Source organism: Paraburkholderia sp. J67, assembly GCF_905220265.1.
Taxonomy (GTDB): domain Bacteria; phylum Pseudomonadota; class Gammaproteobacteria; order Burkholderiales; family Burkholderiaceae; genus Paraburkholderia.
In genome coordinates, this window is record NZ_CAJMZK010000006.1 from 1 (window position 1) to 57671 (window position 57671).

Consider the following 57671-nt stretch of genomic DNA (forward strand, 5'->3'; position numbering starts at 1 on the left):
GGCATGAAGTTCCGCCGTGGCGATCCGGCCGGCCTTGTCGTATAGATAGGTGCAGCGTTCACGGCCCGCTTCCTTCGCCGTGAGACGGCCAAGCGCATCGCGTTCGTAGCGTGTGCAAAGCCGGCCTTCCTGGAGCGCGATGCCGAAGCCGCAGGCGTCATACGCGTATTCGCGGCGGCTGCCGTCGAGGCGAATTTCCTCGATCAACTGGTCGCGGCGGTCATAACGGAAGGTGTAGCGTTCGCGGTTTTCGTTGGTCAGCGCGCCCAGGCGAAACGCTTCGTCGTAGCCGAACTTCACGACGCGGCCCGCTGCGTCCGTACGCGAAAGCAGCAGGCCGCGCGGGTTCAGTTCGTAGCGTGTGCTGCGCTCGTGCGGATCGACGACTTCGACGAGGCGGCCCGCGCCGTCGTAGCGAAACGCCTGCCGCGCGCCGTCGGCGGTCACGATCGACGTGACACGCCCCAGCGCATCCGCCGCGTAGACGGTCTGCTGGCCCGCCGCATCGGTCACGCGTGCGAGCGCGCCGCGCGCGTCGTAGGCGAAGCGTGTGGTCTTGCCCGAGCAATCGGTGTAGGCCGTCAACTGCGCCCGCGCGTTCCATTCGAGGTGCTTGTAGCCGCCGCGCGCATCGCGCACGGTATGCACGAGTCCGCGTTCGTCGCGGTGATATTCGGTCGCGTGTCCGGCGGGGTCGCGCGTCATCGTCAGGTTGCCGCGCGCGTCGTAGCGATAGGTCCAACGTGCGTTCGCGGGGTCGGTTTCCGCGACCGGTACGTCGTAATAGCCGTTCCATTCCGTGCGTTCGGTTCGGCCGAGGGCATCGGTGCGCGCGATCTGGCGGCCACGGTCGTCGTATTCGAAGCGTGTCGTGTGGCCAGCCGGGTCCGTGGCGCTCAGGAGTTGGCGCAATGGGTTCCACTCGAAACGCCACACATGTCCTTCGGCGTCGGTATAGCTCAGCGGCTGCCGGTCTTCGTTCCAGGTCCAGCGCGTCACGCGGCCGAGTTGATCCTTGATCGTCACGGCGCGTTGTTCGGGATCGGCGTCGAACGCGTAGGCCTCGCCGTCGTCGGTCCAGTGGCGCACCACGCGGGCGGCGCGCCCAGTGCCCTGCCACGCGTAGAAGCATTGCAGGCCGCCCGGCAGCGTGTGCATCGTCATGAGGCCATCGGCATAGGCGAAGCGCCGCATCACGTGGCCGCTGCGGTCGGTGACCGTGGCCAGTTCGCCTTGATCGGTATAGGCGTAGCGGACCAGCGTTTCCGGCGGCTCGCCGTCGACGCCACGCACGAGGTCGATCGTTTCGATACGCGCCGGATGCGTGTGCGCGTAATTCAGCGCGAGCACACGTCCAGTGCCGTCCAGCAAGCGCAGCGGTTTTCCATCCGCTTCGTCCCGTGCGATTTCGATCCAGTTGCCGTTGCGGTCTTCGAGACGCCAGAGCTTCAGCGATTCTGCTTCGGCATCCGAATCATGTGCCATGCCGAAATCGCGGTACACGCCATCCACCGACTCCACCACATAGTGTCCGCCAGCGGTACAGATCAGATAGAGGCCTTCTGGCACGCTGAAGTGGCTTTCTCCCGGCGCGACAGCCGGGAACACAATATCGCGGCCCTGTTCGTCCCAGTACGTGATTGAAGCGATCTTGCCCGCCGCGTCGCGTGCGATGTTTAGCTCGACGCTGATCGGTACGCTCCAGCCGCGTCCAAAGAGGCTATCGGCGCGGTCGTCGTGGCTACTGTAGAAGCGTTGCCACGCGATTGGCAGCGGGCCTGGCAAGACGAAATCGGTATCGTCGGCGCCATCGAGAATCTTCCCGCCCGTGATCACATTGACCGGGTGGCCCGTGGATGTCCTGAACAGACTTCCCAGTGCCGTCCCGATCAGGCTGCCCGCGAGGTTGAGCCCGATACAGGGCAATGCCGCCTTCAACGCGCTCCAGTTCGTCTTGCCGCGCCCGCATAGCGCGAGCGCGATACCAATCGCCGAGCCCAGCCACGCGACCCACTTGCGCGCCGGCGTGATGTCGCGCACCTGCTGGGTGCCGCCGCCGATAAAGACGTTGTCCGAGCCCACTGCAATCGTGCCGTCGCAGGTGGTCTTATCGCCCACGCGTGCGGCCGGATGGCTGTTGATGTACACGTTGCCTGAGCCCTGGGCGATCATCTGCGGGCCCGAGTGGTTCTGGCAGGCAACGCTGTCCGTGTCGCCTGGGCTGGCCGCGCGCGCGGCCGGATGGTCGTTCACGAAGACGTTGGCCGAGCCGCTCGTGATCGTGCCTTTGATGTCGGGCGGCGCGATGGCATTGGCGAGTGCATGCGCCGTGTCGTCGATCTTCTCGTTCAGCCCCGAGCCTTCCATCGCGGCCGCCACGCCAATGCCGATGCCGATCACGAGCGGCGTCGCCAGCCCGCCCGAGCCGATTTCCAGCGCAACCAGCCCCGCGCCAACCAGGCCCTCCACTGCCGTCGTCAACAGCATGCCGACCGCCATCCCGCCCAGCAGCGATCCGCCCATCGCCAGCAGGTCGCCGGCCAGGCTGGTATGGCTGATCGGGTCGTCCTTTCGCGCGGCGGCGAACTGTTCGCTGCTCACGATGCGGCGCCCGGCGACTCGATCAAGGTGGGCTGCGCCACGCGCGGCTGGTAGCTGTCGAGCATGCGCGCCGCGATCGCGCGCTGTTCGTCCGTGAATGGCGCGGCGCTGGTCAGCGTCATGACGAGGATGCGCCCGCTGTCGTCGCTCGGGAACACCGTCTGCATCTGGTGGCGCAGACGGCCGTCCTGTTCGTGCGTCGCTTCGATCTGGATACCGGCGCGGCCCGCCACGCTCACCGCGGCGCGCGAGCGCTCGGTGAGTTTCGGCGCCTCGCGCGTGGCGAGCGCCCATTCGCGCGCGACAAAGGCATCGAGGTCCTCGCCCTCGCGCAGACGGCCGCGCGAAATGACGAGGTTCAACCCGCCCGGGCCTTCGTTGAGCATGAGGATGTTGACGGTGCGGTCGAGCGCAGCGTCGGGCAGCACGAAGCTGCCTTCATGAATCGCGTAGTGCATGGGAAGTCGTGCTTCGCTTATTTGATACGTCGTTACTTGTTCAGGTCGATGCGCTGGCCGTTGATCATCACGCCGGAGTCGTCCATGCGGATCACGGAGCCTTTGTGCTGAAGCGTGATGCCTTCGGGCGCGAGCAGAATGAAGCTGTCTTGCACCTTGAGCATCAGGCCGTTTTCAGCTTCGTATTGCTGCGTGCCGCCTCCGCCGTCTTTCGCGGGCGTGAGCACCTCGACCGTGGTGGCCGTCGTGCCGCGTTTCTGCGCGATGGTTTCGGTCAGGTTGCCCTTGGCGATCCACTTGGTTTCGTCGCCCGTATCGAGCGTGACAATGCGCGCGCCACTCACCACGCGATGCGTTTCGGTATCCTGAATGACCGTATTCAGATCCTTCTGCGCATGCAGGAATAGCTCCTGCTGGCCGTTCGTATCGGTCATGCGGATTTCGTTCGAGCCTTGGCCCTTGAAGGTCTGGCTCTTGATCCCCATCGTCTGGCCCGCCGCGCCGTGATACGGGTTGCCGTTGTCGCCGTTATAGACGCGCCCGACGATCACGGGATTGTCCGGGTCGCCCTGGTTGAACGCCACCAGCACTTCCTGGTTGATGCGGGGAATTGCGGCCGCGCCCCAACCCGCGCCCGCCCACGGCTGCGAAACGCGAATCCACATCGAATCCGAGCCGTCGCGCTTGCCGCGCCGGTCCCACAGGAAATGGACCTTCACGGCGCTGCCGTTGGTATAGATTTCCTCGCCTTTCGGCCCAACCACGATGGCCGACTGCGTGCCCTGAATCAGCGGCTTGGGCGTGGTGCGCATGGCGCGGTACGGCACCTTGTTCGGCAGCAGCGCGAACGAGTTGCGGTACGGCAGTTTCACTTCGTGTTGTGCGTAGTCGTTCACGGCTTCATGACGCACGCGCAGGATCACGTACTCGCGATTCATCGCGACAACGGGGTGCCCCGTCACGGTGACGTTGCCTGCCGTGGTCATGCGCCACGCGAAGCCGGAGCCCGTGTAGCGCTGCGCCTGGGCTTCTTCGGCTTCCATTGCGTAGCGTGCGTAACGGTTGCCGTCGTCGCTGCGATCGAACAAAGACTGATGCTCGAAGCGCTCGGTCGAATTGAGCCGCGCGTGCTTGATTGTCTGCGATTCGGCCTCTACCAGCATCAGCGGCGAAGTCGGATTGTGATAGTTGAAGTCGCGATACGTGACCTTGCCGAGACCGAAATGACCGCCTTCGTGCAGCTGATCGATGCCGTTGAACTCGCTCGACACGCTGTCTGCGAACGGTACAGTCGGCAGCCCGTCAATCGGACGGAACACCAGATTCGAATCGCCGATCGCCAGCAGGTGCTTGTCCTTCTGGTAGCGATGCGTCCAGATCAACCCCTCTTGTTCCATCAGCCGCGCGCAGAAGTTGAAATACGACTCCTGGTACATCACGACGTATTCGAGCGACGTTTGCGCGCCGTGGATATCGAACACGAAATCCGCGAAGCCGTGCTCCTGGAACACCTCGGTGAGGATGTCCTGGGCGGTCTTGTTCTGGAAGATCCGGCAGTCGGTGGAGCGCGTGAGAAACCAGAACCACGGCACCACCGTCATCTGGTACTGCGTGACGCGCCCCGGGTTGCTCATGCGGTCGAACGAAGCGACATAGCCGTCGAAATAGCGCGTGTTGTCCGCACCGGCGGCAGCCGCCACCACGCGCTCCAGCGAAAAGTCCGCGGCCGTTTGATCGAGCTGGATCTTGACCTGCTGGCCGATCAGATCGCCGGGTTGCAGATCGTGGCGATGCGAGAGCAGATCCAGATGGATCTCGGGCAGGCGGTTGACATGCTCGTCGACGACCAGCGCGCTCACGAGCAGCACATCGCTGCCGAGCGGCGTATCGATCGTCACGTAGCGATTCATCTGCGTGAGCAGCGCGGCGTCGCCCGCCGAGCCGTTGATGGACTGCGCCACCGCTCCCGTCGACTTGCCGAGCAGGGAAAAGCCGGTTTGCGCGAGTTGCTGCGCGCGCTGGATCGTATCGAGGTTGCCGGCGAGGCCCGCAAGCGGTCCAACGCTGCCGGCGATGGCTGAGGCAGCCGAGCCCGTCAGGCCGCCGAGCGCGCTGAATGCGCCGGAGGCACCGCCGCTCAGGTCGCCAGGCAAGCCGCCATTAAAGGCGAAACTCATTTTTCTTCCTTGTTCATCTCACGTTTTAATCCGGCAAACCGGATGCCTGGTCACGGGCATCGCTACTTTAGGCGAAATCATCGGGATTAAAAAGCGCATGAGAGCATATTTAAATGCAACATTTGTTACAGCACGCCGGCGTTAATTCAATTCGCATTGCCGGGAACGGTGATAATCGGCGTGGATTCAATGATGCAAGAAACGGACGTGCTCGCGGACGCCCTGCAGGGCGTCCGGATAACAATTTGCGGAAAAAATTGCAGCACCTTGGAACAAGGTGCTGCACATATTCAGGAATGATTTACCGGATCATATCAGCGAGATGCAAAATGCTCGCAAAACCCTGAAAAGCAGGTCGCCGATATTTAAAAGCGCCAGAATAAAGAAGGCTCACGCAATAACGCGTTTAAACCAGCGCATCAAGCCGCTCGATAATCGCTGCAAACGACGGCCGCTTGCCGACGCACTCGCCGAGGCAATCCGCAACCAGCGCATCGAGCGCATCAACGCGCGCGTCCGATGCCTGAATCGCTCGCTGCGCCAGTTCTTCCAGCAAGCAGCCGAACGCACGCACCTCGATCTGTTCGAGTGCGCCCGCCAGCGCCGCGTCATCGGCATCATGAAACGAGGCCGCGCCGAAGTCGCCCAGCAACGCGTGCCCCGCCCCATCGTGCAGGATGTTGTGCGCGTACAGATCGCCGTGCATGATGCCGCGCCCATGCAGATGTTGCGCCGCCGACGCAATGCCACGCGCGATGCGCAGCGCGCTCGCCCAGTCGAAACGCACGTCGGCCGCATAGACGTCGCGCGTGCACGAATCCAGGCTCGGCGGCCCGGCGAGGTTGCCGAACGCGGGATCGACCAGCGCCATCACGAGGCCATGCTCGTCCAGCGGATGCCCCGCGATCCTGCCCAGCACGGGAATGAGGTTCGGATGCTGGCCGGCTTGCAGGCACGCGGCCATTTCAAGGTCAGGCAGGCCATCACTCGTCACCGCACCCTTGAAGAGCTTCACGGCGACCGCCTGAGCCGGATGCCCGTCCTTGAGCAGACGCGTCGCGCGGTGGATCACGCCCGATGCGCCCTCGCCCAGGGTCTGCCCGAGCGCGAGCGAATGCCAGTCGATATCGGGCACCGGCGCATGCGCCGTGGCCGCATGCTCGCGCGCCGCGTTGAACGGGTTACCCGCGTAGGCGAGCCACGCGAGTCGCGGCAGCTTCAGCAACCAGTCGGGCAGCGCATCGAATGCATTCGCGGAAATCCGCAGCAATTCGAGGCGGCTGCACGCGGCCATCGTCTCGGGCAGCGTGCGCAGGCGATTGCCCGCAAGCATGAGCTTTTGCAACTGCGGGCGTGCGCCGAGTTCCGGCGGCAGCGTCTCGACTTCGTTATCGGTGAGGATCAGCCAGCGCAGTTGCGGCGGCAGTGCGCTCGCCGGCACATGGCGGATGCGATTCGACTTGAAGCCGACCATGCTGAGCGACGCACACTCGCCCAGCATGGGCGGCAATTCGGTGAAGGGGTTCTGCGAGGCGAACAGGATGCGCAGGCGGGAGAGGCGCGGCAGATCGTCGGGCAGCGACGTCAGCGCGTTGCCGGAGAGATCGAGCACCTCCAGCGTGTCGGCAAGGTCGAAGATCTCGCGCGGGAATTCGGTCAGGCCGCAAGCGAGCTTGAGCTGACGCGCGCCGGCGAGTTGTCCGGCGCGCAGTTGGTCGAGAGTGGCAGTGGTCACGCTGGGGGCACGCTGAAAATGGCACGGAATTGAAGGGCAATTCGTGGCGGCGCGCGAAGCGCCGCCGCTCATCGCCATTTTAGCGGCTTCCCGTTTAGCGTTGATTTAGCGTTGAACGATGGCGCGCTCCTCGGCTCTCTGCTCACCTCGCCCGCCGCGTCGCCCCCGCGCGCCGAACAGATACGCGAGCACGGCCGAGACAAACAGCGTCGCGCTCACGAAATACAACCCCAGCGAATAATCGCCGCCAATGTCGCGCAGCTTGCCGATCACCATCGGCCCGATGGTGCCGCCGATCAGACTGCCCATCGCGTTGATGAGCGCAATGCCCGCGGCGGCGGCCGAACCCGAGAGGAACTGCGTCGGCATGCTCCAGAGCGGCGGCTTCGCGGCGTTGATGCCGAAATTCGCAATCGACAGGCCCACGAGCAGCACGATCACGCTGGACGCATGACCCGACATCAGCATGCCGATCCCGGCCGCGAGACACGCGATCGCCACATGCAGACGGCGCTCGCCGGTGCGATCCGAATTGCGCGCCCACAACACCATCGTGACCACGGCGAACAGGTTTGGAATGGCGTTGACGAGGCCCAGTTCGAAATAGCTGAAGCCAAAGCGATGAATGATCATCGGCGCCCAGATGCCGATGGCGTAGAGGCCCGTGGAGGTGCCTGCATAGACGAGCGCCAGCAACAGCACGCGCGGATCTTTCACAGCCGCCCAGACGCTGGAGCGGCTTTGCGCGGCCTTCGCGTCGCGCTCGCGCTGCATTTCGGCGGACAACCAGCTACGTTCGGCGGGTGCGAGCCAGCGGGCGTCTTCCGGCCGATCGGTCAGATAGAAGTACGAAACGATCCCAAGCAGCACCGTAGGCGCGCCTTCGACCAGAAAGAGCCATTGCCAGCCATGCAGATGCATAACGCCCTCCAGATTCATCAGCGCGCCGGAAATGGGCGAGCCGATCATGTTGGCGAGCGGCGCCGCCGTCATGAACATCGCGGTGACGAAGGCGCGGTGGCGTGCGGGAAACCAGTAGCTCAGGTACAGGATGATGCCGGGAAAGAAGCCCGCCTCGGCAAGCCCCAGCACGAAGCGCAGGCCATAGAAGCTATACGGGCCGCTCGCGAACGCCGTCGCGGCCGAAAGCGCACCCCACACCACCATCAGGAACGCGATCCAGCGCCGTGCGCCCACGCGTTGCAGCGCGAGATTCGACGGCATGCCCGCCGCGATATAGCCGACGAAAAAGATGCCCGCGCCGACACCGAACATCGCCTGGGTCAAGCCGATATCGCGATTCATCGTGAGGCCGGCAAACCCCACGTTGACGCGATTCAGAAAGCTCAGGAAATACAGGACGATGATGAACGGCGTGATGCGGCGCGACACCGTACGCACGACGCGGGTTTCCAGCGCGGCGTCATCCTCCGCGCGAACTGAGGCGATGCTCATGGCAGTCTCCTGCCGCGCCGTTCATACACGCTGAGGCGCATGACACGGACGGCTTTCGTTATAGGAATGGATTGCGGGGGGGCTTAACCCGATTCAGCGATGTTGCTGCTGGGCAGGCAAATCAATACGGCACCACGGTCGCACGCGCGCGTGCTCCGCTTCATACGCTGCGATCTTGTCCGCGTCGCGCAAGGTCATGCGCACCGTGTCCAGTCCTTCCACCAGCATCTGCTTCTGGCGCGCGGGCAAGGAGAACGCATAACGCTGACCCGCAGGCGTCACGACCACTTCGTTTTCAACGTCGATCGTGATGCCTTTTTCTTCACCGCTTTCAAGCTCGGCGACGATCGCTTCCACTTGCGCGAGCGGCAGCATCACCAGCAGCAAGCGATTATTGGTCGCGTTGAAGTAAAAGATCTCGCCATAGCTCGGCGCGATCACCGCTTCGAAACCGGCTTGCTGAAGGCCCCAGACGGCATGTTCGCGGCTCGATCCGCAGCCGAAGTTCGAGCCGGTCACGAGGATCTTCGCGCCTGCGAACGGCGCCTGATTCAGCACGAAGCCCGCACGCGGCTGGCCATCGCCGTCGTAACGCAAGTCGTAGAGCACGCCCTGGGCGAGCCCGGACTTGTCGATGCCCAGCAGGAATTGCTTCGGCATGATCTGGTCGGTGTCCAGATTGTTGATCGGCAGCGGCGCGGCGGTGCCCGAGATTGCGAACGGCTTAGCCATGCTGGAACTCCTTGCGAACGTCGACGATGCGGCCCGCCAGCGCAGCGGCGGCGGCCATTGCGGGACTCATGAGATGGGTGCGGGCGCCACGTCCCTGGCGGCCTTCGAAATTGCGGTTGGTGGTCGAGGCGCAGCGCTGGCCCGGCGCGAGAACGTCGTCGTTCATCGCGAGGCACATCGAGCAGCCCGGCTGCCGCCATTCGAAACCCGCGTCGATCAGCGTTTGCGCCACGCCTTCGCGTTCGGCCTGCTCGCGCACGCGGCCCGAGCCCGGCACGATCATCGCGCGCACCGTCCCCGCCACCTTGCGCCCGCGCACGATCGCGGCCACGGCGCGCAAATCTTCGATACGCGCATTGGTGCAAGAGCCGATAAAGACATGATCGACCGCCAGCCCGTCAATGGTCTGGCCCGCGTCGAGGCCCATGTAATCGAGCGCCTTGACTGCGTTGCTGCGTTCGAGCGCATCGGCGGCGAGCGCGGGAATGCGCGCGTTGATGGCGATCGCCTGATCGGGGCTCGTACCCCACGTCACGAACGGTGCGACTTCGCTCGCATCGAACGTGTGCGTCACGTCGAACGTTGCGTCCGCATCGGATTTCAGTTGCTTCCATTGCACTGCGAAGGTTTCGATCTGCGCCTGCGTGAAGCCTTGCATGCGCTCGCTCACGTATTGCACAGTGGTGTCGTCCGGGGCGATCAGCGCGCCGCGCGCGCCCGCTTCAACGGTCATATTGCACAACGTCATGCGCGCCTCTGCCGACAGCGCCGCAATAGCGGAACCGGTGTATTCGACGACGAAACCGCGCGCACCTTGCGCACCGATCTTCGCGATGATGTAGAGCACGAGGTCCTTCGAGGTGGTCCCCACAGGCAACGCGTCATCGACATGAATGCGCATGTCTTTCGCCACGCGATACACGAGCGTCTGCGTCGCCAGCACATGTTCCACTTCGGACGTGCCGATGCCAAAACCCAGCGCGCCGAGCGCGCCATACGTCGTGGTGTGGCTATCGCCGCACAGCACCACCATGCCGGGGCGGATCAGCCCGATCTCGGGCGCGACCACGTGCTCGATGCCCTGTTCGCGGTCTTGCACATCGAACAGATGAATGCCGTGCTTCTGGCAGTTGCGCGTGAAATTGGCGGCCTGATGCGCGGCCGCGTCGATCATGATCGTGCGCTTGTCAGCGGCCACGGGATGGGTGGGAATCACGTGATCCACCACGCCCATCTGCTTTTCCGGGCAACGCACGGCGAGGCCCTTGGCGTCGAGCGCGCCGAAGGCCTGCGGGCTCGTGTACTCGTTCATGATATGCAGGTCGGCGTAGAGCGCGACGTGCTGATCGTCGATACGGAAAACCGTATGGTCTCCTGTGATCTTCTGGTAAAGCGTCTGTCCCATCGTTTCCTCCAGGCTCCGGACAAAGGCCTGTCCGGATCGTTTGCGCTAGTGTAATTGGGCGACTGACGCATTAAAATGGCGCACAGCTTAAGCAACTTTTAAATTTAACTTAATAATCGACCCGTCATGGATCCCATTTCCGACCTCGAATTCTTCGCTCGACTGGTCACGCAAGGGAGTCTGTCCGCGCTCGCGCGCGACCTGGGCGTGACGCCACCGGCCATCAGCACGCGCCTGAGCCAGATCGAACGACGCCTGGGCGTGAAATTGCTGAACCGCACCACTCGGCGACTCGCCATCACGCAGGAAGGCGAGCTCTATCTGTCCACCGGCACGAAGCTGCTGGAACAGGTGCAGGAACTGGAGCGCCTCGTGTCCAGCAGCCGCGATAAACCGCAAGGACTGCTGAAGGTGAATGCGACGTTCGGTTTCGGCAGGCGGCACATCGTGCCGGCGCTTTCGGAATTTCGCGGCCTGCATCCCGAGGTGGAAGTGCAACTCGACCTCACCGACCGGCCGATGAATCTCGCCGAGCAAGGTTATGACGTCGGCATCCGTTTTGGCGATCTGCCGGATCAGCGCGTGGTCGGCAAGATGCTCGCGAGCAATCGCCGGGTGGTGTGCGCGTCGCCCGCTTTTCTGGCGCGTCATGGCGTGCCGAAAATACCGGGCGAATTGCGCGGGCTCGATTGCATCGTGCTACGCGAGAACGACACGGCGTATGGCACCTGGCACTTCACCAAGGGCAAGCGCCACGAACTCGTGAAAGTCCACGGCGTGATGAGCAGCAATGACGGCGAAGCGACACTGCGCTGGGCGCTCGACGGGCACGGCATTCTCGTGCGCTCCGAATGGGACGTGCAGCCTTATGTCGATACCGGCGCGCTCACCCCCTTGCTTGCGGACTGGTCGCTGCCCGCCGCCGATATCTATGCGGTTTATCCGGAGCGCCTGAATCTGTCCGCGAAGGTGCGGGTCTTTGTCGAATTCGTGGGGGCGTATCTGAAGCGCATCCAGAGCGTTGGCATGCGCGAGCGGACATAGGCAGGCTCAAGCGCGCATTTGCGCTTTGCCTCACAATGTCGCGGCCCGCCACCAACGTTCCCCCTGCTCAACCATGATCGACTTCTCCGCCGTCGCCGCCGTGTTTTCTGTTTATATTGCTGGCGTCGTCATTCCTGGCCCGAACTTCGTCGCGGTCGTGCACAAGGCGGTCTCCGCGAAACGGGCCGACGCCCTCGCGCTCGTCGCCGGCATCGTCGCCGTCAACCTGTTCTGGGCGAGTTGCGCGATTCTCGGTATCGGCATGGTGTTCGCGGTGTTTCCGTGGCTTGCCATTAGCGTCAAGCTCGCGGGGGCCGCCTATCTGGTCTGGTTCGGTTTGAAGCTCATCGTATCGGCGCGGCCAGGCCCCGTGCGCGCCGACCAGGCCACGCCCACACGCGGCGCACGTTCCGCCTTCCTGCAAGGCGTGGCGACCAATATCGCGAACCCGAAATCCATCGCGTTCTATGCGGCGGTGTTTTCTTCCGCGGCGCCCACGCATGTATCCGCGCCCACCTTCTTTGCCATGCTCGCAACCGTCGCCGCCACGTCGACATGCTGGTACGGCGCCGTCGCGCTGGTCCTGTCCCACGCAGCCATCGCAACCGCCTATGCGGGCGCGCGCGCCTGGATCGATCGCACCTGCGGCATCGTGATCGTGGCGCTAGGCATTCGTCAGGCGTTGCGTTGATCCGATACGAAACTGCCCGGCAAAAAGCCGGGCAGTTTCTTCAGGCGCACGCGGTGAGCACGCTCAGTTATCGATGTAATCGATCCCCGTGAGCGGTCCCAGATGCGCGACCGTCGTGAAGTGCGACTCTTCCATCGTGTCGATATCCAGCTCGCGCACGTTGCCGCCCAGATCGGTCACGAACGCCCGGCGGCCCTGCGCGTCGAGCGAGACGCCAATCCCTTCCTTCAGTTCGCGCGCCAGCACCTCGCGCTCGACCAGGCCCGCCGCCGTGATACGCGCGCGGTTGAGCGTGTTGCCGTCGTGCGCGTCGTCGCCGCGATCGGTCCAGTAGAGCACGCTGTTGGCATAGTCGATATCCAGGTCGATCGGCTCGGGCAGGTTCGCCAGCAGGCATTCGATATCGGGCCGCTGCGCGGGATGTGCGCCGGCCGGCAGGTCGATGCCCGCGCGGAAGATGCGCCCCTCGCCAGCATCCGGCGCGCCCTTCTGCGTCCAGTAGACGTGTCCGTTGGCCTTGTCGAGCGCGATGCCCACGCAATGGCGCGTGGCGTCGGCGGTGTCGTCAGGGAAATTGCCGGTGCGCACCAGCTCCGTCACTTCGCTGCCATCGATACGCGCGCGCATCACGCGCATGCCTTCGCGATCGCACCAGTAGAGATGACCGCTTTCCTTGTCGAGCACCAGTTCCTTGGGCGTGCCAGCGAGACCCGAGTGCACCAGCACCTCATGGCCGCTGCCGTCGAGGTTCGCGCGCTCGATCGTGCCGTCGTTGGGCGGCAGCGCGCCCGAGGCCGGATCGCCGTCGATCAGATGGATGCCGGTGCCCATATTGGTCCAGTACACCACTTCGCTTTCGGCATCGACCTTGATGCCGTCGGGCGTGCGCGTGAGGTTTGCTAGCACCACTTCGTGCGAGCCGTCCGGCGAGAGCGCGATGATCGCGGGGGGACGTGCCTGCAGGACATAGAGCGTGCCGCCTTGCTTCGTTGCCATCGTAGATAACCTCCATCTGGTCAGGATTACCGTTGTCGTACCGCTGGATTCGACCCAAAGACGCGCAACAAAACGCGCCGCATTGCGCAGGCTACATCACCTTGCGATACAACTCCGTGAAGCTTGCCAGGGAATCGCTGCGGCGCACCAGAAGAGGGCTGTTTACGCGCTCCGGCTTACGTCGATTTACAGAAGGCCTTCATTCACGTAGGGAACTGCGTGCCTCGCCGTGTGGTCACTCATGAAACACGCAAGGAACCGTTCTTGCTGGCCCTGCATGGTCATGCCCTTCACCCGAACCGGATAGCCTAAGCGAAATCATGCCCACTGAACCGATCCAACACGTCACCGTCGATGCCGCCACGGCCAGCGCCAAGGTGCCCGCCCATGCGTCCACCGCGCCCGCCGCCCCCGCCGGCAGGCATCGCGCGCCGCCCTGCACGCTCGTGATCTTCGGCGCGGGCGGCGACCTGACCAAACGCCTGCTGATGCCCGCGCTCTACAACCTCGCCGTCGACGGCCTGCTCGACGACGGCATGCAGATCATCGGCGTCAATCACGGCGAGCGCGAAACGCAGCAATGGCGCGACGATCTGCACAGCGCGCTCGAACAGTTCGCCGCCGACAAGGCCAGCACCTTCCACGCGGGCAAGCTCGATGACAACGCGTGGAACTGGGTCGCGCAGCGCTTGCGTTATGAATCGGGTGAGTTCGAGGACGAGGGCTTGTACCAACGCCTCGCCAGCCAGTTCGGCAACGACAAGTCGAAAGGCAACGTCGTGTTCTACCTGGCCGTGGGCGCGCGCTTCTTCAAGCCGATCATCGAACGCCTGGGTAAAGCGGGGCTGCTGAAGGAAGAAGATGGGGGCGCGTTTCGCCGCATCGTAATCGAAAAGCCCTTCGGCACCGATCTCGCCTCCGCGCGCGATCTGAACCGGCATCTGCTGGACTTCGCGCAGGAGTCGCAGATTTATCGCATCGACCATTTTCTCGGCAAGGACACGGTGCAGAGCATCCTGGCCGTGCGCTTCGCCAATGCGCTGTTCGAGCCGATCTGGCGTCGCGAGTACATCGACAACGTGCAGATCACGGCCGCCGAGGTGATCGGCGTGGAAGGACGCGGCAGCTTCTACGAGCAGACCGGCGCGTTCCGCGACATGGTGCCGAACCACCTGTTCCAGCTACTCGGCATGATCGCGATGGAGCCGCCCAATTCGTTCGACGCCGAGGCGGTGCGCGACAAGAAGGCTGAAATCTTCGACGCGCTCAAGCCGCTCACCGCGCAGGACGTGGTGCTTGGCCAGTACGAACAAGGCCCCGCAGGCGGCGCCTACCGCGACGAGCCGAACGTCGCAAAGGACAGCCGCACGGAGACTTACGCTGCTGCGCGCGTGCATATCGACAACTGGCGCTGGGCGGGCGTGCCGTTTTATCTGCGTACCGGCAAGCGGCTCGCGGCGCGGCGCACGGAGATCGCGGTGCAACTCAAGAGCGTGCCGTTCCGCCTCTTTCGCGACACGCCCGTCGATGCGCTGACGCCCAACGTGCTCACGCTGCGCATCGATCCCTCGCATGGCACGAGCTTCGATTTCAACGTGAAAACGCCGGGGCCGGTCATGGAGATTGGCGCGGTGCGCTCGACGTTCGACTACGACGACTTCTTCGCGCAGCACGCTAACGTGGGCTATGAAACGCTGCTCTACGACTGCATGCTCGGCGATGCGACGCTGTTCCAGCGCGCGGACAGCATCGAGGCAACGTGGTCCGCTGTGGATGACGTGCTGCATCCCAAGGATGGCGCGGCGCCGCCCGTGCACGGGTATGCCTCGGGCAGCGCGGGGCCGGCCGAAGCCGATGCACTACTCGCACGCGATGGCCGCGCATGGCGTACGCTAACGCCAGCGGAACCCAAAAAGCAGTGAAACAACCCGCCAGAATTCAAAATCAACGGAGGCGCGCGTGACCACAGCGAAAACGACAAAGAGCAAGAAAACAGCAAGCCGCACGACTCGAAGCCCGCGGAAGTCCACAACAAAGAAGATTGAAAACATCCTCGCCATCGACATTGGCGGCACCGGGCTGAAAGCCGCAATCGTCGACGCCCAGGGCGCCATGCTCACCGAACGCGTGCGGGTGGCGACGCCGCATCCCTGCCCGCCCGAATTGCTGGTGGACACGCTGCATACGCTGGTTGCGCCGCTGCTCCAGCAGCATCCGGCCACGCGCGTTTCCATCGGCTTTCCGGGCTTCGTGCGCAACAACCGCGTGCTCACCGCGCCGCATCTTGGCGTGGAAGGCTGGCACGACGTGCCGCTCGCGCAGATGCTAGGCGAGCGTCTGGGCATCGCCTCGGTGCGCATGATCAACGATGCGGAGATGCAGGGCTTCGCGGCCATCGAGGGCCACGGCCTCGAATTCGTGCTGACGCTGGGCACGGGCGCGGGCACGGCGCTCTTTCGCGACGGCGAACTGATGCCGCATCTGGAACTCGCGCATCATCCGGTCAGCAAGAAGCACGCGTACGACGAATACATCGGCGACGCCGCGCGCCGCAAGGCCGGTAACAAGCGCTGGAACCAGCGCGTGCAGAAGGTCATCGGCATTCTCGAATCGCTCGTGCATTACGACAAGCTCTGGATTGGCGGAGGCAATGCCGAACGCTTGACCTTCGCTCTGCCGCCCAATGTGGCGACTGTGCCGAACGATCGCGGCATCGAAGGCGGTGCGCGTTTGTGGCATCCGAGCGCGGTGCGTGAAGCGCGCCCGCATACCGACGACGTATCCGCCTGACGATGCCGCTGTCGATCCGCAGCGCCACGCCCACCGACCTGCCCGCGCTGCGCGAACTGTTTCTGCTCGCGCGGCGTGCCACCTTCGTCTGGCAAGACGCCGACCATTTCAAGCTGGAAGACTTCGATACCCAGACTGCGGGCGAAAACGTGCTCGTGGCGCTCGATGGCGATGGAGACCTGGTGGGCTTCATTGCCGTATGGACACCTGATCGTTTTATTCACCATCTCTATGTGGACGCAACGAATCAACGCCAGGGCGTGGGCCGCGCCTTGCTCGGCGCGCTGCCGCAATGGGGCGTACTGCGCTACGCGCTCAAATGCCTCACGCGCAATGAAGCGGCGCTGGCGTTCTATCGTGCGCAGGGATTTATCGCGGTAGACGCGGGCGTGGCGGAAGACGGCGCGTATCTCCTGCTGCAATCGCCCGCGTACGTCACACCTTAGAACGAGTGCGACATCCCCACACGCGCGACGAACTGATGCCCGTTCGACGATGCACCCGCAGAGCCGGGAATATAGGCCGTATCGAGCGGCGTGCTGCCGTCGCCACCGCTGAGCTTCTGATAGACCGCCTGCGCATAGACCGAGGTGCGCTTCGAGAGCAGATACTGGCTCATCACGCCAAGCTGGTTCCAGTGCCGCGAAGCGTCGCCGCCGCTGCGGCCCAGGTGCGCGAGCGTATAGGTGTACATCGCGCCCACCATCACATCGTCGCGCAGGTTGTAACGCGCATTGAATTCGATGTTGTCGAAGTTGAGCTTCGAGACGTCCGAGAAGTCGCCGACATAAAGCGACGAGGCCGGTTGCTCGATCGCCACATGCGTGTACACCAGACCCAGCACCGCCGCGCCGATGCCGTAGCTCGCGCCCACGCCATAGGTCTTCTGGTTCGCCGCGATGAAGTTGGCGTCGTCTGAAGCCACACTGCCCGTCGTGGTCGTGCCAGGCGACGACAGGTCTTCGTACACCGCACCGAGCGTGAGCGTGCCGATGGCGTAGTTCAGGCCCGCGCTGAATACGCGGTTGCTGGCAAAGTCGCCCGCCTTGTTGCCGAAGCCATAAAGCGCGGTGGCGCTCAAGCCACCATAGGTCGCCGAGGTGAACTTGACCGAATTGCTCGCGTGATAAGTCGCGTCGGTGTTGTCGTTATCGAGCGGATGAGAGAACAGGAAGCCGCCCCAGTTGCCGTTCGCCGTCATCGAGCCGATCACGTCGGTGAGGGAGTCGAACTGGCGCCCGAACGTGAGCGTGCCGAAGCGGTCCGACTGCAAGCCCGCATACGACTGATAGCCGAACAGGCGGCCGCCGTAATAGAGCTTGCCGTCGTCCATCGTGAAGCCGCTTTCCAGGTCGAAGATCGCGTGCAGTCCGCCGCCCAGATCTTCGTTGCCCTTGATGCCCCAGCGGCTCGTTGCGAGATCGACGCTCGATGTCTGCCACGTGCTGTGGCCGCCCGCGTTGCTCGTGTAGTTCAACCCTTCGTCCAGCACGCCGAACAACGTCACACTGCTCTGCGCGTGCGCGCCCAGCGATGCGCACATCAATCCCGCCAGCACTCCGACCTTCGCCTTCATGTGTTGCTTCTCCTCGTGGGTGGTTTCCGGTGTTTCATCGCGCATGCGCGCCTCAGCGCAGCCGCAACAGCGTCGACTTAAGTTCCGTGTACTTTTCCAGCGCGTGCAGCGATTTGTCCCGCCCATTGCCCGATTGACGGTAGCCGCCGAACGGGAAATTCATGTCGCCGCCCTCGTCGTAGCAATTGACCCAGACGGTGCCCGCGCGCAAGCGGCGCGAGACCTCGTGTGCCGTGGTGAGATCGGCTGTCCAGACGGCGGCGGCGAGTCCGTAGTCGCTGTCATTCGCAATCCTGATCGCTTCATCGATCGTGTCGAACGTCATCACGGAGAGAACCGGGCCGAATATTTCCTCGCGCGCAATGCGCGCATCGGGCGCGGTCGAGAACAAGGTCGGCTCGATATAAAAGCCGCCGGTTTCTTCCCGCACGCGACTGCCGCCCGCGAGCAGCGTGGTTTCAGTGCGGCCCGCTTCGATCAGCGCCAGTACGCGCTCCATTTGCGTACGGTCGACGATTGCGCCCATCGCCGTGGCGGGATCGAGCGGATTGCCGGGCTGCCAGGAGCGCGTGGCGTCGAGCAGCTTTTCCATGAAGCGTTCGTAAATCTCGCTATGCACCAGTAGCCGCGAGCCCGCCGTGCACATCTCGCCCATGTTGTAGAAGATCGCAGCCGCTGCCGTGCGCGCCGCGCGATCGAGATCGGGGCAATCGGGCAGCACGATATTCGGCGATTTGCCGCCGAGTTCGAGCCACACACGCTTGAGATTCGATTGCGCGGCGTACTGCATGATCTGCTTGCCCACCGCGGTCGATCCCGTGAAGGCCACGCAATCCACGTCGCCGTGCAGCGCCAGGCGCTTGCCAGTCTCGCCATCGCCCGGCACGACGTTGAACACGCCCGCCGGAATGCCCGCCTCAAACGCGAGTTGCGCGATGCGGATCGCCGTGAGCGGTGACTTTTCCGAAGGCTTGAGCACCACGCTATTGCCCGCCGCGAGTGCGGGCGCGAACTTCCAGGCGGCCATCAGCAACGGGAAATTCCACGGCACGATGGCGGCCACCACGCCGATCGGCTCACGTGTGACGAGGCCGACCAGATGATGATCGACAGGCGCGACTTCGCCGCCGGTTTTGTCGATGGCTTCCGCAAACCATTCGAGGCAATAGGCCGCGCCCGGAATATCGACGGTCGTGGTATCTGCAATGGGTTTGCCGGCGTCGAGCGTTTCGAGCAGGGCGAGTTCATCCTGGTGCGCGCGCACCGCCGCCGCGAAGCGCAGCAGGATCGCTTTGCGCTGGCGCGGATTAAGGCCTGCCCACACACCCGCGTCGAATGCGTGCCGCGCCGCGGCAATCGCTGCATCGACATCGGCAGCTGCTGCGTGAGCGACGCGCGCCAGCACGCGTCCATCGATTGGGCTGATGCAGTCGAAGGTCTCGCCGCTCGCCGCCTCGCGATACGCGCCGTCGATAAAAAGGCGCGGCTCGATCGCGAGCGTCTCGCGCCGCGCGAGCCAGTCGTTCAGGCTGGCTTTCTGTGTCGTTTCCATGGGAGTGTCCATCGGTTCGATCGGTTTGTCGTGCTGGCGATCGTGGTCTCGATCGTCATGCGCAGTAGCGCGCGCCATTCCATTGCGTTGACCTCACGCCGTTATGCAGGCTTCTTTCACGTGGTCTTTCGCCTCGCGCGCCGCGCAGCAAGCCGCACCGAAAGCCGCGAAAATCGCCTGCGAAAGCGGGTTTTCCGCGTACTGCCATTCCGGATGCCACTGCACGCCCAGCGCGAACGCCTTCGCATCCGCCACGCTTACGGCTTCGATCAGGCCATCGGGGGCGCGTGCTTCCACCCGCAGCCCCGCGCCGAGTTGGGCGATGCCCTGCCCGTGCAGCGAGTTCACGCGCGTTTCCAGCGCGCCGCCTGCGCAAGCGGCTAACACGCCGCCCGGTTCGATCGACAGCCCATGCGCGGGTCCGTATTGCACGTCGAGCGGCGCTTCGCGGTTCTCGCGGTGATCGGCATAACCGTCCACCGCATGCACCGCCTGATGCAGCGTTCCGCCATAAGCGACGTTGAGTTCCTGAAAGCCCCGGCAGATCGCGAGTACCGGCACGCCGCGCTCGATCGCCGTGCGCAACAGCGGCAACGCCGTCGCGTCGCGCTGCGGGTCGTGCAGCGTGCCGGGCGCGCTGGGTGCGCCGCCATACAGGTGCGGCTCGACGTTCGAATAGCTGCCCGTCAACAGCAAGCCATCGACGCAGTTCAGGATCGCGTCCACACGCTGTCGCCCGCCGCAGGCAGGCAGCAGGACCGCCAGCGCGCCCATGCCGTCGATCACGGGCGCGACGTACTTGTCGTGCGTCGCGTGCACCCAGTGATGACCGATCTTCGTGCGGTCTGAGATCACGCCTACTACAAACTCTGTTTGCATTCCTGATTACCTATCTTTTAAGCCGATCCATTCAATGGACCGGCTCCGTGCCCGGGTGAACTAGCGATCCAGCGTCAACGTAGGCGTAAGCGCACGCGAAACGCAAACCATCATCACATCGCCACGCTGGCGCTCGCTTTCCGTCAGCAGTTGGTCGCGATGATCGGGCACGCCATCCAGCACGCGCGTCTCGCACATGCCGCACACGCCCTGCTCGCACGACGACGGCACGTCATGTCCCGCCGCGCGTAGCGCGTGCATCACCGAGCAATCGGAAGGCACATCGACATGCGTGCCGCTGCGCGCGAGGATCACGCGCAGCGTGCCCTGGCTCTGGGCCGAAGGTGCAAGCGGCGCAGCGCCGAAGCGTTCGATATGCAGTTGCTGAGCGAGTCCAGCCACGTCGAAACGCGCACCCAGCGCATCGAGCAGCGCGCCCGGCCCGCAGCTATAGACCTGCGCGCCCGCTTGCGCAGCGGCCACAACCGTATCGAGATCGAGCAGGCCCGCTTCGTCGGCAGGCAGGATCGATACGCGTTCGCCGCCAACGGCCTGCAACTCGTCGACGAACGCCATCGACGCACGCGTGCGACCGCCGTACAGCAGACGCCAACGCGCGTTCGCGCGCTGCGCCGCGCGCAACATCGGCATGAGCGGCGTGATGCCGATGCCGCCCGCGACGAACAGAAAGTCGTCGGCGGGCGCAAGCTCGAACGCATTGCGCGGCCCGCGTAACGTCACGGTCTGCCCAACGCGCAGCGCGTCGTGCACTTCGCGCGAGCCGCCCCGCCCCGCTTCCTCGCGCAGCACCGCGATGCGCAGACACGTACGGTCCTGCGGATCGCCGCACAATGAATACTGGCGCACGAGCCCGGAAGGCAACGCGAGATCGACGTGCGCGCCCGGCTGCCACGCGGGCAATGCAGCTCCGTCGAGCGCGCGCAGTTCGAGCGACATCACGTTTTCGGCTTCGAGACGCATGGCGACGATGCGCACCTCGAAAGCGGCGGCGGCTCGCGCGTTCATACGGCCGCCTTCACTTCGACGGGAAACACGGGCGCGAGCGGCTTCGCGCGTTCGATGAACTCACGGAAGGCGCGCCGGTAATTGAGCGTGAACAGATCGGCGGGCACCGAATGCTCGACCACCTGGCCGTCCCAGTCGATCTCGCGCGGCTGGATCGAGGCAGCGATCGGCATGTCTTCCAGATAGACCATTTCCTCGATGCGCAGGCATTCCTCCAGATCCGCGCCGCGATAGCCGCGTTCGTTGGCCACACCCCAGAAAATGCGCACCTCGTCATACGCGACCGGCGACGGAAAGCCCGCGACGATGCGCTTGCCCAGCCGTTCGTAGTCGTAGGTGATCGAGGCGAAGCCGGGTGCCGCGCAGTGGTACTGCATCAGGCAGTCGCCGTCGTTGGCCCAGTCGCCGTCGCCTGCGTCGAGGGGGCGCTCCATCCACACGTCGAGGCCTTCGCGACGAACCTTGAGCGGCTCGACCACGTGCTTCGACGGTCCCATCGACACTTCATGCACGAACGGAAAATGCGCGACGTCGCGGAAGTTTTCGATCGCGACGGCTACGCCCGTGGGCGATTCGAGCGGCGTAGCGGCGAGCCAGTCGAGTTCGAGTTCGCGCCAGTGCGCCGGGGCGTACAGTTCAGTAGCGGGCGCTTCGAGCACGGTCCAGACGTGCGCATAGCGTTCGATCACGGGATAGGTGTGGATCGCCGCGTTGGGCGGAATCTTGCACTGGTCTTCGAGCGACGGAATGTGCGAGCACTTGCCGCCCTCGGCGGCAAACTGCCAGCCGTGATACGGGCACGCGATGCTTTCGCCGTGCACCTTGCCGAGCGAGAAGTCAGCGCCGCGGTGCGGGCAACGCGCGTCCTGCACGACCGCCTGGCCCGATTCCGTGCGCCAGACCACGAGGCGCTGGCCAAGCAGCGTGGCGCTTTGCGGCGTCGCCAGATCGGCCGAGCGCGCGACCGGGAACCATTGCCGGCGCATTGCGCGTTCGGCCTGAATGCGAAGAGAAGCTTGCGTGGACATGAAAACCTCTTGAAACAGGGGATAAATCAGGCGCCGACGACGAGCGCGCCGCCATTGACTGCAATCGACTGACCGGTGATGAAGGCCGCTTCGTCGGAAGCGAGGAAGGCCACCGTGCTGGCGATTTCCTCGGGATGTGCGAGACGGCCGAGCGGAATCGCCGCCTGCTCGCCCGCGATGCATTCCTCGGGGACCATGCGCGTGAGAATCGCACCCGGCGTCACCGCGTTCACGAGGATGCCGTCGCCCGCGAACTCCTTCGCCATCGTCTTCATCAGCCCCAGTTGCGCGGCCTTCGCGACCATATAGGCGTACGAGTGGCCGTCGGGCACCTGGCCCCACTGCGAGTTGATGAAGATGACGCGCGGCGCACGGCTGCGGCGCAGATAAGGCAACGCGGCGCGCGTAAGGAACAGCGGCGCGTGGACGTTGATTTCGAGCAGCGCGTCGAAGTCGGCGTCGTCGGTGGCTTCGAGACCGGTGAGCGAATACATGCGGCCCGCGTTGTGCACGAGGATGTCGAGCGCGCCGAGGCGGTCCACGGTCTCGTGGATCGCACGTTCGGCGAGCTCGCGCTGTGTGATATCGGCAGCGATGGCGATCGCGCGGCCGCCTTCGCTTTCGATCTCGGCGGCGGTTTCGCGCGCAACGTCTGCGTCGATATCGACCACCGCCACGGCCGCGCCGCGACGCGCGAGCAGGCGTGCATGCGCGCGGCCCGCGCCCCGGCCCGCGCCGGTCACGAACGCGACGCGTCCCGCGAGACGGCCGGCGTCAGCCGCCAGCGTCAGCACCGCTTCGGGCGCCGTGCGTGCCGGGGCGTTCATGCGTGCACCTTGTGCGGTTCGGTCACGTAGAGCATGTTGCCGTCCGGATCGAACATCGGGCGATAGCGGTAGTGCGTGCCATTCGGATGCTGCCATTCGATCGGCTCATCCACCACCCATTGGACCTTGCCTTCCAGCGCTTGCATCGCGTCATCCAGGCTCTCGACTTCGAATGCGAAGGAATCGAAACCCGGCTTGTCCTTGAGATTGACCGCCGTGCGGCGCTCGACAGGCGTCTCGTCCTCGGTGCGGAAGATATAGAGCGTGACGTTGCCCATTTCGATCGCGGCCCAATGCTCTTCCGGCTGATAAGGCAGGAAAAAGCCGAGACCGAGCGTGCCGTGATAGAAGTCGACCAGACGCTGGACGTTGGGCGTCAGGATGTCCATGTTGTCGAGGCGTTTGAGTTTCAGCATGTTTGGATTCCTCATCAATGAATAAAAGTCAAGCGGCTGCGGACGAGTGTGCAGGCAAGCGGGCGTGACCGCATGGGCCGCCGGGCAGCGCATCGAGACGCCCCGCCGCCACGTCGAGCACGATGGTCGCGAGCGTCGCGTACTGGCCGCTTTCGGGCGCAGCGGGATCGGGATGGCAGCACACGGCCGTGGTGGCGCCAAAGTGGTTGTTCATCGCGCCGATCACCTGCAACGGGCTCAGGCGTGCACGTTGCGAGAGGCGGCGCGTGAGCAGGTCGTGGCGCAAGAGCGTGTCGGGGTATTGGAGCGGCTCGGTGTCGCCGGCTTGCGCAGTGGGTGCGAGAAAGTGGTTCGTGTGAACCAGCAGACCGTTCGCATCCGGGAACACAAAGCCCGGGCCACCCGGATGCAGTTCGACCGACACGGCCGCGCTGCTGTCGTCGGCGCTGGCGATCACCGTGAGCGACGACGAAGCCGAGACCGGTGCCGATGCAAGCAGGCGCAGCGCGTCATCGAGCGCACCGCAGGTATCGAGCATCCAGCGCGAGGCCACGTGCACCGGCAGGCCAATGGTTGCGCCATCGCGCTCGTGATGCAGGATGTTGAAATGCACGCCCAACCCGCGCCCGTTCACGCCCGCCTTGCCGACGATGCCGTACTCGGTCACCGTGGTCGTCATGTGGCCATCGGGGTGCGGAATCTCCCAGGTGAGCCACTGATCCGCGAATTCCGCATACCAGTCCCAGGTCTGCACGGCGACGGGACGCGCGCTGTGCGCGTCGACCTGAACGACCGTCGAGCACTCGCCGCGCAGCGATGCGCCCACGTAAGCGAGGATTTCGGTGCGCGCGTTGATCGCGCCGACGAGGCGCACATCCACTTCCGCACCCTCTGCGATGCCGACGATTTCGTCATGCAGCGGCGGCGCGAACGCGCGAATCTGCGCGAGTGCGGCAGCGCCCAGTTCTTCCAGATCGAATGGCCGCTTCGCCGCGCGTTCGAACAGCGCGCGATAGCGGGCGATGCCGGTGCGGACCTTGGCGGCATGCACCGCGCCAAATTCACGACCGCGTGCGAGCGGCGCGGTCTGCGTCGAGCGGAACACGGTGCTCATGCGGCCTCCCGTGCGAGACGCGGTTCGACCCATTCGGCGACCTTGTCCAGACGTGCGAACCAGACATCGCCATCGGCAACGAGTCGTTCGACGAAACGCTCCAGTTGATCGAAGCGACCGCCCCGGCCGATCACTTCCGGGTGCATCGTGAAAGTCGTGTGGCGGCCATCGCGGCGCGCCGATTCGTATTCGGCCAGCCAGGTGTCCACGAGCGTGCGCGGCGCGCTGAAGTTGCCGCCGTTGTCGATGGTCCAGCCGAACATCGGGTAGTCGTCGAGCGACCAGTGCACGGGCAACTCAAGGATCGAGCGGCCTTCCCAGGTCTCGCGATACGGGCGGTCGTCGCCCATGCAGCTGGAGTCGTACTGAAAGCCCGCTTCGATCAGGAGGTCGAAGGTTTCCGGCGTGAGTTCCCACGACGAGGAACGGTAGCCCGCCGGTTTCGGCGCGCCCGCTTTGGCGAGCGCCGCGAGACCGGCGTGCATTTCCTCGGCTTGTTGCTCCGGTGTGGCCTTGTCGCTGCGCAGATGCATGTGGCCGTGATGACCCACTTCATGGCCTTCATCGAGCAGTTGCGCAACCAATCCCGGATGGCGCTCGGCCGTATGGCCCGGCACGAAGAACGTCGCGGCGATATGGTGGCGGCGCAGCAGTTCGAGAATGCGCGGCACGCCGCGCACCACGCCAAAGCGCCCTTCGGAAAGGCTGGTCAGGCGGCGCGCATAGCTCGGGCTTTCGCCGAGATAGCCGGCCTCGGCATCGACGTCGAAGGTCAGCGATACGGCCGTCGATTTCTTGTCGGGCCACTGGGTCCACTTGGGCGTGGCGATCGGATGAGTCGTCATCGTAAAACTCGCAGGTTACGAAAGTGAAGGCGCAAGCCGTCCCCCGCCGCGTGCCGGAGCACGCGGACATCACAGACAGACGGGGGATGGAGAAGACGCTCTAGTTACGCTTGGTGCATCAGGTAATAACAGTCAGCTTCGCGGTGATCCAGACCACGGCGACAGCCGCGGCGAGCGCGAGGTAAGGCAGGATGCCGGCACGCGGGTGCTTGAGTTCGATATCGCGGCGCATCGACTCCGGGAAGCGGCCCTTGTCCTGGACATAGTGGCGGTAGCAGAACACCGGTACGATCAGCACCATCGCGATGAGGCCATTGCGCAAGGTGTTTTCGCCCTGGAAGTTCGCTCCCGCACCCACGAAGGCCAGGTCGATGAAGCCGCACAATGCACCCAGACCCAGCACCCAGTTACGGCAGCGATACGGACGCGGCCACTCCGCACGATCGAGGCGGTGAATCCAGCCGGATTGCAAATTCAGGAATACGAATATCATGTAGCAGACGTTCGAGAGCGAGAGCACCGTCATGTAGTCCGACATCAACAGCAGGACCACGTTGAAGCCGAGGTCGGTCCACATCGCCCGCGTGGGCGCGCCGTGTTCGTTCACGTGCGAGAGGTACTTCGGCAGCCAGCCATCGACGGAGGCCTGGTAGAGCGTGCGCGACGAACCCATCATCGAGGTCATCACGAGCAGCAGGATCGACAGCACCATCATCACGACGATCACGTTGAACACCACCGCGCCGCCGTGCACGAAGCCCGCCATCACCGCGCCCACGCCCGAGCCGTCCACCACGCTGGGTGCGAGCATGCCCTTGAGGCCGAGTTCGCCCTGGAATGCGATAGGCACCACCACGAACATGAACAGACACAGCAGGCCCGAGCTGAAGATCGCCTTGAAGGTGTCCTTCTTCGGGTCGCGGAATTCCCGCGTGTAGCACACGGCCGTCTCGAACGCGAAGGTCGACCAGCAGGCGAGGAACATCGCGCCCATCGCCGTGCTCACGCCCGCCGCGTTCCAGTGGCCCATCACCGCGGCGCCCGTTGCGTCGTGCGTGAGCGGCAGCATCGGCAGGAAGTTGGTCGAGGGCATGTCGCCGGTGAAGATCGGCACGATCGAGACCAGCACCAGCGGCGCGAGCGAGGCGATGCCGAGGATGCGCTGCGTGCGCGCCGCTGCCGATGCGCCTGCGTGCTGGAGCTTGAACGCGATCAGCAGGAAAGCCAGCGCAAGCACGAAGGTCGCGTTGATGCGCAGCGTGAGCCCCTTGGTGATGAAGCCCAGATCGAGCAGCGTGAGGTGCCACGTGTTGATCGCCGCGTTGGCCGGGAACAGGCAACTGAGCGTGTAGCCCGCCGCGAGACTCGTGCCGAGCGCAAGCATCGGCGACCACGCGATCCAGTTGCACCAGACCGACACGGGCGCCACGAACTTGCTGTAGCGCACCCAGCCCAATGCTCCGTACACCGAAGCACCGCCCGACTTGTGCGGATAGAGGCCCGAGATTTCCGCGTAGGTGAAGCACTGTGCAAAGCCAATCAGGATCGCCACCACCCAGATGAACCACGCGGGCTGGCCGATCGTCGCGGCCACGCCGCCGATGGTGAACAGCACGCCCACGGGCACGCCGCTCGTGACCCAGAACGCGTCCTTCCAGGTGAGATTGCGATGCAGTTCGTGCGTAGCCGCCTCCGTGTCCGCCGAGGGGTTGGCGCCTTGCGGCGCGAGCGGCGCGCTCGCGATCACTTCGTCATGGGCGTTCATCGCGGCGCTCCCGGTTGCGAGGCCAACAGTGCAAGGCGGGCTTGACGTGACGTGCAGGCGGCCAGAGTGCGCCGTCCCGCACGCGGGCCATCGAGGCTGAGGCCCGGCGCCTGAGCGCGGCCTGAATACATGGTACGCATGGAATCTCTCTCGTGTCGGGGTTGAACGGCGGCTAGCACGCGATGAGTGGATCCTAAGCCAGCAAATTGCGCATGTGTATACTTTTTAACCCTAATAGCTGCGCATTGCGCATTTCACGACGCATTTAAAACAGCGATGCGCAAACCTCGTGCGCAATGCACCGTATTTGCGCAAGCGCGACTTTCATATGCGTTACGGGTTCGAGAGGACGACAGAAGGCGCGGTGCGACAAGGCTTGCACCGGCCATGGGAAAGGGAAAAAACGGGGAAAAGCGACGGCTCAGGCTTTCGGAAGGCCGTCAGCGTGCGCCAGATCGGGGCAACCGGCGTCACGCAATGCGCAAAATCTCTACGTCTTATTTGCGCAACATGACATGAAAAACAATTTTGGCGACGCGACGCGCGGTAGCGCGTCGCCGCCTGGTCACTCCGCTTCCGACTCGGCGGGCGGCAGCGTAAAGCGGATCTTGTGGACCTTGACCTCGTGCATCATGCGCACCTCGCGCACGCCGGGCAGCGCGCGAATGCGCTGCTGGAGCGCGAACAGCCCTTCGTCGTCGCGGCACAGCACCTGCACGCACAGATCGGCGTCGCCGAGGATGGTCGAGAGATAACTCACCTCGGACCAGCGGCCGAGGTTATCGACGGTGCGATCGTGATCCTGCGGATCGACCTCGACGAACAGCAGCGCGAGCTTGGCCTGACCGAGCTTCGAGGGATTCGTGAAGGCCAGGATTTGCAGGATGCCCAGATCCTGGAGGCGTTTGACGCGCGTGCGCACCGTCGCTTCCGGCACGTTGACGTTGCGGGCAATCTCGCGGAACGCGCGCCGCCCGTCTTCCTGCAACTCACGGACGATCTGGTAATCGAGGGTGTCGAGTATTGAATTCGGCATGGTCATAAGGTCGATGAGGGGCGCATCGCTGGGGGTGCGCAGAATCAGGTAGGAATTTTAACGCATTGCAAAGCTAAAACTTCCTTGGTAGATTGAATGCGCAAATTCGTCGCGCTTCATGCGGATCGAGCGCCAAAAAAATGGTCCGACGATCCGCATTGCGCAAGAAGGCGATCCTGCTGTTGCGCATCGCGCAGCACTTTCGACTGAAACCAGCAAGACTGACGAGACACCATGCCTGCCGCCCCGCGCCCTTTTAGCACCCGCAACTCGCCCGATCCGGCGAGCGCGTGCGCGCGCGTCATGGCGGTGCGGCTCAATCCGCTCCTCAACGTGATCCTCGCGTTCTGGGCACAGTTCCATTGCCGCCACGCGCGCCCTCCGGCCGCCGTCGTCTGATCCACCGCCTGATCCGCGTCGCCTGACGCCAGATCCAGGCGAGCCCCCGTACTTCGATCGACATCCACGATCCGTCCGCACTGCGCGGAGGGTCACGCACGCGCACGGCCAATGCCTGAGCGCAACGAGACTGACCATGCCCACGACTTTCGCCCCCGAACAGGAAGCCCTCGACTTTCTCGCCAACAATCCGGACATCGAACTGTTCGAGCTCTTTATCGTCGATGCCGCCGGCGTGCCGCGCGGCAAGCTGCTGCATCGCGACGAACTGCTCGCCGTCTATCGCGACGGCCGCCCGCTGCCGAGCGCCATCATGAACCTCACGATCAACGGCGACGACACCGAAGACAGCGGCCTCGTCTGGGACGTAGGCGATATCGACTGCCGCGCCTACCCGCTGCCGGGCAGCCTCGTGCGCCTGCCGTGGCGCAAGCTGCCGACGGCCGCCGTGCAGGTGCAGATGCATCCAACGCAGGGCCTGCCCGCAGGCGTCGCCGATCCGCGCCAGTTGCTCGCGCGCATCGTCGATCAATTGCAGGCCGACGGTCTGCATCCGGTAATGGCGTGCGAGCTGGAGTTCTATCTGCTCGACGCGCGCCCCGACGCGCAAGGCCGCCCGCAACCGGCACTCGACACCGACGGCCGCCGCCCGCGCACGACCCAGGTCTATGGCCTGCGCGAACTCGAACAGATCGAGCCGTTCCTCAAGGACCTCTACGACGCCTGCCGTGACCAGGGCATTCCGGTACGCACCGCGATCTCCGAATACGCGCCGGGCCAGGTCGAAATCACGCTGGAACACGGCCCCGCGCTCGAAGCGATGGACCAGGCCGTGCGCTACAAGCGCATCGTCAAGGGCGTCGCCAACGCGCACGGCATGAGCGCCTGCTTCATGGCCAAGCCGTTCGCCGATATCGCGGGCTCGGGCATGCACATGCATGTGAGTCTCGCGAACGAGCGTGGCGAGAATCTCTTCGCCTCCGAAGACAAGGCCGGCACGCCGATGCTGCGTCATGCGGTTGGCGGCATGCTGCACGGCCTGCTCGATTCGATGCTGATGTTCTGCCCGAACGCGAACTCGTACCGCCGTTTCCAGGCAAACAGCTACGCGCCCTTCACGCCCACCTGGGGCGTGGACAACCGCACGGTGAGCCTGCGCGTGCCGGGCGGTCCGGCGCCTAGCCGCCATGTCGAGCATCGCGTGTGCGGCGCCGACGCGAACCCCTACCTCGCGGCCGCCGCAATCCTCGCGGGCTGCCACTACGGCGTGCGCGAAAAGCTCGATCCGGGCGCACCGGTCGAAGGCAACGGCTACGCGCAGGCCACCTCGCTGCTGCCGACCGACTGGCTGAGCGCGCTCGATGCGCTCGAACGTTCGGCATGGGCGCGCGACGTATTCGGTGCGGGTTTCCTCAAGGTCTTCATGGCGATCAAGCGCGCCGAATACCGGCAGTTCATGGGTGAAGTGGGCGAGCAGGATTGGCGCTGGTATCTGCATCAGGCCTGATGGCCGCCGATGCATGCCACCCATTCAACAGGATTCCTCATGAACGCAGCCATACCCCTCATACCTGTCAATCGGGCCGCGCCGGAGCGCGAGCCTTCCTATTACACCGCGACCATCGGCCACGAAACCTATTACCCGACGCTCGAAGGCGAACATCGCGCCGATGTCGCCATCATCGGCGGCGGCTTCACGGGCATCGCCACCGCGCTGGAGCTGGCCGAGCGTGGTCTCTCGGTCGCGCTGGTCGAGACGCACAAGATCGGCTGGGGCGCGAGCGGGCGCAACGGCGGCCAGATCACCGGCAGCCTCTCGGGCGACGCGGCCATGCGCAAGCAGATGCGCGCGACGCTCGGCGACGACGTCGACGACTTCATCTGGTGGCTGCGCTGGCGCGGCCACGACATCATTCGCGAACGCGTGGCGCGCTACGGCATCCGATGCGATCTGCGCGACGGCCATCTGCATGCGGCCATGAAACCGTCGCATCTGCGCGAACTCCAGGCGACCTGCGAGGAAGCGCAACGCCGCGGCATGGGCGACCAGGTCGAACTGCTCGATCGCGCGGGTGTGCGGCGACATCTGGACACGGATCTCTATATCGGCGCGCTCAAGAACCTGCGCAACATGCACGTGCATCCGCTGAATCTGTGCATCGGCGAAGCGCGCGCCGCTGAAAGCCTGGGCGCAAGACTCTTCGAGCACTCCGAAGTGATCGATATCGTGCATGGCCCGACGCCCACGATCGTCACGAGCAAGGGACGTCTGCGCGCCAACCAGATCCTGCTCGCGGGCGACGTCTATCACAAGCTCGCGCAACGGCAACTGAGCGGCAAGATCTTTCCGGCGATGGGCGGCATCGTGACGACCGAACCGCTCGGCGATCTCGCGAAGACGATCAATCCGCAGCAACTGGCCGTGTACGATTGCCGCTTCGTGCTGGACTATTACCGGCCCACGGCGGATGGGCGGCTACTGTTCGGCGGCGGCGCGAACTACTCGGGGCACAGTTCGCGCGACGTCGCCGCCGAGTTGCGTCCCGCCATCGAGCAGACCTTTCCCAAGCTCAAAGGCGTGCGTATCGAGCATCAGTGGACCTGCGCGATGGGCATCGTCGTCAATCGCATACCGCAACTCGGCAAGCTCTCGGAGAACGTCTGGTACTGCCAGGGCTACTCGGGCCACGGCGTCGCGACGAGCCACATCATGGGCGAAATCATGGCCGAGGCGATCACGGGCACGCTCGGGCGCTTCGACACCTTCGCCGCTTGCCGCCATATTCGCGTGCCGATGGGCGATGTGATCGGCAATCCGCTGCTTGCTGCGGGCATGTGGTACTACCAGATGCTTGAGCGGCTGCGCTAGGGTCCGAGCCAGCATCGCTGCAACCGCGCTGCGTCAGACAGGCAATATTTACCGATGCAGCGCGGCTAAAGCGGCAGAAAGCGCGCCGTCCAGCGCGCTAGCGCAAGCAGACGGAGTATATTGAGCGGTGCTCCGGCGGTCGCGCGCCGCCGGATCGACGCCATCGCGGATGGCACGCCTCCTTACTCCGTCGTTTCATGCAAGAAGAAACCGTCCAAGCCCACGCGCCTTCGGGCATCGCGTCGCTGCCGCTGCTCTCGTGGGGCAGCCATATCGGCCAGCTTTATCACTCGGCCGACGATCTGCGCGACATCCTCGTCCCCTACTTCCAGGCGGGCCTCGCCAATCACGAACGCTGCCTGTGGGTGACCGACGCGCCCTTGAGCGCCGACGACGCCCGCGCGGCCTTGCGTGCTGTCGTGCCCGATCTGGAGGCGCGCGAGCGCCAAGGCCAGATCGAAATCAAGGATTCACAGGCCTTCTATGCCAAGGACGAGGCGCTGCAACCGCAGACGCTCGTCGCGGGACTTCTGGAACTGGAGCGCGAGGCGCTGGCGGCCGGCTATCGCGGCTTGCGCACCAATGGTAACTGCGCGTGGGTGGGCAAGGGCCAGTGGGACGATTTCCTCGACTACGAATCGAACGTGCAGGAGATGGTGCGCGGACGCCGGCTCATCTGCATGTGCAGCTATCGGCACGATGGTATCGACGCGATTGAGACGCGCGGCATGCTCGATCGTCACCAGTTCGTGCTGCGCAGCGCGGCGTCGGATCTGGCGGCAAATGGTGGCGCACGCAACGAACCGGCCACCGGTTCTGATCTTCCGCGCGACATCGACGCCATCCAGGCGATCGCCGTACTGGGCCACGACCTGCGCAATCCGCTCGCGGCCATCGGCGCGGGCGCGCGCTTGCTGCGGCTCGCCAAACTCGACGAGCGCGAACGCGCGATCTCCGAAACCATCGGCCGCAGCGTGAGCCACATGAGCGCGCTCATCGACAATATTTCGGATGCGAGCCGCAGCCGTCTTGTCGATGGCATTCCGCTGCGGCTCAAACCCGATGGCCTCGAAGCCGCCTTGCGCCATGCCGTCGATGAACTGCGCCTCGCGCATCCGCAGCGCCGCATCGACCTTGCGCTCTCGCTCACGCGCCCGGTCGCCACCGATCCGGTCTATATGGCGCGCATGCTGTCCAACCTCGTGAAGAACGCGCTCACTTATGGTGCACAAGATCAGCCAGTCGAAGTGCGTGTATCCGACGATCACGACCTCGTGCTGAGCGTGAGCAACCAGGGACCGGCAATTCCACGCGAGCTGCACCAGCGACTCTTTGCGCCGTTCACGCGGGGCGACGTGCGCGAGGAGCAGCGCGGACTCGGGCTCGGTCTGTATATCGTCGCTGAAATCGCCCGCGCGCACGGCGGCACGGTCGATCTGGCCTCGAACGACGCTGAAACGCGCTTCACGTTTCGCATGCCCATCGGCGGTTGAGTGCGCTGTCGTTGCAAGGCTCGTTGTCAAAGTTTCGATATATACGCGAAAATATATTGATAGCGATAACTTTAACGATGGAGCCCCACACGTGAACAGCCATACCCTCGATACGCGTGAAGCCGTAGGCGCACCGTTTTCCCCCGTCGCAATGGAACATGCGCGCGTCAAGACCTGGGAAGCGGTCGAGCAGATCGCCGCCGCCATCCAGCCCGGCATGCGCGAATCCGAAGCCAATGCGCAAGGGAAAGCGATTCTCCAGCAGATGGGCATGGACCGGATCTGGCATCCGGTGCTCATTCGCTTTGGCGAGAATACGCTGCGTACTTTCAAGGAGCGTTCGCAGGGCGATCCTGTGCTGGGCGAAAACGATATTTTCTTCGTCGATCTGGGCGTGGTCTGGGATCGGCATGAGGGCGATGCGGGCGCGACTTTCGTGACTGGTGATGATGTTGAGATGCGAAGCTGCGCTGAGGCCGCTAAAACCGTTTATGACGAGGTGGCCGCGCATTGGCGTAGCACGGGGTGTAGTGGGGCTGCGCTTTATGCCTATGCTGCCGAGCGGGCCGAGGCGCATGGGTGGCGGCTTAATGTCGATATCAAGGGGCATCGGGTTAGCGATTTTCCTCATGCTATTTATAAGGCCGGTGATCTCGGGAATTTCGATCTCGTGCCCTCTAAGGGGTTGTGGATTCTGGAAATTCAGATCGCGCATCCTACGCGAGCGTTTGGGGCGTTTTATGAGGATCTGTTGGCTTAGGGGCGCACTTGGGGGGCCAGGGTTGCGGGACCTGTCCGCAATTTTGTGTGCGAGGCTGGGCAACGGTTCTTTGTCCGCACGACTGCGTCATGGCATGCATCCGCGGCATTGTGACCTCGCGCGGCCTTGTCGCGAATCCGGGACACTACCCGGCGAGTCGGATGTGCATGGGCTTCGCTACCCATTCGCGCACTGGTTCAATCCGCTCGCACACCGCGACGTGCAGGTCCCCTACTTTTAGCCTCGGCTTCTCAACACAACACGCTGGGCATCACGAACCCACGGTTCGAAGGCTCGGCGGGGCTGCCTCACATATGCGTCTTTCGAACATAGCCATGATAGCTTCGCCTTGACGTCAGTATAGGCAGTCGAGGAGTCGAGGGACACTATCCACGTGCTCATTCGCCGGCGCCTGCATGCTGCTGCCCAGAGGCGCCGCAGCGATTCTTCGGTAACAACTTTGATATCGAACGAGTCTTGAAATAGGGCCGTGCTCGCGCGTAACCCGACTGCAAAGAGGCATCTCCACGCTCAAATACCCCGGCCCACGTGGTTTCTTCCTACGCAACAGACATCGTTTGTTGCCGGCTCACCAATGTGCAACCGCACGTGGCGTGATGCCCTTCGAGCGCTACAGGCCTGTCGTCGACCAGCGTCGATTCATCTCCCTCGGCAATCGGGTTGACGCCGTGCTGCGTGCAGTTCACCGGGTCGCCCTTGCGGGCAGGCTGTCGTCCGTCAATGTTGTCCTTCTCCGAGCCACTGATCACTTCTCCCCCGTAAGGGGCGAGCGTGTCGCCCGTGACGATAATCTGACGTGCCATTCTTTCTCCTGTCGATCAAGATCAGAGAGCTCTACCGGACAATCCTGTAAGCACCTGCGATGTGAATCTGGTTGGGGCTGTCGAGCCAGGTCCCCCAACGTCGTGCACTGATATGTCCAGATGCTGTTGTCGCGGGTCCGGAAAGTTCGCCCCTTTTTCGACGAACACTTGCCGGTCCCAGCGGTTATAGAGAGTGGCAACGGGATGAGTTACGGCCACCCCAGCCGCCCAGATACCCGACTGCGGACATTTGTGCCCGCCATCGCAGCGCAACGGGTGCGGCCAGTCCGAAAGCGAACGTAGCAGGCCGGATTTGATCAAAGCCGACCGGGGATCGGGGTGCGGCGCGCTGGTCGGGGACTTCACGGGTGGAGTGACAGCCTTTGCCGCGTCGATGAGCGTTTGCACATCACCGTCCCATTTAGGCAAAGGAGCGGGTGGGAGCGGCAACACCTTGTCCAGATTGGGGAGCTTCAACGTGCCTTCATACCATTTCAAAATCTCACTGATCCTACTGTAGCGCTCAGCTCGTGCTTTATCGACATAGCCGACGAGACTATCTCCTCCGCTCATACCCATACCACGAAACTGGCTACCTAGAAGGCTCGCGCACTTCGCACTACCGAGTTTTACTCCTTCCTGTAGAACCTTAACCGCACGAAGTTTGGCCTCAGGCGTCTTGTCAGCGGCATAGATAAACTCCAGTTCGTCCGCTGCATCGCCGTAACCTTGGGCCAAGGAACATTCGAGCATTTTGGTAGCGACGAGCATATTAGCCCAGAACCCACTCCCCGGATTGTCCCAGCCGGCATTAAGCGCTGCGCCCAGGAATGCTTGCGCTGACGGGCTGCCCATATCTGCCGCTTTCTGGAAAAAAGCATAGGCACTCGTGGCGTCCCCGCCCTTGACAATACCTTTCATGTGATAAACACCCATCGTGTCCCACGCATCGGGCACCCCCAACTGCATCGCTTTCTCTACCCAGCGGATCGCCATTTCTGGTTGCTTCTCGGGGACCGAGTACTCACCCACTATCAGGCTCGCCAGATTGAGCATCGCCCTCCAGTGGTTACGCTCGGCCGCCTGCTGGTAAAGCTGGTAGATTTTTCTCCAGTCCTTGTCTTTCCAGTAGATATTGGGATCAAGTTCGAGCGCGAGCGCCTGTTGGAACCGCAGGTCGGCCTGCGGATCGACAAGCGGCAGATGCTGGTCCTGATAAACGCAGATGAAGTCCTTGCGGTGCGGTGCGAATAGCGGCAGTTTCGTATAACGGGGCAGATCGGAACTGGACATACCACTAATCAATTGATGAATAGTGGAATTTGCAAAAGCGGCCTGCACCATGACAAGCGCAAGGCAAAAACCAACCAAGTATCTGACGAACACGAGTCTCATACCACGTCCTACAGGGCAATCTCGTATACATCTGCGACCCGAATCCGGTTGGGGCTGCCCAGCCAGGTCCAGCGAACGTCGTGCACTGATATGTCCAGATGCTGTTGTCGCGGATCGGGAAAGCTCGCCCCTTTCTCAACGAACGCCTGCCGGTCCCAGCGGTTATAGAGCGCGGCAAGGGGATGAGTTACGGCCACCTGAGCCGCCCAGATACCCGATTGCGGACATTTGCGCCCGCCATCGCAGCGCAACGGGTGCGGCCCGTCCGAAAGCGAACGTAGCAGACCGGATTTGATCAAAGCCGACCGGGGATCGGGGTGCGGCGCGCTGGCCGGGGACTTCACGGGTGAGGTCACGGCCTTTGCGGCGTCAATCAGCGTTTCCACATCACCGTCCCATTTGGGCAAAGGAGCGGGTGGGAGCGGCAACACTTTGTCTAAATTCGGCAGTTTCAGGGTTCCTTGGTACCACTCCAGAACATCACTGATCTTACCGTAGCGATCAGCCCGCGCTTTATCAATGTTCCCTACAAGACTATCGCCATTGGTCATATCCAAGCCGTCAAATTGACTACTAAGAAGGCTCGCACACTTCGCACTACCGAGTTTTACTCCGTCCTGTAGAACCTTAACCGCACGAAGTTTGGCCTCAGGCGTCTTGTCAGCGGCATAGATAAACTCCAGTTCGTCCGCTGCATCGCCGTAACCCTGAGCCAAGGAACATTCGAGCATTTTGGTCGCAACCGGCATATTCGCCCAGAATCCGCTACTAGGATTGTCCCAGCCGGCATTAAGCGCTGCGCCCAGGAATGCTTGCGCCGACGGGCTGCCCATATCTGCCGCTTTCTGGAAAAAAGCATAGGCACTCGTGGCGTCCCCGCCCTTGACAATACCTTTCATGTGATAGACACCCATCGTGTCCCACGCATCGGGCACCCCTAATTGCATCGCTTTCTCTACCCAGCGGATCGCCATTTCCGGTTGTTTCTCGGGGACCGGGTACTGACCCAGGATCAGGCTCGCAAGATTGAGCATTGCCTTCCAGTGGTTGCGCTCAGCCGCCTGCTGGTAAAGCTGGTAGATCTTTCGCCAGTCCTTGTCTTTCCAGTAGGTATTTGGATCAAGCTCAAGCGCAAGCGCCTGCTGGAACCACAGGTTGGCCTGCGGATCGACAGACGGCAGATGCTGGTCCTGATAGGCACAGATGAAGTCCTTGCGGTGCGGCGCAAACAGCGGCAGCTTCGTATAACGGGGCAGATCGGAACTGGACATGGCGGTGATCAGTTGATGAATGGGGGAATCTGCAAGAGCAGACTGCATCACGACAAGGACAGCGCACAAGCCGATCATGAAACGAGTGAACACAAGCCTCATGCCAGTTCGACCTGATTGTCCGTGGAGGCAGGTATCGCATTCATAGCATGCTTGATCGTAGTGGACCGCTGGTCTTCGAATTTCAACAGAAATCCTTTCAATTTTTCTTTCCCCGCTTTCCATTTCTTGTAATTCCCTTGCATCCGATTCTCCCAGTTCCGAAAGATCTGCGGCATCGCGTTCCGACCGCCGTCACCATTGATATCGCCCCCCGAATGCATCCCAAACACGTTGCCGCGCAACGCGGTAGCATGCTCCACACCTGTAGCCGCAATATTGATCTCGCTGTCCACCGACATGCTGCGCTGATTCAAATTGGCGCTGCCGAGCGTAAAGAAAACGTCGTCAATGATCATCAGCTTTGAATGAATATAGATTTCCCGATAGGCCATCTTTCCGCTAACTGATCCACTCGTGCAGAGTCGCGCCACACTAACCTTCAGTCCCAACGACTTTTCCAGCTCGTCTACGCTGGGGCGATCCAGCACCGGATGGGTGTGGGGCACACTGACCGGATTACCCATCTCGTCCTCAAAGGTCGTATAGTACGTGCCCTGTTTGGAGTGCTTTCCGTAATTCTGACTGGTCTTCCCCGAATCGATCAGCCCTGCCTGTGCAGGCATCGCATCACTTGCGCCCAGTTCAGTCAGTGTGTCGAACGTACGAGGCACCATCCCGTCGTCCTCCGGATGGGGAATCACAATGAACAGGTGCAGGTTCGGCATCTGGAGCATCGGCTTTTTAGCCAGACGTGCCCACGCGTCGCAGAACTTCTGCCGCTCTTTCTTCAGATGACGGGCAAATTCCGGGTAGAAGAAATACTGGTTCTCGATGTAGATGTAGTTCCGTGCGACGCTTGTCGCCTGGAAATAGAGTTTCTTTATCGTCTTCTCGCGCTCGGCGGCCTGCGTCCTCACGATCTGGACCTGCTGTGAGGGGTCCTTGGCCAGCGTGGGGATCTTCGGCGGCAGCGGGTCGTTATCGTTAGCCGACGTCCTCCACTCCAGTGGAGCGAACTTGTTCCAGCTTTTCTCGAAGTTCTGGTGAAGCCGTTTGAGGGCTGGCCCTACGACGCGACAGGCATAGTCCTGGTAGGGGCGCAAGGACGTATAGTCAGCACCATGAATCATGGCTAGCTTTTGTGCATCATCCTGATTTCCGGCTCCAAAGTCGCTCTTGTGTTCGTGATCTGTCTCGTCCTTCCGGGTGGATTTTGCCCCGCTCTCGCGCCGATCCGTTTCGATTGGATGCTCCGCCGTATCCCAGAAGTCCGTGACGGAATTCAGCCCCATCACGAATCCCACTGCCTTGCTCCCGCCTTCGTGCGCATAGTCGATCAGGACGGGTTTCTGGTGATGCGTCGGGTAGTTCCACAGCAGGCCGGCTTCATCAACTGGATTAAGCCAGCTCGAGTCGGGTGGATCTTCCTCCTTGATGTCCGCCGCCAGCAACGCTTTGACGTCCTGAGACTCGATGTTTCGGAGCACGATCTGGAGGTTGAATGGATACTGCACTCTGGTTGCGAGAACACGATCATTTTTCACCCCTTGCCGTTGCCACCATGCCTTGCACCACTCGTGGCGTTCCTTGTTGTTGTAGGGGTCATCACCCTGAACCTTCCATTGGACAGGGCTCAGAAACCCATTAACGGGCACATCGGTATAGCCCGGCATACTGTTCTGCTTCCTGGACGCCACCGGATCAAACCAGAGCAGCAGCCTCACCCTCACTCCTTGTTCGGCCAGATATTCGAGCAATCGTCCGTATGTCATGCCCCGCGACCACCCACCGGATCCGCGCTCCAGCTCCATGCCCGGGTCAAAGCCCCAGCAGATGATGTCTACGGTAGCTTTGGCAGCGAGCAGGTCTTCCGACAACTGGGCAAAGCCCTGCTCTCCACAGATGAAAAGCTTTAGATCATTGCCTTCCGTAATATCGGGGGCGTCCGGGCATGTCTTCTTTTCTAACAGCCATTGAAGCGATCCCTGCGCCTCGCGGCCAGCTTCGGCAATGGCAACATCAACGGGGTTCTGTGTCGGCAAGTTTGACATGGTTAGCATTCCTTCTTTCTTGGCAAGGCATCAGGCGGGACGAACGCCGCGGCTGCTGAGCTGGTCGATATGATCGGCATCGGGATTGAGAGCGTCCTTGACGTTCAGGTCGTACTGGCCGCCGTGGCACAGCCTGACGCAATATGCCCTGGTACCCGGTTGGTGGTCTTTCACCACCACGCGCCCGTAGTCGTCGGTTACGCCACTGTCGATCAGCGTATTGCCACGGTACAGTTCGTAGGGTTCCCCGGCCACGCGGGCGGCAGAGTCGTTCGACAGTGCGCCCAACGAGAAATGCAGTTCCTGATTACCAGGCGTTGAGAGAGGAAGCGTCGGCGGCGTCGTGGAGACCGGCCCAGTAAACAAGCGGCCTGCGGAGTGAACCTCAAAATCGCCTGACGTGCCGCTGTAGATCTTCCCGGCGCTCCAGCGAGTGAAGCTACCTCCGCCCTGGATCTCGACTTCCTGCTTTGCCCGGATCGTGATCTTCTCGCCCGTTACGCTCACGTTCAGCTTTGCCAGGAGGTTGATGCTGTCCTTTAACGCCCGCAGGTCGATATCACCGGATACCGCAACGAGCCACATGCCGGCCTTCTGGACTGTCATGCGCAACTTGTTGCCAAAGGTACCGAAGAACGACCCGCCTGCCGCCATGGAAACATTGGCGCCGCTCGTGATCGCAAAATGCTCGCCGCTCGCCACATGGGTGCTTCCGGCCGTGGAAGACTCGATACCGGCGGGACTCGCGAGGGTCAGGTGGGGCTGGGCGAATTCCGGAAACTTGCCCGCGCCGGGTTTTCCCTTCAGCGCCGAGTTCTGCGCGTTGATCGCGGCAGCGACGGCTTTCTGGTCCGCCCCGGAATCCTGTGCCCCATTGGCCTGCGCCTGTCCCGCAAGGTTGTCGTGCAAAGTACGGGCCTCATCGAGACGCGCAATCGTCTCGCCCATGTCCTTCACGGGCTGCGTTGCACCCGAGCGCGTCTCAGTCGTCACCAGCATGCCCCGATTGGCTCGAACCACACCATGCGCCTCGGTCGCCAGTTCAAACCCTTCGCCGCGTGCCTCGCTGCGCCCCTTGCGCCGGTCGATGCGCGTGTTGCTGCCCAGCACGAGGCGCGAGGCCGCATGGTCGCTCGCCACCTGCACCTGGAGCTTGCCCGGCGTGTCATCCGTAACAACGCTGTTCGTCGTCGGCCCCTCCAGGTCCTCGCTCATCCAGCCCGAGAGCGCCTGGTTGGCGGGCAGTGGCCACGGCGGCTCGTGGAACTGGTTCACGTGCCGTCCCGCGATATAGGGCTTGTCCGGGTCGTTGTCGTGGTAACCAATGACGACCTCGTGGCCCGCACGCGGAATGTAGATCGCCCCATAGTTCGCGCCTTGCCACGGCGACGAGACCCGCACCCAGCAGCTCGAATCCTGGTCCTGCTTGCCTTCGCGGTCCCAGGGGAACCAGACCTTCACGCGGCCATACTTGTCGGTCCAGATCTTCGAATCCGAATACACCGTCACAACCGCCACCTCACCGTGCGAGCGCGGCTTCTTCGCTTTCTGTGGCGTGCGGAAATACGTGTTGGCGGGCTGCACCGTGAACTGTGTCTCGCAGGTGTACTGTCGTTGCAGCGCGCCCCGGTTCGTCACCGTGTCGTTGTTGACGATCTCGATCTTCGTCGAGGTCACGAGGTATTCGCCGTTGCCCAGTGCGAGCGGATACTCTTCGAGATGGAAGGTATGGCCCACCCGCAGCCCGCGCATGTTGCCGCGCCCCTTGCCACGCAGGCTCTTCGCCCGCCTGGCCTCCAGCCGCACCCGTGCCAGGTGCTCGCCCTCGAAGTCCACCTCGTTCGGCTTCGCATAAACGCCCATCGCTCCGGCCAGCGGCTGCGAATAATCTCCCCAGGCGTAGTGCTCGATGTTGTCGTTCGCGCGCTCGCGGTAGTCGGAATCCTTCGCGGCCAGGTTCGCGCGCGACTGCATATAGTCGTAGTCGGTCACGCTGACCTTGCCCGTGGTCAGGGCACGCGCAATCTCGAACTGGTAGACGTGTTCCTCGTCGATACGCTGGCCGTCACGGTCCAGGTATCGCAGCGTTTCATACGCGGGGCCGTGCTTCTTGTAGGCGCTGGTCGAATCGCACAGAACCAGCGTCGGTCCATCGTAAAAAAACGTGATGCCCCATTCCTGCCACAGGCGATTGAGATAGCCCCAGTCACTCTCCCAGAACATTCTCTGGTAGTCGCGCTTCGGATACGCTCGCCCGAAGCCGGGACCGGCGAGGCGCAGTTCGTAGTGAAACGGGTACTTCTTCAGGATCGTTTCGGATATCTCCTTGACCGTGAGGTCCTGGAATATCCGGCTGTCCTGGTTGAGGGTCGCTAAAAATAGCCAGGGGCGAATCCGCAGCCGGTAGAACGCGCGCCGCGTATCCGCGCCAACACACTCTGCCGAGACGATCAGGCCAGTGATCTCACGCACGTCCGCGCCGATGTTGACCGACTGGCCCGCTCCTCCCGTCTCGTACGTGCCGCTGCCTTCGATGGCGATTTTCACCGTCACCTGCGTGCCCACCAGCTTGTCCACCTCCACGAGCGCCTTCGCTTCTTCCACGCTCAGACTGGGGTCGCTCCTCGTCGCGACTTCGACGGTGTAGTCGTATAACCTGCCGAGCTTTTCGGTGCCCTTAAGACGCGATACCGTGAAGAGGCATTCATCCCGCCACTTCGGCAGGCCCGTGCTGACGATCTCCAGCGTGCGGGGTTGGTCAAGCCATGACATGCGGTGCTCCGTGGTCGATCAGGAAAGAAAGTCAGGCAACTTCGCGTGTGCCCATGCGCGGCGGCCACCGGGCGATCAGGCCGCGCTGTTTCGAACGCAGCACGGTGGTCGTGAACGAATGCATCGAGACGTGACGCGCGACGTAGTGCTCCAGCACCAGCGCCAGGGTATAGGGGCTCATCCCGTCGAAGCCGCTTTCATCGAAAGTGAATTCGCATTCGATGCCGCGCCCGAACACGATCGGGCCGTTGCCGGGCAGCATCTCGTTGACCGGCGTTGCCGTCGCGCTCACGAGACTTTCGACCTGCCTCCCAAGGGCACCGGCGTCCGGTGTCACGAACAGTCGCAGGCGGCGGCGCACGCCTTCGCCCGGATGCGGCTCGTCGTAGCGGTCATCGAACATCTGGTAGTCGAGCTTGAGCTGACTCATCAGTTGCCAAGCTAGATCGCCGTGCGCAAGCGGCGGCTTCGGGGCTGATGGCAAGCGCACAATGCCAATGCCCAACACCGGCCTGGATCCAGCAAGCGTGAGATCGTCGAGGCCATTGCATTCAAGCAGGGACGGAAGATCCCGGTTGGTCAGCCATGCATCGAGCGACAGGAAACGGATACCGCTGTCATCGGGCCGATCCTTGCCGTTCACCAGCGAAATAAAGGTCTGCGTCTCGGTGAAGGGGCGACGTGTGCCGTACTGCCGGCCACCGCCCTGAGCCAGGCTCGGCTTGCGACGCAGGATGAAGTAATGTCCTTCACCGGAGCCACCTGCGCCAAGCGGGCTGTCCAGGGGTTCGAACCGCACCTCTTCACTGCCTTCGTCGGAGACCTGGCCGTGCGCGACTTCCACTGAGCGCAGGTCGAAGTTGGCGGGCGCGTCGGGTACCGGCACGAGCCGGTGTTCAGGCTGTTGCGGGTCAACCGGAAGGTTTTTCGTGCGCATCGGAAAGAGATTCACGACCGGCGTGCAGAAGAGCGAAAAATGCGACGCATCCACCGTATCAATCAACGTCCCGGGCACGCGGTCAAGGAGGATGACAATCTCGACGGCGTTGCCTTCGATAGCCTTCAGGCCCGGGGCAAGCCCGGTCAGCGCGAAGAACCAGAAGCGTGCGGGACATGCAAAGTACTCCTGCATGAGTCCATGCCCGTGAAGCCTGCGCGGGACGTCGGGCAGCACCGCCTGATCCGGGGCGATACTTTCATGGACCACCGCACCACGCGCGACACCATGAAGAGGTCCATCCGCGAACCGCCCCGGCGCGGCCATGATCGTAGCGATGCCCGCAGCGTGGATCAGTTCGAACAGGTGTGACGCAATTCGCTCGTGCCCGGCGAGATACAGGGGCAAGCGGTCCAGATCCTCCAGCGCCGCGACAGGCGCACCGTTGGTCGTCTCGAGCGTGAGGCGTACCGCGCCGTGCACAGACTGGCCGTCCGCCACGTAGAGGTCAAGCGAGGGGATGTCAGGGGGAATCCGCGTTACCCGCGCGTGCCTGATCCGCAGTGGATAGACCGTCACGTCCTGGCTGCTGCGGAAAATGCAGGGGGTGTTTTCGCCAGCGGGCGTGTGTGAGGTGAAGGCCGTGCCGCGTGGAACGAGAAAACCCTGGCCGAGGTGCCCGCTTTCGTGCCCCGGATACAAACGGGCCACCCCGATGGAGGGCGTCTGCCGGACGTAGTTTGGATAGACCGTTTCCAGCATCGGCTGCAGCAGTTCAGGAAACGCCGCATCGATGCGTATCTGCATACGCGCGCTAACAAAAGATGATGCCTGGACCAGGCGCTCGACGTACGGGTCGCCGATCTCTTCAGCCTGCATGCCCAGACGTGCCGCGATCTTTGGATGCTGCTGCGCGAATTCCTGCGCAAGCGCGCGCATGTAGAGCAGTTCGCTGATGTAGTAGTCAAGCAGGCGCGGGTCGGCGAGAGGTTGATACGGCTGCGTCATGTCGTTCATTCTGCTTTTTTCGAGGCCGGAGGCCCGAGTGCGGGCGTGCCCTGCCAGACGTCGTGCCCCGTTGCGCGCACAACTGTTGAGCGCATATATCTACACCTGACAAGGGCCGGATACAATTTTTGAGATGAACTTTTGACCAGAATTGACAATTAACGCTGTCTACCAGCGGATATAAGCGTGCGAAGCGATTCAGGGGCAACGCATTGTGAGACATCCAAGGCAGGTGGACTAGACAGCGATATCCGGTTCAATACGCGACCGCAACGGTGTTGATTTTGATTGCTCGACCGTGGATTCCGCCTCACGCGAAACTCGTGCGGTTACCGAAGGAGCGTCGATGGCGTCTTTGAGCAAGAACGGCCCCAGAAGCCCGCACATCGTTCGCTGGCGCGAGCACCAGTTATGCGAGCCCCACGCTGCCCACCGTGCTCAATCATAAGAAAGTGCCAAAACCACCATGCCCAAACCAACATATCGTAGATGCGCCTCGCGTTATAACCCCCACCCACCAAGCCTCCCCGCCCCCCCCGGTAAATCCCCCAAATTGACGCCCCGATATATCCCCACGTATACATCAAGCATAGGTCTCAACAACATCGGCGGTTAGCATGTCCCGGGAAGTCATCGACTCCTATCTGCTCAAGGTCCTCCACACCCTCATCACCGAAGCCAGCGTTTCGCGCACCGCGGCGCTGCTTGGCCAATCGCAACCCACCGTAAGCGTCGCGCTACGGCGGCTACGAGCCATGACGGGCGACCCGTTGCTCGTGCGCAGCGGTAGCCGCATGGTGCCCACCAGCCACGCACTCACGCTGATCGAGCCAGCCGCACAAGCGCTCGCGGGCATCGCTGCGATCCTCAACCCGACCACGGCCTTCGACCCCGCCACCACGCGGCGCACGTTCCTGATCGGCTCGCCCGACTATCTCGATGTGTTCTTCCTCCCCGCCATCGTTGACGCTTTCCATACGCAGGCGCCGCGCGCGCGCATCGAGTTCCAGCATCTGATGATGGTCGACGGCGGCTACGGCCACGGCCTCGAAAGCGGCACGCTCGATCTGGTGATTGGCAACTGGCGCACGCCGCCCGAACATCTGCATTTGCAGCCGCTCTGCAAGGACGATCTCGTCTGCCTGATGCGCACGCAGCATCCGATCAAGCCCGGCAACCTGAATCAGGCCGTCTACGAAGAAGCCGAGCATCTGGCCGTGACGACGCACAATGCCACCGGCTTGGGCACGATCGACGCCGAACTATCGCGCAATGGTCTTTCGCGCAACGTCACCACCACGCTGCCCTACTTCGGCATGGCGCCCTATGTGCTGATGCGCTCGAACCTCCTGTTCACGACCACACGGGCGCTCGCAGCGCATTACTGCAATCTGCTGCCGCTGCGCATCGAGCCTTTGCCCGGCGAGCCGCGTGCGCTCACCTATTACCAGCTCTGGCACGATCGCACGCATCGCAGCGCGGCGGCAGTCTGGCTGCGCCATCTGGTGGCGGGCGTCGCAAAGGGTCTCGTCCACTAAAGCGCTGATGCAATGAAAAAAGCACCGCAAGCGTGATTTGCGGTGCGAAACGCCTCGTATCGACGGCCCGTAGACAGGAAGATGGGCGGAGCGCCGCTACGTGAGCGCGACAGGGGTCGGTCAGCCGAAGCTGCCTGTCGGAGTCAGACGGAAGAGCACGCGCGCCGTGGCATGCGGCACACAATTCGATTCGGCATCCGAATCGATATTAGCCGCCGGTTGACATGGCCTTCAGTAGCGCAGCCTTTTCGGCGATCGCCGCGCCCAGCAGCGCGAAGCCGCTCATGCGCTGCGTTGCGTCGTCCGCGCAGATCGCGCGCACTGCATGGGCGCTATCGTGGGTCCCCGCTTCGACGCTCCAGCGTCCCTGCTGCCCGTCGGGCGTCACGACCACAGCGGGCACGGCCGGCGTCTTGACGACGATAGGCATCACCGGAAACGCCACTCGCGTGAGCGTGCCGCTGAGCGTCTGCGCGAGCGCGCGCGCCGCGTGCATGATCGGCAGCACGTAGGGCTGCACGCGGCCTTCGATGGCCGCGCAATCGCCAAGCGCGTAGACATCCGGCGCGCTCGTGCGGCACCACGCGTCGGTGGCGATACCGCCTTCGATCTGCAAACCCGCCGCACTCGCGAGCGACGTGCGCGGCGCAAGGCCGATAGCCGATACGACGAGATCCGCGTCGAGCGTGCTGTCATCGCTCAAGGTCAGCCGATAGCCCTCATCGCGCCGCACGATCGACTGCACGCCGCGCCCAAGCCGCATGTCCACGCCAGCCGCGGCCAGCGCACTCGCGAACGCCTCACCCGCCTCAGGCGGCAGCAGTCGAGCGAGTGGCACGGGCGCGGGGTCGATCAGCGTCACCGCGTAATTCGCCGCCAGCAGATCGTTGGCGAATTCGCAGCCGATCAGCCCCGCGCCCAGCAGCGCCACCGAGCGGCACGCCGCCAGCCGCTCGCGAAAACGCGAGTAATCGCCGAGGTCGTTGATGGACAGCACATCGGCCGCGCCATCGCCATCCACCGGCACGCGCCGTGGGTCCGCGCCGGTTGCCAGCACCAACGCGCGATAACGCAAACGCTGTCCATCGACGACGATCGCATGCTCGTGCGCCACGATGCGTTCGACCTGCCGATGCGTCCAGACGCGCGCGTTCAACTGCTGCGCCATCGCCTGCGCGTCGAAGCGCGCCAGATCATGCGGTGCGGTGCGCGTCGCCAATGCGTTTGAGAGCGCGGGCTTTGAATAAAAGCGGCCATCGTCGCGGCTCACGATCAGCACGGACGTCTCGGCGTCGAGCTTGCGCAGTTCGCGCGCGACCGTATAGCCCGCGAGCCCGGTACCGACGATCACGATGGGGTCCTGTTGATCGTCCGATTGTGCGGTCTGTGTCATGCCACCACCTGCATTTCGAAGTCGTGTTTGCCCGTCGCGCAGTCCGGGCACATCCAGTCGTCCGGTACGTCTTCCCAGCGCGTGCCCGGCGCGATGCCGGCTTCGGGAATTCCTTGGGCCTCGTCGTAGCGGAAGCCGCAAATCACGCATTCCCAGATTTTCATGTTCGTACTCCTCTTTGCTTCAGCGCCTTCATTTCAACGCACGTACGACTTGCCAAGACCGATCTCGCCCAGTGCACGGCGATAGGCGCCGGAAGAACGGTCAGCGAGAATCGGTGCCTCCTGCGAACGGTCGATCGGCAGATCTTCGGGACATTGCAGTTCGACGATCGCGCGATCTTCCTCGAACACCTGGCGATTGAACTCGTACACGTCGTCGAGCGGCAGGTCCTGATCGAAGTTGCGCACAATCGGCACGAACAGGCGCGTGTGCCGCGCAGAGACCGGGCTCGCGGCATTGAGAATCGCCAGCCGCCCGTTCTCGGGAAAGTGCACCGTGAGGCGCGCGAAGAACGGCACATCGACTTCGAAGATGCGACGCCACAGATAGCCCTCGGGCGCGCGGTGCTGCATCGACTTCGGAAAATTGCTGACCGTGCTCACGTATTCCGCGCGCAGGCCGTTCGGGCGGCGCTCGACGGTATATTGCGGCACCACGGGATTGCCGCGATCGGCGAAGCTGTCGTGATGGATCCAGGCGAAATGCGCGACGTCGATGAAGCCTTCGGTCTGACGTCCCGCCGAGGCGTGAATGTCGATCGAAGGCGGCAGGATCTGCTGATAGCCTTCGCTGTCCCATGCGGGGAATTCGGGCAAGGGCACTTCGCCGCCGCCGAGCGACACCCAGACGAGGCCATACGCTTCCTGCGCGGCATAGGTGGTCAAACACAGGCGCTCGGGAATCGGTCCTTCGGGCTGCGAAGGAATGCGCACGCACTTGCCAGTCGCCTCGTAAGCCAGGCCGTGATACGGGCAGACCAGGTTGCCGTTCTCGACCCAGCCCTGGCTCAGCGGCGCGCCGCGGTGCGGGCAGACGTCGCGCGCGGCGACGATGCGGCCTTGCGTGCGATACACCACCAGCGCTTCGTCGAGCAGCGTGACGGAGACCGGCTTGTCCTTGATGTCCGTTGCGAACGCAACGGGATGCCAGTAGCGGCTGAGGATTTCCCAGTCGTGGGCGTCGAACGTGCAGTGGCGGGGAATGGCCGGCTGACGTGGCCGCGTGAGCGCGGCAAGCTGGGCTTGCGTCATGTTCTTGTCTCCTGGATCGTGGGTATCGTCGCGGCGCGGCTCGCGCTGATGCGAGTCTCGCTACGTGGAGACAACGATAGCCAGATGTGCGCGCCTAACCCATACCCGCGCGTCCATGTAGTCTATGCAGGCGCGAGCATGGCGTATCGGCCGTCCATGCGCTCAATGCATTCACTAACGTGGGTGCGTGCCGCCCAACTCACCGGCAAGAAAATCGACGAACGCACGAATACGCGTCGACAACTGATGCCGCTGGGCATAGACGGCGTAGATATCGGCGCCTGGCGTCTCGTAGTCGGGCAGCACGGCCACGAGCCGACCATCCGCCAGATACTCGTTGATGTCCCACTCCGCCCGCATCAGGATGCCGTGGCCGTCCAGCGCCCATTTCACGGCAATCTCGCCATCGTTGGTCGTCAGGTTGCCGTGGATACGGATCGACTCGGCCTTGCGCGTGGCGCCCCGCTCGTTCGTGAGACGCCACACGCCATAGGCTTCGTCGCCCTGGCGGATTCCGATGCAGTTGTGCTTCGCCAGATCGTGCGGCGTGAGCGGCGCACCACGCTTCGCCAGATAAGCGGGCGCCGCGCACAGCAGTCGCCGGTTCGACGCAAGCCGCCGCGCGATCACGCGCGTATCGGGCGGCTCGCCAAAACGCACGCACACGTCGAATGAATCATCGGTGAGCGGCGGCGGCGTGACCGAGAGTTGCAACTGCACTTCCACCTGCGGATACGCGAGCACGAAGCGCGAGATCGCCGGGCCGATATGACTGCGCCCGAAGCCCAGCGTCGCGTTCACGCGCAGCAGCCCTTTCGGGTGCGTTTTCGATCCGCCCAGCAGTTCGCCCAGTTCGTCGATTTCGTCGAGGATGCGGCGCGCGTGCTCCAGATACACCTCGCCTTCGGGCGTGAGCGTCATGCGCCGCGTCGTGCGGTTCACGAGCGGCACGCCCGCGCGCTGTTCCATCTGCGCGAGGCGCTTGCTCACGGCGGCCGGCGTGAGCCCCAGTTCGCGCGCCGCCGCACTCAGGCTGCCCGACGCCGCGAGCGTGGAGAAAAAGCCCAGATCGCCGGGCTGCACGGTCTCGCTCGCGGTACGGGTCATGGTTCAATTTGTGAATTCAGGTTAAAGATGCTTTGAGTATAGCGCCGGTTTCTGAACCGCCAGTTCGGTAAAGTGGTTTCACCACGACCACTTTGTCCCAGGACCGCACCATGAAGACCTATCGCATCGCAACCATTCCCGGCGACGGCATCGGCAAGGAAGTCGTTCCGGCCGGCCAGCAGGTGCTCGAAGCCCTCGCGCGCACGACGCAGCGTTTCGCCTTCGAGTTCGAGGATTTCGACTGGGGCGCCGACTACTACCGCGCCCACGGCGTGATGATGCCCGCCGACGGACTCGATGCCCTGCGCGACAAGGACGCCATCCTGTTCGGCTCGGCGGGCGACCCGGACGTGCCCGACCACATCACGCTCTGGGGTCTGCGCCTGAAAATCTGCCAGGGCTTCGACCAGTATGCGAACGTGCGTCCCACGCGCATCCTGCCCGGCATCGACGCTCCCCTGAAACGTTGCGGACCCAACGATCTCGACTGGGTGATCGTGCGTGAGAACTCCGAAGGCGAATATTCGGGCGTGGGCGGTCGCGTACACCAAGGCCATCCGATCGAGGCCGCCACCGACGTATCGATCATGACGCGTGCAGGCGTCGAACGCATCCTGCGTTTCGCGTTTCGACTCGCGCAATCGCGCCCCCGCAAGCAGCTCACGGTCATCACCAAGAGCAACGCGCAGCGCCATGCGATGGTCATGTGGGACGAGATCGCGCAGCAAATCGCGCTGGAATTCCCCGACGTCAAATGGGACAAGGAACTCGTCGATGCGGCCACGGCGCGCATGGTCAACCGCCCCGCCACGCTCGACACCATCGTCGCCACCAACCTGCACGCCGACATCCTGAGCGATCTCGCCGCCGCGCTCGCGGGCAGTCTCGGCATCGCGCCGACCGGCAATATCGACCCCGAGCGCCGCTATCCGTCGATGTTCGAGCCGATCCACGGTTCGGCGTTCGACATCATGGGCAAGGGCCTGGCGAACCCCGTCGGCACGTTCTGGTCGGTGGTGATGCTGCTCGAGCACCTGGGTGAAACCGAAGCCGCCGCGCGCGTGATGCAGGCCATCGAGACCGTCACCGCCGATCGTTCGCTGCACACGCGCGATCTTGGCGGCGAGGCGACCACGGCGCAGGTGACGGCCGCGGTCTGCGCGCTGCTCGAAAAGGTGGCCGTGGCGGCGTAAGACACACAGATTCTTGCAGGAGACAGAGGGGCCGCGCCTGCGCGCGCCCCTTGAACACCGCGTCGCGCCTAAACATTTCAAACCGGCGACGCACCCACTTCCATGGAGGAGACACATGGATACGGACAACACGAACCTCGAAGCGCGCGTCACGCGCAAGCTCATGTGGCGCATCATCCCGTTCGTCATGCTGCTCTACTTCGTGAGCTTTCTCGACCGCGTCAACGTCGGCTTCGCGGCGATGACGATGAACAAGGCGATCGGGCTTTCGCCCACCGCGTTCGGACTCGGCGGCGGCCTGTTTTTCATCGGGTATTTTCTCTTCGAGATTCCCTCGAATCTGATCCTGCATCGCGTGGGCGCGCGGCTGTGGATTGCCCGCGTGATGGTCACGTGGGGACTCGTTTCGGCGGCGTCCGCGTTCGTGAGTGGCCCCGCCAGCTTCTACACGTTGCGCTTCCTGCTTGGCGTGGCCGAAGCGGGCTTCTTCCCCGGCATCATTCTTTATCTGAGCCTGTGGTTTCCGGCCCGCCAGCGCGCGGTTGCGGCGGCATGGTTCATGGCCGCTGCGCCGATCTCGACCGCGCTCGGCTCGCCGCTCTCGGGCGCGCTCATGCAGTTGCCGCCAGTCTTCGGCCTCGCCGACTGGCAGTTGCTCTATCTGATCGAAGCGGTGCCGGCAGTCGTGCTGGGCTTCGTGGTGCTGCGCGCGCTCACCGATTCGCCCGCGAAAGCGCGTTGGCTGAGCGCCGACGAACGCGGCTGGCTGATCGCCAAGCTCCATGACGAGGCGCGTCAGCGCGAAACGCACACGGGTCACACGGCGGCCGCGTGGAGCGCGCTGCGCGACCCGCGTGTGCTCGCGCTCGCGTTGATTTACTTCGGCACCTCGGCGGGGCTTTATACGCTCGGGCTGTGGGCGCCGCTCATCATCCGCGAGTTCGGCTTTACCTCGCTTCAAACCGGCCTGCTCAACGCGATTCCCGCCATCGTGGCCGTGCTCGCCATGATCGTCTGGGCACGTCACTCGGACCGCACCGGCGAGCGCACCTGGCATGTGGTGCTGCCTTGCCTGCTGGCCTGCGCGGGTTTCGTGTTCGCGGGCCAGGCGGCTTCGGCATTGGCCATCGTGCTGGCGCTCGTGAGCGTGAACGTCGGCATCAGCGCGGCAAAGGCGCCGCTCTGGGCGATGCCGAGCACCTTTCTCTCGGGCGCAGGCGCCGCTGCGGGCATTGCGATGATCAACTCGATTGGCAATCTCGGCGGCTTCGTCGGGCCGGCCGCTATTGGCTGGCTGAAGTCGCAGACCGGCAGCTATGCCGCCGGGCTGCAACTGGTGGCCGCGACGCTGGCTGTCTCGGCGATTGTCGCGCTGCTGTTGAGCCGCAAGACGCGCCGGCCGGTGCTGCCGCAGGTCACGCACGATCATTGAAGCGGGCGGGCGTCGGCGGCGCGAGGGAGGCATACAGCGGACGTCTTCGGATTGCGCACGAAGGCGTCCAGCGTGCGCCACGCTACGACGGACGCCACCAGCAACAACGTTGCTGACACAACCAACGCCTGCACCATGCCGTGTATGAAAAGCGCCGTCTGCGCATGGCGCACCAGGAAGCCGAACAGCGCCACGCCCATGACGCCGCCCACCTGACGCGCGGCGTTCAACAACCCCGAAGCGATGCCCGACTGCTCGCGCCTCACCGCCGCGAGCATTGCGTTGGTGAGCGTCGGCACCGCCAGTGCGATGCCACCGCCGGCCAGCAACATCGGCGCGATCAGCAAGGCATACGACTGCGCGGCGAGCGCGGGCAACATCGACAGATAGCCTGCAATGGCGATCAACAGCCCCACCACCGTCAACGTACGCGCGCCGACGCGATTCACGAGTCGCCCCGCCGCAATGTTCATCACGACGAGCACCGCCATCATCGGCAGGAACGCGAGGCCGGCGCGTTCGGTCGTGAAACGCCAGACCGATTGAAACAACAGGCTGAACGTAAAGACGACGCCGTAAAACACGAGATTCGCGATCAAGCCGATGAAAGCCGTGCCGCCAACCGTGCGGTTCGCGAACAGCGCGAGCGGCAGCATCGCAGCGGGGTTGCGCGCTTCGAGCCGCACGAACGCCGCACCAAAAACGAAGCTCGACAGCAACGCGCCCCAGATCCAAGGGCTCTGCCATGACAGGCTGCTGGCCTCGGTCAGCGCGAACGCGAGCGTAGCCAGTGTGAGTGCGCCACTGATCTGCCCGAGCGGATCGAGGCTGCGCCCCGCGTGCCCGCGCGAGTCCGGCGCATGACGCGCCGTCATCCAGAGGCCGATCGCGCCCACCGGCACGTTGACGAGAAAGATGCTGCGCCAGCCGAACCCGGCAATGAGCAAGCCGCCGATCACCGGGCCGGCGGCCAGCGCGATACCGCCGCCTGCGGACCACCAGCCGACCGCACGACTACGCGCGCCAGCGTCGTGGAAGGCCTCGCGCAGCACCGAAAGCGAGTTGGGCACCAGCAACGCCGCGCCCACGCCCTGCACGAGCCGCCAGGCGATCAACGCGTCCAGCGACTGCGCCAACCCGCAACCCACCGATGCGAGCGTGAAAAGCGCATAACCCGCCATGAAAACGCGCTTCGCGCCGAAGCGGTCGCCCAACGCCCCGGCCAATAGCAGCGCGGAAGCGAACACCAGCGCATAGGCGTTGACGACCCATTGCAGCCCCGTGACGTCGGCTTGAAACGCGCCGCGCAGCGCATCGAGCGCAACGTTCACGACGCTCACGTCGATCGAGACCACGACGAAGCCCAGGCACGCTGCGACCTGCACGTGCCGGGGGCGAGAGTGTGACGATGCTGGCATCGAGCTATCTCCGAATCAGAAAACGCCAGCGTAGCCCGCCGCGTTCTGTGCGAATATTCCCCAAACGCGCACAGTAGATGGGAGAAAATGCACCGATGTTCGACTGGGAAAATCTTCGTTTCTTCGTGGCCGTCGCGCAGACGGGCAGCCTTTCGGCCGCCGCGCGGCAGCTCAAGGTCGATCACGCCACCGTGGGCCGCCGCCTGAGCGCGCTGGAGACCGAGCTTGCCGTGCGGCTCGTCGACCGTCTGCCGCGCGCCTGCCAGTTGACCGGGCCGGGCCGCCAGATTGTGGAACTGGCGCAACGCATGGAAGCCGAGGCCTTCGCAATCGAGCGGCTCGCCCGCGCCGATCAGACGCCGATGCGCGGCAAGGTCACGATCAGCGCGCCGCCGGTGCTCGCGAGCCACTTTTTCGCCACCACGCTGCGTGAGTTCGCGCAACGCCATCCCGGCATCCAGCTCTCGCTCGCGAGCGAGGCGCAGCGCGTATCGCTCGGGCGACGCGAAGCGGACATCGCCGTGCGGCTCGCGCGTCCCGACGAGCCGCGCAACGTCACGCGCAAGCTCGGCACCATGCCCTTCGCGCTCTATGCGAGCCGCGACTACGCGCAGGCGGCGCAGCCCGCCGAATGGGCCTTTATCGCCTACGAGGCGCGTCTCGCCGAGATGCCGCACGAGCAATGGCTGCGCGCGGTGGCGGGCGAGCGGCCCATCGTCTGCGAAGTGAGCGACATCACCACGCAGCAGGCCGCGGCGCGTACCGGCATCGGCGTTGCGGGCCTGCCGGTGTTCATGGGCGACGCCGATCCGGCGCTTCAGCGCCTGCCCTACGATGACGAGGCGTTCTCGCGCGATATCTGGCTCGTCGTGCACGACGATCTGCGCCACTCGCCGCCGATTCGCGCCGTGATCGACTTCTTCGCCGAGGTGGTGGGCAAGACGTTCAAGGCCTGAGCGGCCATCACTTATTACGAAGTGCGAAACATTGATGGCGATCCCTGTAAAAGCAGCCTCGCTTACGGTTTCCACGAGATTGTCGCCCACACGACAATGTGCCGCGCCCTGCAAAATCGCCCACAAAAAACGCCCGATAAAAAATTAGAGTGTCGCCCCCACGTTTCCCCCAGGGTGACGTTTCCGTACGACCGTACAAAAATAATCCCCGTCTGACAGACAATTCGGACGATCTTGCAAGCCCTACCTGGTCTGTGGAGAGGCAATCGGTGAACGAGCCACTGCTTGAATTAGCGACCCGAAACCGACATGCGGCGCCCTGCTGTTCCCCGGCGCCCGACTGGCCTCACTGGCAAGGCGTTCTTTCCCGTTTTACCGCAGCAATCCCCGTAACGACGTCCGCGTGACGCGTCGAAGCCGGCAGGCCGCAACACCCCGCCGGCAACCCGCACGGATGGCGCCCACGCGCCACGTCCGCGCGCCCTGACGCCCCGCGATCAGAAGTGCACGAATCCAACCAATTTCAAGCCACTCCAGTCGATCAGGATTCCAAAATGTCAAAACGCAATACGCTACGCAAGAAACTGCTTGCCACCGGGGTCGCAGCGACGGGGCTGATGGGCATGGCGAGTGCCGCGCACGCACAGAGCAGCGTGACGCTGTACGGCATTGTCGATGCTTCGATGCTCTACACCAGCCACACCATGAGCATGACGACGGGCCAGAACGAAGGCCATCAGTTCTCGTTCACCGACAGCGGCATGACGGGTTCCAGCTTCGGCATGCGCGGCGCGGAAGACCTGGGCGGCGGCCTGCGCGCGGTCTTCACCCTGGAAAGCGGCATCAGCGTGGCGAACGGCGCCTTCAATAACTCGAACGGCAACATGTTCGGCCGCCAGGCGTGGGTCGGCATCGACAGCTCCTATGGCTCGGTGAAGGCGGGTCTGCAATATTCGCCGTTCTTCCTCTCGCTCTACGACACCGACCCACGCGGCATGTCGTATTTCGGCAGCGGTCTCGTGAGCTACGTGAACAACGTCTACGTCACGGGCCTCTTCAACAGCAACTCGATCAGCTATACCTCGCCGGAAATCGCCGGCATCCAGGCAGCGGGCATGATCGCGCTCGGCGGCACGGCGGGCGACTTCCAGGCGGGTCATCAATATTCCGCGAGCCTGCGCTATCACCTGGGCGGCCTCACGCTCACGGGCGCGCTCTACAGCAGCAACTCGGGCGGCAGCGCCGCCAGCACGCCGATTCCGAGCACCGTCGAATTCGTGGGCCGCACGCTCGGCGCGACCTATCGCTTCGAGAACAGCCTGACGATTTCGGCGTCCTACGCGCTTTACAAGGTCGCGGGCTCGTTCGACAACAGCGTCTATTCGGGCGGCTTCAGCTACTTCATCACGCCCTACCTCGACGCGAACGCAGGCGTCTGGTACACGCGCGACGGCAACGACGGCGCGAACCACTCGATCATGACCTCGGCGGGCTTGCAGTTCTTCCTCTCGAAGCGCACGACGATCTATGGCCAGGTGGGCTACGTGAACAACCACGGCCGCATGGATACGGGTCTGTCGATCAACAACGCGCTCTACGAAGTGAACGGCTCGACGGTGGGCGCGAGCCTCGGCATCCGCCATATGTTCTGATCGCGGCGCGGCGCGCGACCCGCCTCGACCTTGAGGCTGGCGCGCGCCGCGCGTGCAGGAGGTTCAGACCTTCATGCCGGGCAGATTCAGCGAAGCGGTGTTGCCGCCATCCACGGGCAGCGCCTGGCCGGTGATGTAGCTGGCGTCGTCGCTGGCGAGAAAGGCGATGGCCGCTGCCACTTCCTGCGCACGGCCCGGCCGGCGCAATTCGCAGCGATAGCCCAGCCGATCCGTCTTGTTGAGTTCGCGCGCGCGTTCGAACACGGGCGCCGTCATGCCCGTTTCGATGAGGCCGGGACACACGGCGTTCACGCGGATTTGCGACGGCGCGAGATCGCACGCGCTCGTCATCGTCAGATTGATGACGGCGGCCTTGGACGCGCTGTAGGCATTGCCGCCCGCGCCCGAGCGCACCCCAGCCACGGAGGCCACATTGACGATCGCCCCCTGGCCGCGCGCGATCATCGCCTGCGCAGCCCATTTGGTGAAATGCACGACGCCCATCAGATTGACCGCGAGGATCTGCTGCCAGACCGCCGTGTCCGTTTCGGCAACGATCGAATAATCGCCGCCGGCGATGCCCGCGACATTGCAGAGCACGTCGATCTCGCCAAAGCGTGCGCGGACATCCGCGACGCAGCGGGCCACATCGTCCTCGCGCGACACGTCGACGGCGCCATGCCAGACGCGCGCGGCGTCGAAACCGGCAGCGACGTCGGCGAGCGCGCCGGCCTGCCGGTCCACGAGCGCCACGGTGGCGCCTTCGTCGTAGAGCCGCCGCGCGGTTGCACGGCCGATGCCGCTCGCCGCGCCCGTGACGATGGCGACCTTGTTGGTGAAACGCATCATCCCTGCCCTCCGTTCCTGTTCGTGATGAAAACCAGCATTTCCAATTAGCAGAATTAATGTCTGCATTGCAGAATTTATCGAGACGGATTGGCAGCGTCAAGACATCGAATCACATCGGTAAATCACCTGCTGCACTGCAAAATCCATGTTTTTTGGATAAAAATCCGCTACGTCTATTTGCGAACGATCGTTTGGTATTTTCCCCAGGCTGACTGCACTGCAGAATTCATTGCCAAATTGACCCTGGCCAGACTTTCGACGCAACGGCCAATTCCTCGCAGCAACGCATGATCGAAACGCCTGCCTCGCCGCCGTCACACCGGCACGCGGCAGCTCAATCTCCGGCCTCGCGCGACGACTCACGCACGAGGCCCGTATCAGGGAGGTCACGGTGGATCTGTTTTTGCAGCAGGTACTCAACGGCTTGACGCTCGGAGGCATCTACAGCCTCGTCGCGCTCGGCCTCACGCTGGTGTACGGGATCATGGCCGTGCCCAACTTCGCGCACGGCGCGTTCTACATGGTCGGCGCCTTCGCGGCGTTCTATCTCACCTCGCGTTTCGGCCTGGGCTACTGGAGCGCGATGGTGGTGGCCGCCGTGTGCGTGGCCGTGCTGGCCGTACTCGCCGAACGCCTCGTGTTTCACCCGCTGCGCAACGCGCCCGAACTCTCGCCGATGATCGCCGCCATCGGCCTCATGCTGTTTCTCGAAGCCGCCGCGCAAGCGCTCTGGGGCACCGACTTCCATCGCATGTCGCCGCCGTGGTCGGGCGTGATCGAGTGGAACGGCGTGATCGCGCCCATCCAGCGTCTGCTCATCATCGCGGGCGCATTCGGCCTTGTACTCGCGC

46 protein-coding genes and 1 pseudogene (1 of these 47 running past the window's edge) are annotated in these 57671 nt (G+C 63.6%); 16 read left to right on the forward strand and 31 right to left on the reverse strand.

Translation table 11 applies throughout. From position 1 onward, the window contains the following. The 7 genes from U5782_RS13530 to leuC form a co-directional block, all read right to left on the reverse strand. Positions 1–2601: DUF6531 domain-containing protein (locus U5782_RS13530; RefSeq protein ID WP_322044337.1), on the reverse strand; the 2601-nt coding region annotated here is incomplete at its 3' end. After that, entirely contained in the window at positions 2598–3059 is a 462-nt protein-coding gene (locus tag U5782_RS13535) for a DUF1795 domain-containing protein (RefSeq protein WP_322044338.1), read from the reverse strand. The genes U5782_RS13530 and U5782_RS13535, both read right to left, overlap by 4 nt. Positions 3060–3091: 32 nt before the next feature. Further along, positions 3092–5236, reverse strand: a complete 2145-nt coding sequence (tssI, locus tag U5782_RS13540; protein ID WP_322044339.1) for a type VI secretion system tip protein TssI/VgrG — start codon at positions 5234–5236, stop codon at positions 3092–3094. Positions 5237–5642: 406 nt separating this feature from the next. Further along, positions 5643–6971, reverse strand: a complete 1329-nt coding sequence (locus tag U5782_RS13545; protein ID WP_322044340.1) for a leucine-rich repeat-containing protein kinase family protein — start codon at positions 6969–6971, stop codon at positions 5643–5645. A 105-nt stretch (positions 6972–7076) separates the two neighbouring features. Then, positions 7077–8426 (reverse strand): MFS transporter, encoded by a 1350-nt coding sequence (locus U5782_RS13550; RefSeq protein WP_322044341.1) that lies wholly within the window; start codon positions 8424–8426, stop codon positions 7077–7079. 93 nt (positions 8427–8519) lie between these two features. Next, positions 8520–9158: a 3-isopropylmalate dehydratase small subunit gene (gene leuD / locus U5782_RS13555; protein WP_322044342.1), complete on the reverse strand. Its 639-nt coding sequence runs from the start codon at positions 9156–9158 to the stop codon at positions 8520–8522. Next, positions 9151–10563, reverse strand: coding sequence for a 3-isopropylmalate dehydratase large subunit (leuC, locus tag U5782_RS13560; RefSeq protein ID WP_322044343.1), 1413 nt, complete (start codon positions 10561–10563; stop codon positions 9151–9153). Before leuC ends, leuD begins: the two co-directional genes overlap by 8 nt. 126 nt (positions 10564–10689) lie before the next feature. Between leuC and U5782_RS13565 the strand changes: the two genes are divergently transcribed. Further along, the gene (locus tag U5782_RS13565; RefSeq protein ID WP_322044344.1) at positions 10690–11607 is read left to right on the forward strand and encodes a LysR family transcriptional regulator; all 918 of its coding nucleotides are present in this window, start codon (positions 10690–10692) and stop codon (positions 11605–11607) included. A 73-nt stretch (positions 11608–11680) separates the two neighbouring features. Then, a complete protein-coding gene (locus U5782_RS13570; RefSeq protein WP_322044345.1) occupies positions 11681–12298 on the forward strand; it encodes a LysE family translocator in 618 nt (205 codons plus the stop codon). Between the two features lie 63 nt (positions 12299–12361). Here the strand turns inward: U5782_RS13570 and U5782_RS13575 are convergent, their stop codons facing one another. Further along, complete coding sequence (locus U5782_RS13575) at positions 12362–13294, reverse strand: hypothetical protein (RefSeq protein ID WP_322044346.1); 933 nt, start codon at positions 13292–13294, stop codon at positions 12362–12364. 320 nt (positions 13295–13614) lie between these two features. Here U5782_RS13575 and zwf point away from each other — a divergent pair, with 320 nt between their 5' ends. From zwf to U5782_RS13590, 3 genes are all read left to right on the forward strand, one after another. Further along, positions 13615–15216 (forward strand): glucose-6-phosphate dehydrogenase, encoded by a 1602-nt coding sequence (gene zwf, locus U5782_RS13580; RefSeq protein ID WP_322044347.1) that lies wholly within the window; start codon positions 13615–13617, stop codon positions 15214–15216. A 118-nt stretch (positions 15217–15334) separates the two neighbouring features. Continuing rightward, positions 15335–16084: an ROK family protein gene (locus U5782_RS13585; protein WP_322044663.1), complete on the forward strand. Its 750-nt coding sequence runs from the start codon at positions 15335–15337 to the stop codon at positions 16082–16084. 2 nt (positions 16085–16086) lie between these two features. Then, entirely contained in the window at positions 16087–16530 is a 444-nt protein-coding gene (locus U5782_RS13590) for a GNAT family N-acetyltransferase (protein ID WP_322044348.1), read from the forward strand. On the opposite strand, the gene U5782_RS13595 is transcribed toward U5782_RS13590, so the two are convergent. The 11 genes from U5782_RS13595 to U5782_RS13645 form a co-directional block, all read right to left on the reverse strand. Beyond that, positions 16527–17660 carry a porin gene (locus U5782_RS13595; protein ID WP_322044349.1) on the reverse strand — a complete coding sequence of 378 codons (1134 nt, stop codon included), beginning with the start codon at positions 17658–17660 and terminating at the stop codon, positions 16527–16529. The genes U5782_RS13590 and U5782_RS13595 overlap by 4 nt on opposite strands. 52 nt (positions 17661–17712) lie before the next feature. Continuing rightward, positions 17713–19212 (reverse strand): aldehyde dehydrogenase, encoded by a 1500-nt coding sequence (locus U5782_RS13600; protein ID WP_322044350.1) that lies wholly within the window; start codon positions 19210–19212, stop codon positions 17713–17715. 93 nt (positions 19213–19305) lie between these two features. Beyond that, positions 19306–20091 (reverse strand): gamma-glutamyl-gamma-aminobutyrate hydrolase family protein, encoded by a 786-nt coding sequence (locus tag U5782_RS13605; RefSeq protein ID WP_322044351.1) that lies wholly within the window; start codon positions 20089–20091, stop codon positions 19306–19308. Between the two features lie 60 nt (positions 20092–20151). After that, positions 20152–21117, reverse strand: a complete 966-nt coding sequence (locus U5782_RS13610) for a PDR/VanB family oxidoreductase (RefSeq protein ID WP_322044352.1) — start codon at positions 21115–21117, stop codon at positions 20152–20154. Further along, on the reverse strand, positions 21114–22145 hold the full coding sequence (locus U5782_RS13615) for a Rieske 2Fe-2S domain-containing protein (RefSeq protein WP_322044353.1): 1032 nt from the start codon (positions 22143–22145) through the stop codon (positions 21114–21116). Before U5782_RS13615 ends, U5782_RS13610 begins: the two co-directional genes overlap by 4 nt. Before the next feature lie 26 nt (positions 22146–22171). Beyond that, positions 22172–22972 carry an SDR family NAD(P)-dependent oxidoreductase gene (locus tag U5782_RS13620; protein WP_322044354.1) on the reverse strand — a complete coding sequence of 267 codons (801 nt, stop codon included), beginning with the start codon at positions 22970–22972 and terminating at the stop codon, positions 22172–22174. Beyond that, positions 22969–23388, reverse strand: coding sequence for a VOC family protein (locus tag U5782_RS13625; RefSeq protein WP_322044355.1), 420 nt, complete (start codon positions 23386–23388; stop codon positions 22969–22971). The genes U5782_RS13620 and U5782_RS13625 overlap by 4 nt, the downstream gene beginning before the upstream one ends. A gap of 28 nt (positions 23389–23416) precedes the next feature. Then, positions 23417–24502, reverse strand: a complete 1086-nt coding sequence (locus U5782_RS13630; protein ID WP_322044356.1) for a C45 family peptidase — start codon at positions 24500–24502, stop codon at positions 23417–23419. Next, positions 24499–25347, reverse strand: coding sequence for a polysaccharide deacetylase (locus tag U5782_RS13635; RefSeq protein ID WP_322044357.1), 849 nt, complete (start codon positions 25345–25347; stop codon positions 24499–24501). The genes U5782_RS13630 and U5782_RS13635 overlap by 4 nt, the downstream gene beginning before the upstream one ends. A gap of 118 nt (positions 25348–25465) precedes the next feature. Then, positions 25466–27112, reverse strand: coding sequence for an APC family permease (locus U5782_RS13640; protein WP_322044358.1), 1647 nt, complete (start codon positions 27110–27112; stop codon positions 25466–25468). Positions 27113–27677: 565 nt separating this feature from the next. Then, the gene (locus tag U5782_RS13645; protein WP_322044359.1) at positions 27678–28148 is read right to left on the reverse strand and encodes an Lrp/AsnC family transcriptional regulator; all 471 of its coding nucleotides are present in this window, start codon (positions 28146–28148) and stop codon (positions 27678–27680) included. Between the two features lie 234 nt (positions 28149–28382). On the opposite strand from U5782_RS13645, the gene U5782_RS13650 reads away from it, so the two are divergent. From U5782_RS13650 to U5782_RS13670, 5 genes are all read left to right on the forward strand, one after another. After that, positions 28383–28547: a hypothetical protein gene (locus U5782_RS13650; protein ID WP_322044360.1), complete on the forward strand. Its 165-nt coding sequence runs from the start codon at positions 28383–28385 to the stop codon at positions 28545–28547. A 136-nt stretch (positions 28548–28683) separates the two neighbouring features. Next, positions 28684–30054, forward strand: a complete 1371-nt coding sequence (locus U5782_RS13655; protein ID WP_322044361.1) for a glutamine synthetase family protein — start codon at positions 28684–28686, stop codon at positions 30052–30054. A 39-nt stretch (positions 30055–30093) separates the two neighbouring features. Continuing rightward, a complete protein-coding gene (locus tag U5782_RS13660) occupies positions 30094–31416 on the forward strand; it encodes an FAD-binding oxidoreductase (RefSeq protein ID WP_322044362.1) in 1323 nt (440 codons plus the stop codon). Positions 31417–31613: 197 nt separating this feature from the next. Then, positions 31614–32909, forward strand: a complete 1296-nt coding sequence (locus U5782_RS13665; RefSeq protein WP_322044363.1) for an MEDS domain-containing protein — start codon at positions 31614–31616, stop codon at positions 32907–32909. Positions 32910–33060: 151 nt separating this feature from the next. Continuing rightward, on the forward strand, positions 33061–33669 hold the full coding sequence (locus U5782_RS13670; protein ID WP_322044664.1) for a M24 family metallopeptidase: 609 nt from the start codon (positions 33061–33063) through the stop codon (positions 33667–33669). Between the two features lie 560 nt (positions 33670–34229). Here U5782_RS13670 and U5782_RS13675 read toward each other — a convergent pair. From U5782_RS13675 to tssF, 6 genes and pseudogenes are all read right to left on the reverse strand, one after another. Beyond that, positions 34230–34493 carry a PAAR domain-containing protein gene (locus tag U5782_RS13675; RefSeq protein WP_322044364.1) on the reverse strand — a complete coding sequence of 88 codons (264 nt, stop codon included), beginning with the start codon at positions 34491–34493 and terminating at the stop codon, positions 34230–34232. Positions 34494–34524: 31 nt separating this feature from the next. Further along, positions 34525–35888: pseudogene (locus U5782_RS13680) on the reverse strand (tetratricopeptide repeat protein). An 8-nt stretch (positions 35889–35896) separates the two neighbouring features. Then, positions 35897–37261, reverse strand: coding sequence for a tetratricopeptide repeat protein (locus U5782_RS13685; RefSeq protein ID WP_322044366.1), 1365 nt, complete (start codon positions 37259–37261; stop codon positions 35897–35899). Beyond that, complete coding sequence (locus tag U5782_RS13690) at positions 37258–39312, reverse strand: phospholipase D-like domain-containing protein (RefSeq protein WP_322044367.1); 2055 nt, start codon at positions 39310–39312, stop codon at positions 37258–37260. The genes U5782_RS13685 and U5782_RS13690 overlap by 4 nt, the downstream gene beginning before the upstream one ends. A gap of 30 nt (positions 39313–39342) precedes the next feature. Next, positions 39343–42084 (reverse strand): type VI secretion system Vgr family protein, encoded by a 2742-nt coding sequence (locus U5782_RS13695; RefSeq protein WP_322044368.1) that lies wholly within the window; start codon positions 42082–42084, stop codon positions 39343–39345. Between the two features lie 31 nt (positions 42085–42115). Then, positions 42116–44029: a type VI secretion system baseplate subunit TssF gene (gene tssF / locus U5782_RS13700; RefSeq protein ID WP_322044665.1), complete on the reverse strand. Its 1914-nt coding sequence runs from the start codon at positions 44027–44029 to the stop codon at positions 42116–42118. 617 nt (positions 44030–44646) lie between these two features. On the opposite strand from tssF, the gene U5782_RS13705 reads away from it, so the two are divergent. After that, positions 44647–45567 carry a LysR family transcriptional regulator gene (locus tag U5782_RS13705; protein ID WP_322044369.1) on the forward strand — a complete coding sequence of 307 codons (921 nt, stop codon included), beginning with the start codon at positions 44647–44649 and terminating at the stop codon, positions 45565–45567. A gap of 208 nt (positions 45568–45775) precedes the next feature. On the opposite strand, the gene U5782_RS13710 is transcribed toward U5782_RS13705, so the two are convergent. The 4 genes from U5782_RS13710 to U5782_RS13725 form a co-directional block, all read right to left on the reverse strand. Beyond that, positions 45776–46960 carry an NAD(P)/FAD-dependent oxidoreductase gene (locus U5782_RS13710; RefSeq protein ID WP_322044370.1) on the reverse strand — a complete coding sequence of 395 codons (1185 nt, stop codon included), beginning with the start codon at positions 46958–46960 and terminating at the stop codon, positions 45776–45778. Further along, positions 46957–47124, reverse strand: a complete 168-nt coding sequence (locus U5782_RS13715) for a rubredoxin (RefSeq protein ID WP_322044371.1) — start codon at positions 47122–47124, stop codon at positions 46957–46959. Before U5782_RS13715 ends, U5782_RS13710 begins: the two co-directional genes overlap by 4 nt. Positions 47125–47157: 33 nt before the next feature. Beyond that, a complete protein-coding gene (locus tag U5782_RS13720) occupies positions 47158–48213 on the reverse strand; it encodes an aromatic ring-hydroxylating dioxygenase subunit alpha (RefSeq protein ID WP_322044372.1) in 1056 nt (351 codons plus the stop codon). Positions 48214–48387: 174 nt separating this feature from the next. After that, complete coding sequence (locus tag U5782_RS13725) at positions 48388–49320, reverse strand: LysR family transcriptional regulator (RefSeq protein ID WP_322044373.1); 933 nt, start codon at positions 49318–49320, stop codon at positions 48388–48390. Between the two features lie 110 nt (positions 49321–49430). Here U5782_RS13725 and U5782_RS13730 point away from each other — a divergent pair, with 110 nt between their 5' ends. Continuing rightward, on the forward strand, positions 49431–50513 hold the full coding sequence (locus tag U5782_RS13730) for a tartrate dehydrogenase (protein ID WP_322044374.1): 1083 nt from the start codon (positions 49431–49433) through the stop codon (positions 50511–50513). A 115-nt stretch (positions 50514–50628) separates the two neighbouring features. After that, a complete protein-coding gene (locus U5782_RS13735) occupies positions 50629–51945 on the forward strand; it encodes an MFS transporter (RefSeq protein ID WP_322044375.1) in 1317 nt (438 codons plus the stop codon). Here the strand turns inward: U5782_RS13735 and U5782_RS13740 are convergent. After that, on the reverse strand, positions 51939–53363 hold the full coding sequence (locus U5782_RS13740) for an MFS transporter (protein ID WP_322044376.1): 1425 nt from the start codon (positions 53361–53363) through the stop codon (positions 51939–51941). The two genes, U5782_RS13735 and U5782_RS13740, sit on opposite strands and share 7 nt — an antisense overlap. 95 nt (positions 53364–53458) lie before the next feature. Here U5782_RS13740 and U5782_RS13745 point away from each other — a divergent pair, with 95 nt between their 5' ends. Together U5782_RS13745 and U5782_RS13750 are read left to right on the forward strand one after the other, a co-directional pair. Next, positions 53459–54319 carry a LysR family transcriptional regulator gene (locus tag U5782_RS13745; protein WP_322044377.1) on the forward strand — a complete coding sequence of 287 codons (861 nt, stop codon included), beginning with the start codon at positions 53459–53461 and terminating at the stop codon, positions 54317–54319. 554 nt (positions 54320–54873) lie between these two features. Then, complete coding sequence (locus U5782_RS13750; protein WP_322044378.1) at positions 54874–55971, forward strand: porin; 1098 nt, start codon at positions 54874–54876, stop codon at positions 55969–55971. Between the two features lie 63 nt (positions 55972–56034). On the opposite strand, the gene U5782_RS13755 is transcribed toward U5782_RS13750, so the two are convergent. Next, the gene (locus U5782_RS13755) at positions 56035–56820 is read right to left on the reverse strand and encodes an SDR family oxidoreductase (RefSeq protein WP_322044379.1); all 786 of its coding nucleotides are present in this window, start codon (positions 56818–56820) and stop codon (positions 56035–56037) included. Between the two features lie 391 nt (positions 56821–57211). Between U5782_RS13755 and U5782_RS13760 the strand changes: the two genes are divergently transcribed. Further along, on the forward strand, positions 57212–57671 hold the 5' portion of the coding sequence (locus U5782_RS13760) for a branched-chain amino acid ABC transporter permease (RefSeq protein ID WP_322044380.1). It continues 410 nt past the right edge of the window; 460 of the gene's 870 nt are visible here — the first part of the coding sequence; its start codon is at positions 57212–57214; its stop codon lies off the right edge, out of view.

What these genes read in the sequence shown, in the direction of transcription:
- U5782_RS13535 (WP_322044338.1), bottom strand. Translation starts at nt 3,059, where the DNA reads ATGCACTACGCGATTCATGAAGGCAGCTTCGTGCTGCCCGACGCTGCG.
- tssI (WP_322044339.1), bottom strand. Translation starts at nt 5,236, where the DNA reads ATGAGTTTCGCCTTTAATGGCGGCTTGCCTGGCGACCTGAGCGGCGGT.
- U5782_RS13550 (WP_322044341.1), bottom strand. Translation starts at nt 8,426, where the DNA reads ATGAGCATCGCCTCAGTTCGCGCGGAGGATGACGCCGCGCTGGAAACC.
- leuD (WP_322044342.1), bottom strand. Translation starts at nt 9,158, where the DNA reads ATGGCTAAGCCGTTCGCAATCTCGGGCACCGCCGCGCCGCTGCCGATC.
- leuC (WP_322044343.1), bottom strand. Translation starts at nt 10,563, where the DNA reads ATGGGACAGACGCTTTACCAGAAGATCACAGGAGACCATACGGTTTTC.
- U5782_RS13565 (WP_322044344.1), top strand. Translation starts at nt 10,690, where the DNA reads ATGGATCCCATTTCCGACCTCGAATTCTTCGCTCGACTGGTCACGCAA.
- U5782_RS13570 (WP_322044345.1), top strand. Translation starts at nt 11,681, where the DNA reads ATGATCGACTTCTCCGCCGTCGCCGCCGTGTTTTCTGTTTATATTGCT.
- U5782_RS13575 (WP_322044346.1), bottom strand. Translation starts at nt 13,294, where the DNA reads ATGGCAACGAAGCAAGGCGGCACGCTCTATGTCCTGCAGGCACGTCCC.
- zwf (WP_322044347.1), top strand. Translation starts at nt 13,615, where the DNA reads ATGCCCACTGAACCGATCCAACACGTCACCGTCGATGCCGCCACGGCC.
- U5782_RS13590 (WP_322044348.1), top strand. Translation starts at nt 16,087, where the DNA reads ATGCCGCTGTCGATCCGCAGCGCCACGCCCACCGACCTGCCCGCGCTG.
- U5782_RS13595 (WP_322044349.1), bottom strand. Translation starts at nt 17,660, where the DNA reads ATGAAGGCGAAGGTCGGAGTGCTGGCGGGATTGATGTGCGCATCGCTG.
- U5782_RS13600 (WP_322044350.1), bottom strand. Translation starts at nt 19,212, where the DNA reads ATGGAAACGACACAGAAAGCCAGCCTGAACGACTGGCTCGCGCGGCGC.
- U5782_RS13605 (WP_322044351.1), bottom strand. Translation starts at nt 20,091, where the DNA reads ATGCAAACAGAGTTTGTAGTAGGCGTGATCTCAGACCGCACGAAGATC.
- U5782_RS13610 (WP_322044352.1), bottom strand. Translation starts at nt 21,117, where the DNA reads ATGAACGCGCGAGCCGCCGCCGCTTTCGAGGTGCGCATCGTCGCCATG.
- U5782_RS13615 (WP_322044353.1), bottom strand. Translation starts at nt 22,145, where the DNA reads ATGTCCACGCAAGCTTCTCTTCGCATTCAGGCCGAACGCGCAATGCGC.
- U5782_RS13620 (WP_322044354.1), bottom strand. Translation starts at nt 22,972, where the DNA reads ATGAACGCCCCGGCACGCACGGCGCCCGAAGCGGTGCTGACGCTGGCG.
- U5782_RS13625 (WP_322044355.1), bottom strand. Translation starts at nt 23,388, where the DNA reads ATGCTGAAACTCAAACGCCTCGACAACATGGACATCCTGACGCCCAAC.
- U5782_RS13630 (WP_322044356.1), bottom strand. Translation starts at nt 24,502, where the DNA reads ATGAGCACCGTGTTCCGCTCGACGCAGACCGCGCCGCTCGCACGCGGT.
- U5782_RS13635 (WP_322044357.1), bottom strand. Translation starts at nt 25,347, where the DNA reads ATGACGACTCATCCGATCGCCACGCCCAAGTGGACCCAGTGGCCCGAC.
- U5782_RS13640 (WP_322044358.1), bottom strand. Translation starts at nt 27,112, where the DNA reads ATGAACGCCCATGACGAAGTGATCGCGAGCGCGCCGCTCGCGCCGCAA.
- U5782_RS13645 (WP_322044359.1), bottom strand. Translation starts at nt 28,148, where the DNA reads ATGCCGAATTCAATACTCGACACCCTCGATTACCAGATCGTCCGTGAG.
- U5782_RS13650 (WP_322044360.1), top strand. Translation starts at nt 28,383, where the DNA reads ATGCCTGCCGCCCCGCGCCCTTTTAGCACCCGCAACTCGCCCGATCCG.
- U5782_RS13655 (WP_322044361.1), top strand. Translation starts at nt 28,684, where the DNA reads ATGCCCACGACTTTCGCCCCCGAACAGGAAGCCCTCGACTTTCTCGCC.
- U5782_RS13660 (WP_322044362.1), top strand. Translation starts at nt 30,094, where the DNA reads ATGAACGCAGCCATACCCCTCATACCTGTCAATCGGGCCGCGCCGGAG.
- U5782_RS13665 (WP_322044363.1), top strand. Translation starts at nt 31,614, where the DNA reads ATGCAAGAAGAAACCGTCCAAGCCCACGCGCCTTCGGGCATCGCGTCG.
- U5782_RS13670 (WP_322044664.1), top strand. Translation starts at nt 33,061, where the DNA reads ATGGAACATGCGCGCGTCAAGACCTGGGAAGCGGTCGAGCAGATCGCC.
- U5782_RS13675 (WP_322044364.1), bottom strand. Translation starts at nt 34,493, where the DNA reads ATGGCACGTCAGATTATCGTCACGGGCGACACGCTCGCCCCTTACGGG.
- U5782_RS13685 (WP_322044366.1), bottom strand. Translation starts at nt 37,261, where the DNA reads ATGAGGCTTGTGTTCACTCGTTTCATGATCGGCTTGTGCGCTGTCCTT.
- U5782_RS13690 (WP_322044367.1), bottom strand. Translation starts at nt 39,312, where the DNA reads ATGTCAAACTTGCCGACACAGAACCCCGTTGATGTTGCCATTGCCGAA.
- U5782_RS13695 (WP_322044368.1), bottom strand. Translation starts at nt 42,084, where the DNA reads ATGTCATGGCTTGACCAACCCCGCACGCTGGAGATCGTCAGCACGGGC.
- tssF (WP_322044665.1), bottom strand. Translation starts at nt 44,029, where the DNA reads ATGACGCAGCCGTATCAACCTCTCGCCGACCCGCGCCTGCTTGACTAC.
- U5782_RS13705 (WP_322044369.1), top strand. Translation starts at nt 44,647, where the DNA reads ATGTCCCGGGAAGTCATCGACTCCTATCTGCTCAAGGTCCTCCACACC.
- U5782_RS13710 (WP_322044370.1), bottom strand. Translation starts at nt 46,960, where the DNA reads ATGACACAGACCGCACAATCGGACGATCAACAGGACCCCATCGTGATC.
- U5782_RS13715 (WP_322044371.1), bottom strand. Translation starts at nt 47,124, where the DNA reads ATGAAAATCTGGGAATGCGTGATTTGCGGCTTCCGCTACGACGAGGCC.
- U5782_RS13720 (WP_322044372.1), bottom strand. Translation starts at nt 48,213, where the DNA reads ATGACGCAAGCCCAGCTTGCCGCGCTCACGCGGCCACGTCAGCCGGCC.
- U5782_RS13725 (WP_322044373.1), bottom strand. Translation starts at nt 49,320, where the DNA reads ATGACCCGTACCGCGAGCGAGACCGTGCAGCCCGGCGATCTGGGCTTT.
- U5782_RS13730 (WP_322044374.1), top strand. Translation starts at nt 49,431, where the DNA reads ATGAAGACCTATCGCATCGCAACCATTCCCGGCGACGGCATCGGCAAG.
- U5782_RS13735 (WP_322044375.1), top strand. Translation starts at nt 50,629, where the DNA reads ATGGATACGGACAACACGAACCTCGAAGCGCGCGTCACGCGCAAGCTC.
- U5782_RS13740 (WP_322044376.1), bottom strand. Translation starts at nt 53,363, where the DNA reads ATGCCAGCATCGTCACACTCTCGCCCCCGGCACGTGCAGGTCGCAGCG.
- U5782_RS13745 (WP_322044377.1), top strand. Translation starts at nt 53,459, where the DNA reads ATGTTCGACTGGGAAAATCTTCGTTTCTTCGTGGCCGTCGCGCAGACG.
- U5782_RS13750 (WP_322044378.1), top strand. Translation starts at nt 54,874, where the DNA reads ATGTCAAAACGCAATACGCTACGCAAGAAACTGCTTGCCACCGGGGTC.
- U5782_RS13755 (WP_322044379.1), bottom strand. Translation starts at nt 56,820, where the DNA reads ATGATGCGTTTCACCAACAAGGTCGCCATCGTCACGGGCGCGGCGAGC.